Genomic DNA, 57,671 nt, shown 5'->3' on the forward strand with positions numbered 1-57,671 from the left:
AAACCGGAGGAAAATATGCACTTCTTTCACTTGAAAGAGCTACAGCAGATTTAGTAAATGGCGATATTGATGCCCTGGTTACTGCTCCTATTAATAAACACAATATCCAGTCAGAAACTTTTGCCTTTCCTGGCCATACCGAATATTTACAGGAAAAAAGTGGAAGCAATGATGTACTGATGTTCTTAATCAGTGAAGATTTACGTGTTGGCGTAGTAACCGGACACATTCCTGTTGCAGCGGTTCCGGCAGCCATTACCAAAGATAAAATTGTTAACAAGCTTAAGCTTATTAATGAAAGCCTGAAAAAGGATTTCTGGATTGAGAAACCAAAAATTGCCGTTTTAGGTTTAAATCCGCACGCCAGCGACAATGGTTTATTAGGTACTGAAGAAGCTGAAATTATTACACCAGCCATTCAGGAAGCTTATGATAAAGGCATGATGTGCTTTGGTCCATACCCTGCCGATGGCTTTTTTGGCAATGGCAGCTACAAACAGTTTGATGCCGTTTTGGCCATGTACCACGATCAGGGCTTAATTCCTTTTAAAACTCTTGCCTTTCATAATGGCGTAAATTATACCGCCGGATTAAATTTTGTACGCACCTCTCCTGATCATGGCACAGGTTATGATATTGCCGGAAAGGGTCTTGCAGATTCTACTTCTTTTACCGAGGCTTTATTTTCTGCAATTCACATTGTGAAAAATAGAAGAGAGCAGGAAGAAATGCTAAAAAACCAATTACGCGGTGGCGGAAAAGTAGTAGAAACGCAGTTTGATATTAAAGACGACGCTTCTTAGTAAATTAGCTGTTTCTCTTATTCATTCCTTATTTTTTCTATGGATTAATCTGACTAAAATGGATTTTTAATTTCATTTTTAGCACCTGGTGACAACAATTTCCTCTTTCAATTTATTTATATTTGGATTCAAGAAATTTAACCATGTCCCAAAAAATATCACCAATTATATCGCCTGAAGATCTTATTCTTTTAAACCCGGAGAATTATATCCTGATTGATGCAAGTGCAGGGTCAAAAGCCAGATACGATGAAAGCCATTTAAACGGAGCGCTCTTTGCAGATGTAAATAATGATTTAGCCAACGTCACTGATTTCGCTGTTGGCGGCAGGCATCCTTTACCCACTTTTGAGCAATTCGGAATAACCATTGGAAAATTTGGCATTACGAAAGATAGTCATGTGATCGTTTATGATGATAAAAATGGCGGAAATGCAGCGGCCAGACTTTGGTGGATGTTAAAATCAATTGGACACGAAAAAGTTCAGGTTATAAATGGAGGTTTTGATGCAGCAATTAAAGCTGGTTTTAAGCTCAGTGCAAAAGTGGAGACACCTAAATCTGTCGGGCCTTATCCAATCCGTGCATGGAATCTTCCTTTAGCCGATATAAATGAAGTTGAAGCCGTTTCAAAAACTAAAGATCATATCGTGATCGATGTTCGGGATGCCAATCGTTTCGCTGGCCTTACCGAGCCTATTGATTTAATTGCCGGACATATTCCAGGGGCAACCAATATTCCCTTTACAGAGAATCTGGATGCTTCAGGCGCTTTCCTTAAACCTGAGGTATTGAAGCAGAAATATACACTTGCTTTGGCCAATATTAAACCCGAAAATGTAATTGTTCATTGCGGTTCTGGCATAACAGCCTGCCATACACTTTTGGCTATGGATTATGCAGGACTTCAAATTCCGAAGCTTTATGTTGGATCGTGGAGCGAATGGTCTAGAAATAATAAGGAAATGGTATTGTCCGAGTAATTTTGTTAGTCGAGATTTGCAAATCTCGACTCGATGCCTTTGGATTTACAATCCACCAGAGGATTACAAATCCTTTATTCTAAAGATGGGATTACAAATGCCGACTAACAAAGAGTAATAGGGAAATGTTGAAAATTATTAATCCATTAGATGATTTACAATTAAAAATTTAATGCTTTACGAAAAAAATAACTGAAAACCTGCATTTCGTTTATTTATATATAAAAACTGATTATCAATTATATAAAAACATAATCAAAACTACCGATATTAAAATTAGTTTCGCATATTTAAGAGTTAGCACTCATTTTAAAACGACACTATATGACAATCAGTTTTATAGCAATTAAAGGTAACTTCTTCGACAAAGCGGACGAAATTTTTCAGGCATTTAAATACATTGACACCAAACAAGATAAACAGTTTGTCGACTGGCAAACATTTAATGACTATTTGTATGACAACTATTTTGAACTTGCTAATAAAGAAATAGCAATTAGGGGAATTTGGACAGACAATGGCTGGACGATAATTAACGACCCTGAAATGGTTGACACAATTGAAGAAGAAGCTTTAATTCAGCTTTCAAGGACTTTGAATACCGACATTATAACATTCATAATTCAGACGACATCAAATTCATTTGGCTTTACGGTTTACAACGACACCATAAAAAGACACTTTTTTGTTTCGGACGGAGAAGTAACTGATAATTTATACAACCCGTTGGAGCAAGAAAATGGTTTAACGATTAACGAAAATATTTTCTCCGATGACATTTTAAAATTGGCGGAGAAATTAGGAATTGATTTAGAAGGGAAAAATAAACTCACATATACGGTTAAACATCTTGCATATAGTGACGAAATGAAAAATGAACTTGAACAATTCAAAAAACAACAGACGAACGATAAAAATAAGCCTTGGTGGAAATTTTGGTGAACAGAAAAACGAGTGCTAACAGGAGCTTGGCAACCATTTGAACAGAAACGCACTAAACGAATAAAACAGCAACAACTTCCTTATTAGTCAGGTTTTAAAAACCTGTGAGGTTTAATATTTTTGAAAAACATTTTTTATCTAACAAAATAATCCCTACATTTGCAGGCTAAAATTTTACAGTACTTTGAACCCGCTAAAACAATTTTCAGTACCGTTTACCGGATTAAAATTGGGAACTCATCAGTTTGAATATGAGCTTGATGACTCTTTTTTTAATGCTTTCGAGTACTCTTTAATTAAAAGCGGAAAATTAAACGTTAATCTGGAACTTGAGAAACAAGAGACCATGTTACTGTTAAAGTTTAAAGTAATTGGAACCGTTAATTTAGATTGCGATAAATGTTTATCTGAATTTTCATTACCGGTTAATTTGTACGAAAGACAGATTGTAAAATTTGCAGAGGCTGAAATGGAAAGCGATGATGAAGAAATTATTTCATTAAGCCGGAAAGAAACCTCGATTGATATTTCGGGACCATTATACGAAATGATAAACGTAGCGGTTCCATACATTAAAAATTGTGAGCAGGCCGGAAAGGAGTGCGACCAGGAAATGATTGATCGGTTAGAGCAATTATCTATCGACAAACACAACGAAGAAAATGAACAATCAAGCGACCCGCGTTGGGAAGCACTTAATAAGTTAAAAAAATAATTAGATTATACACCAATGGCACATCCAAAACGGAAAATCTCGAAACAGAGAAAAAATAAAAGAAGAACTCACTATAAAGCTGTGACTCCTTCTTTAGCAACATGCTCGGCAACAGGTGCTATCCACGTACCTCATCGTGCTTACAACGTTGATGGTAACCTATACTATAACGGTAAATTGGTTATCGAAAATACTCAAATCGGGTAATTTTCTTAAAAAATTGTTTGTGTTTTCAGCGGCTTTAGTTATACCTTAGTCTTCTGAAAAATTTATAGGGCTAAACCTATTATTTAACACAAACATTTTTTTTCTATGAAAATAGGCCTCGACATAATGGGCGGAGACTATGCTCCCAAAGCAGTTGTTTTGGGAGCAATAGCAGCTCATCAATCGCTAAATGCCAATGAACATCTTGTTCTTATTGGCGATACCGAACAGATTAAACCAATTCTCGCAGAAGAAGGTTTTAATCCGGATCATTTTGAATACGTTCATACTGATGAGGTTATTGGTATGGGCGAACATCCCACAAAAGCAATTGTTCAGAAACCTAAATCGAGCATAGCAGTTGGTTTTAACCTTTTAAAAGAAGGTAAAATCGATTCTTTTGCAAGCGCAGGCAACTCTGGTGCAATGCTGGTTGGCGCAGTTTTTAGCGTTAAAACCGTTCCGGGCATTATCCGCCCATGTTTATGTACCATTCTTCCAAAAATTAAAGGCGGCACAGGTTTATTACTTGATGTTGGTGCCAATGCAGATTGCAAACCTGATATTTTATTACAATTTGGCGTTTTAGGTAGTTTATATGCTGAAAATTTACTGCAAATAAATAACCCTAAAGTTGCGTTAATGAATATTGGCGAAGAAGATGAAAAAGGAAACATGCTTAGCATGGCTACTTTTCCATTAATGAAGGATACAAATTTATTCAACTTTGTAGGTAATGTAGAAGGACGTGATTTATTTAACGATAAAGCCGACGTTATTGTTTGTGATGGTTTTACCGGAAATGTAATGCTTAAACTTGCAGAATCATTTTATGTGTTAACCATTAAAAAAGGAATGAAAGATGAGTTTTTCGATCGCTTTAATTACGAACAGTACGGGGGTAGCCCGGTTTTAGGGGTTAATGCTCCTGTGGTTATCGGACATGGCATTTCAAGCCCTACGGCGGTTAAAAACATGGTGCTTCAATCAAGAGAGATGATTACAACGGGTTTAGTAGATAAAATTAGAAACGCATTTAAATAATTATCAAATTTATTTTAAAATGAGTAAAATTCACGCTGCTATAACAGCAGTTAATGGTTATGTCCCCGACTATGTATTAACAAATGCAGAGTTAGAAACCATGGTTGAAACTTCAGATGAATGGATTACCAGCCGAACCGGGATCAAAGAACGCAGAATTTTAAAAGGCGAAGGTTTAGGTACATCTGATATGGCTGTTCATGCCGTAAATGGATTACTTAAAAAAAGAGGCATTACTGCTGAAGAAATTGAATTAATTATTTTTTGTACTACAACTCCCGATTTTACTTTTCCGGCAACGGCAAATGTTTTAGCGGATAAAATTGGTGCTAAAAATGCATGGGGTTACGATTTACAGGCAGCTTGTTCTGGTTTTATATTCGGGCTTTCTACCGGTGCATCATTCATTGAATCAGGAAGACACAAGAAGGTATTGGTTGTGGGTGGCGATAAAATGTCATCAATCATAAATTACGAAGACCGTACAACCTGTATTATTTTTGGTGATGGTTGCGGCTGTGCTTTGCTTGAACCAAATGAAGAAGGTTTCGGTCTGATAGATTCTATCCTCAGAACAGATGGATCCGGAAGAGATTTCTTAGGCATGAAAGCTGGCGGTTCAGTTAAACCTGCAACACATGAAACCATTGATGCACGTGAGCATTTTGCACATCAGGAAGGTCCAACTGTATTTAAATTTGCAGTAACCAATATGGCTGATGTTGCTGCCGAAATTATGGACAGAAACAGCTTAACGGCTGATGATATTGCATGGCTGGTGCCTCACCAGGCAAACAAACGCATTATTGATGCAACCGCAAACCGTATGGGTGTTGGTACCGAGAAAGTAATGATCAATATTGAGCGTTACGGAAATACCACCAACGGAACTATTCCACTATGTTTATGGGAATGGGAAAGCCAGTTGAAAAAAGGAGATAATATTGTTCTTGCAGCCTTCGGTGGAGGTTTTACATGGGGATCAATTTATCTTAAATGGGCTTACGACAGTAAATAAGCCAAAAGATTTGGGTAGAAAGTTTCGGGTTAATTAGAAACGATCCAAATTTTCCACAATGAAAAATTAAAACAAAAAAAGTATAACTTAGTTAATTCATTTATACACTATTTTTTACATAACAACGATTAAAAAATGGATATCAAACAAATACAGGAACTGATTAAATTTGTTTCACGTTCTGGTGTAAACGAAGTTGCAATTGAGCAGGAAAACTTCAAAATCACCATTAAAACAAACCAGGCACCAACAGTTGTGCATGCAACTGTACCGCAAGCACCACTTATTCAGGCAGCAGCACCGGTAGCTACAGCTCCTACTGCACCAGTAGCCGCAACCCCAGCAGTACCAGCTGCAGAAGATACTTCAAAATACATTACCATTAAATCGCCAATGATCGGTACTTTTTATCGTTCATCAAGCCCTGATAAACCAATGTTTGTAAACGTTGGAGATGAAGTAAGCACAGGCAAAGTGGTTTGTATTATCGAAGCGATGAAATTATTCAACGAAATTGAAAGTGAAGTTTCAGGCCGTATTGTTAAAATATTGGTAGAAAACGCATCACCAGTTGAATATGACCAACCATTATTTTTAGTAGAACCTATTTAATTATTAGCGAAAACTTTCTACTATTATTTGCGTCACCCTGAAACAAGTTCAGGGTCTCATTTTTTTAAAATCATTTAGGTGCTGAAATACATTCAGCATGACGATAGTACTTTTGAGAAAGACTGACGAAAAAGGAAAATTATGTTTAAAAAAATACTAATTGCCAACAGGGGCGAAATCGCTTTGCGTATTATCCGTACCTGTAAGGAAATGGGCATCAAAACCGTTGCTGTTTACTCTACTGCAGATCGCGAGAGTTTACACGTACGTTTCGCTGATGAAGCTGTTTGTATTGGTCCCCCTCCCAGTAAAGATTCTTACTTAAATATCCCAAATATTATTTCGGCTGCAGAATTAACAAATGCCGATGCCATACACCCCGGTTATGGTTTCTTATCAGAAAATGCTAAATTTTCTAACATTTGCCGTGAGTACAACATCAAATTTATTGGTGCTACACCTGAGCAGATTAATGGTATGGGTGATAAAGCCTCTGCTAAGGAAACCATGAAAAAAGCAGGTGTACCAACTATTCCTGGTTCAGAAGGTTTACTAACCAGTGTTAAAGAGGGTATTGCTATTGCTAACGAAATGGGCTACCCGGTTATACTTAAAGCTACTGCCGGTGGTGGTGGTCGTGGTATGCGTGTAGTATGGAAAGATGAAGAATTCGAAAATGCGTGGGACAGTGCCCGTCAGGAATCTGGTGCAGCATTTGGTAATGATGGTCTTTATTTAGAAAAGTATATCGAAGATCCACGCCACATTGAAATCCAGATTATCGGAGATCAGTATGGCAAAGCCTGTCACCTTTCTGAACGTGATTGCTCTATTCAACGCCGTCACCAAAAATTGGTAGAAGAATCTCCTTCTCCTTTTATGACCGATGAATTGCGTGTACGAATGGGCGAAGCCGCTATTAAAGGCGCCGTTGCTGTAAATTATGAAGGTGCCGGAACAATCGAATTTTTAGTTGATAAACACCGTAACTTCTACTTTATGGAAATGAATACCCGTATCCAGGTAGAGCATCCGGTTACAGAAGAGGTTATTAACTTCGACTTAATTAAGGAACAAATTAAAGTAGCAGCAGGTATTCCAATTTCAGGAAAAAATTATTTCCCTGATATGCATGCCATCGAATGCCGTATTAATGCTGAAGACCCCTTCAACAATTTCCGTCCTTCACCAGGCAAAATAACGAATTTCCACTCTCCGGGTGGTCATGGGGTAAGAGTTGATACACACGTTTATGCCGGTTATCAAATTCCATCTAATTATGATAGTATGATTGCAAAATTAATTTGTGTTGCTCAAACACGTGAGGAAGCAATTTGCACGATGGAAAGAGCCTTAGGCGAATTTGTAATTGAAGGTGTTAAAACAACGATTCCTTTTCATTTATTATTGATGAAAGACCCTAATTTCAGAGCAGGTAATTTCACTACAAAATTTATGGAAACGTTCGATTTATCAGAATAATCTAAACTATTTTTATATTTAACACGTAAATACCATTCTAATCATTTAGAATGGTATTTTTGTTTTCAACATGAGCGACACGAAAGAAAAAACATCCCTAACGAAGAGTATAGCAAATAAAGGTACAACGCTGGAAGCCGAAATGTCTTTTTTTGATCACCTGGACGTTTTACGGAAACACCTAATCAGAGCGGTTATTGCCGTTACCGTTTTTACCGGTATTGCTTTCTATTTTAACGAAGAATTATTGGATAAGGTAATATTTGGGCCTAAAAAACCTGATTTCTGGACCTACAGGATGATGTGTAAACTGGTTGAGCTTTTCCCAAGGCTTGGACAGGATATGTGTATCAAAAAAATTAATGGTGAAATTATTAATACCGAAATGGCCGGGCAGTTTAACCTTCAATTAAATGTTTGTGTTATGGCTGGTATTGTAGCAGGTTTCCCCTATTTACTTTGGGAAATCTGGCGTTTTATCAAACCGGCATTACACGAAAATGAGCGTAAATCAGCAAGTGGTTTCGTATTTTTCGCATCCGTTTTATTTATGATCGGTATTTTGTTTGGATACTTTGTAGTTTGTCCGCTTTCGGTTAACTTCCTAACCGGCTATACGGTGAGTACCGAAATTAAAAATACGTTTACGGTAGATTCTTATTTATCATCTGTTGCCACTTTAACTTTAGGTACAGGTATTATTTTCGAACTTCCGGTCATCATCTTTATCCTGTCTAAGTTAGGCTTAATGACCCCAAAATTAATGAGGTCAAGCAGAAGATATGCGGCGGTGATTATTTTGATTATCTCGGCTATTGTGACACCAACACCTGATATTATGACGATGTTAATTGTTGCAACGCCGCTGTTTTTATTATATGAATTAAGTATTTTTGTTTCTGCATTTATAGAGCGAAAAAAGAAGAAAGACGAAGCTGCCTTCTATGCTAACTAACAAAAACATTACGAATACATTTCATAATTCTATATAAATTTGAATAATGTCTGATATAAAGATAAAAATTGCCATTGGCGCCGATCATGCAGGTTTTGAATATAAGGAAGTACTAAAAAGTTTCCTTAAACAATATGAAGTTAAAGATTTTGGCACTTATGGTGCTGATTCTGTCGACTATCCTGATTTTGCCCACCCTGTTGCTTCGGCAGTAGAAAGTGGAGAAGTTAACTATGGTATTTTGATTTGTGGTTCTGCTAATGGGGTTGCCATTACAGCCAATAAACATCAAAAAATAAGAGCCGCACTTTGCTGGGAAAATGAAGTTGCATCTCTTGTCCGTCAACATAACGACGCCAATGTTTTATGCATTCCTGCCAGATTCGTATCAGAAGAACTTGCTAAAGAAATGACGACAACCTTTTTAACCACAGCATTTGAAGGTGGCCGTCATCAAAACAGGGTACAAAAAATATCCTGCTAAAGCCTAACCAACTAACTTATTAACCAAAATATGAATAAAAAATTTTTAACCCTCAGCTTAGCCTCTGTAATAAGCATGAGCTGCTTTGCCCAAATTAAAACCCTTGTTCCCAATAAGGACGCAATTAAATTTGGCCAGGCAATCAATGAAAAAAATGCTTACAGTCATCTTTCGGTATTAGCATCTGACGCATACGAAGGTCGTGAAACCGGAAAAAAAGGTGCCTGGATGGCAGCCGATTACATCAGAAACTATTTTAAATCATTAGGCTTAAAGGGGCCTGTAAATGGAGAATACTTCCAAAAAATAGACCTTTCCTCTTTTAATCTTACTCAAAATGTTCTGACCATTAATGGCCAGACTAAAGAGTTTTTAAAAGATTTTTACATTTTACCTACCTCTGTGTCAACAGCAGGTTATACCATAAGTAGCAATTCAATTGTTTTTGCGGGTTATGGAATGAACAGCGATGCTTATAATGATTTTGCAGGGCAGAATGTTGCCGGTAAAATTGTAATGATTATTGAATCAGGTGGTCCTGCAACTGGTAAAGACAATGCTTTACCTAACCGGTTAAAATATCTTGCTGAACAAAAAGCAGCAGGTGTTTTAGTGATCAATCAACGCGTTGATAATTTAAGCGCAGGTTTAAAAAACTTCATCTTAAACGGACAAACGCTGATGAAGTCGCAGGAGAATATTGACAGATTAAAGTCTTCGACGATTTTACCTATTGTTACCATCGGTTCTGTTATTGCCAACGAAATTTTGGCTGCAGGCGGTACGAGTTTAGATTCTGTTAGAAATAAAATAAAAAGTACAGGTAAACCAGCTTCATTAGAAATTAATATCCCGGTTTCTGCCAGTGCTCAGGTAACCGAAACCCCACTTCGTTGTGAAAATGTGTTGGGCTATTTAGAAGGAACAGATCCTAAACTTAAAAAAGAGGTATTGGTTTTAACGGGACACTATGACCACATTGGAATTACGCCGGATGCTAAAGGTGATGATAAAATTAATAACGGAGCGGACGATGATGGTTCAGGAACAACCGGTGTATTATTAATGGCTAAGGCATTTACTGATGCTAAAAAAGCAGGTAAAGGTTCTAAACGCAGCATTTTATTTATGACCGTTGTGGGTGAAGAAAAAGGTCTTTGGGGTTCTGATTGGTATTCTGAGCATCCAATATTTCCTTTGGAAAATACAATCGCTGATTTAAATACGGATATGATTGGCCGTACCGGAGAAGAGTATCTGGGTAAACCTGATTCTGCAAATTATATTTATTCTATTGGCTCAAATATGTTGAGCAGTGATTTAGGTAAGTTAAGTGAGCAAGTTAACGCAACCTATACCAAAATGAAACTGGATTATAAATATGACGATCCAAAAGATCCGGAGCGTATTTACTACCGTTCAGATCACTACAATTTTGCTAAGCATGGTATTCCGATTATTTTCTATTACGACGGAATGTTGCAACAGGATTACCACAAACCGGGTGATGAAATCAGCAAAATCAATTTCCCGCTTTTGGCCAAAAGAGCTAAGCTTACCTATTTTACAGCATGGGAATTGGCCAACAGACCAAACCGTCCGGTAGTTGATATGGATGGCAAAGGCAATCCAAAAAAATAATAATTCCAAAATATTAAAGCCCCGTCATTTCGCCGGGGCTTTTTTATGCACATTACTTTTGCTGGAACAAGAATTTCCTATCTTTGATATATGATGAAGACTGCCGATGAATTCTTAGAAAAATCTGATGAAAAAGCTTTCGACCTACCTCACCGTAAAACCATTAATTACAATATTGGTAAATATAATGCGGCTGTAGAACGGGGCTTATCAAAATTTGAAAATCTGGAAGCATCAAAGAAGAAAGCCAATGTGATTAAGTGGCGTGTGATGGAAAACTTAGATAAATTCCTTCCTGAATTTGAATCTAATTTTCAGCGTCGTGGCGGTAAAGTAATTTGGGCCAATGATGCAGAAGAAGCACAACGCGAAATTCTGAACATCATTAAAAGAAATAATGGCAAAACCGTCATTAAATCAAAATCGATGACTACTGAAGAAATTCATCTGAATGAATTTCTGGAAAGTAATCAAATAGAATCCTTAGAAAGTGATTTAGGCGAATACATTGTTCAATTGCTTGGACAACCCCCTTACCACATTGTAACGCCTGCCATGCACCTGAGTGCGGTAGAAATTGCTAAACTTTTTCATGATAAATTCGGTACTCCACTGGATGCAACGCCTGAACAGCTTACTCAAAAAGCAAGAGAATTGCTTCGAGATAAATATTTAAATGCCGACATAGGCATTAGCGGCGGAAATTTTTTAATAGCCGATACGGGAAGTATTGCCCTTACAGAAAATGAAGGTAATGCCCGTTTAAGCACAACTTTTCCTAAAATTCATATTGCCGTTGTTGGAATAGAAAAAATTATTCCTTCTATGGCCGATCTGGATTTATTCTGGCCCCTTTTAGCTTCACACGGAACGGGACAAAATCTAACAGTTTACAATACCATTTTAAGTGGCCCCCGCCAGCCTGATGAAACAGATGGTCCTGAAGAAATGTATGTTGTTTTGCTGGATAATGGCAGAACAAATCTGCTGGCACAAAAAGAACAACGACAGGCTTTATATTGTATTCGTTGTGGCGCCTGCTTAAATGCTTGTCCGGTATATAAAAATATTGGTGGCCATACTTATAATACAACTTACAGCGGCCCCATCGGCTCTATTATTACACCACATTTAAGGGGAATGGAAGAGTTTAAACATTTAAGCTATGCTTCCAGTTTATGCGGTAAATGTTCTGAAGTATGCCCTGTTAAGATTGATATCCACAAAATGTTATTGCTTAACCGTAGAGATGCCGCAGCTACGCATGAAAATGGTAAGACTGAAGAAATTGGCTGGAGCATGTTTAGCAAAATGATGCTAAAACGTAAATGGATGGATTTTTTTGGCGGAAAATTTAAGAATTTCATGCTTAAAACTTTTTTCAAAAAAAGCTGGGGTAAATACCGCGAAATGCCAAAAGTTGCAGATAAATCTTTTGCCAAACAGTGGGAAGAAATAAAAAAGAGCAAAGAATCATAAGTTTATTAACTTTAATTCAAAACTAAATATAACCAAATAGTATGCACTTTAACCGTAGAGATAAAGACGACCAGTTTCTATTAGAGATTTATAAAAAGTTACTTTATCCCAGAATGGTTGAAGATAAAATGCTCAAACTATTACGGCAGGGAAGAATCGGAAAATGGTTTTCGGGCATTGGCCAGGAAGCCATTGCGGTTGGCAGTACTCTGGCCATGCAAAAGCAAGAGTATATTTTACCCATGCATCGTAATCTGGGTGTTTTTACCTCCCGTAATATTCCTTTAAAAAAATTAATGGCGCAATGGCAGGGCAAATTAACAGGCTTTACCAAAGGCCGCGACCGCTCTTTCCATTTCGGTACCCAGGATTATAAAATTATCGGCATGATTTCTCACCTCGGCCCTCAAATGGCTTTAGCTGATGGAATTGCACTAGCTGATGTTTTAGCAAAAAAGCAACATGCAACCTTGGTTTTTACCGGAGAAGGCGCAACCAGTGAGGGCGATTTTCACGAAGCGGTAAATGTTGCTTCGGTTTGGAATTTGCCTGTTATTTTTCTGATTGAAAATAATGGATATGGTTTATCTACTCCGATAAATGAACAGTTTAAATGTAAAAATCTTGCCGATAAAGCCATTGGCTATGGCATTGAAGGCATACAAATTGACGGAAATAATATCCTGGAAGTTTATGATACTATAGATCGGATTGCGAAAGACATTCGTCAAAACCCAAGACCTGTATTATTAGAATGTTTGACATTCAGAATGCGTGGACATGAAGAAGCTTCAGGGACTAAATATGTGCCACAGGAATTATTTGATGAGTGGGAAAAGAAAGATCCCTTGTCAAATTATGAAGCCTTTTTAATTGAAGAAGGGATTTTAAACGCAGATGCCATACAAAAGCTAAAGGTTCAGTTCAAGTCGGAGATAGAATCAGAAGTTGAAGAGGCTTTCAATGAGCCAGAACCAACAGAAAACGCTTCAGATGAAGAAAACGATATGTATTTTCCACATCAGCAGGAAATTATCCTTGCAGAAACAACTTCTACGGAAAAAAGATATTTAGACGCCATAACCGATGCACTGGATTTATCTATGGAAAAATACCCTAACCTGGTAATTATGGGGCAGGATATTGCAGATTATGGCGGTGCATTTAAAATTACGGATGGTTTTACCGAAAAGTATGGTAAAGGCCGGGTAAGAAATACACCAATTTGTGAGTCGGCCATTGTTGGCGCCGGATTGGGGCTTTCTATTAATGGGTACAAGGCTGTTGTTGAAATGCAATTTGCAGATTTTGTAACCGTAGGTTTTAACCAGATTGTCAATAATTTAGCTAAAACACATTACCGCTGGGGCGAAAAAGCCGATGTGGTTGTTCGTATGCCTACGGGAGCGGGCACAGGCGCAGGTCCATTCCATTCACAAAGTAATGAAGCCTGGTTTACAAAAACTCCGGGTCTGAAAGTTGTTTATCCTGCATTTCCTGAAGATGCAAAAGGATTGCTTATTGCTGCAATTGAAGACCCTAACCCTGTTTTATATTTCGAGCATAAGTATTTATACAGAAGTTTATCAGGCCCCGTACCTGATGGTTATTTTACAACAGAAATCGGAAAAGCAGTTACACTGGCCAGTGGAAATAAATTTACAATTATTACTTATGGCCTTGGGGTGCACTGGGGGCTCGAATACATTAAAAACAATCCACAATGTGGCGCTACCTTAATAGATTTGCGTACACTACAGCCCTGGGATAAAGAGGCCGTTCGCAACGCAGTTAAACAAACGGGTCGGGTTTTAATCTTACATGAAGATACCCTAACCAATGGTTTTGGGGCAGAAATATCAGCCTGGATTGCAGAACATTGCTTCGAATATCTGGATGCTCCGGTAATCCGGTGTGCGAGTCTGGATACCGCTATTCCGATGAACAAAATACTGGAAGATGATTTCTTAGCAAAATCCAGATTGGCAACAAGCATTGAAAAGTTATTAAAATATTAACTAATACGCTTTAATAAACGCAAAGGCAGCAAGAAACGAGACAAAATGAGCAATTTTAAAGTTGAAGGGAATATCGTTGATGTATTAAACCGGAATATTTTTTTCGGCGAAATTGAAGTTGAAGCCGGTAAAATCAAATCCATTAACCAATTATCTGATTCAGCCAAAAACGATTCGAATTACATTCTTCCGGGCTTTATTGATAGCCATGTGCACATTGAGAGCAGCATGCTTATTCCAAGTGAATTTGCCAGATTAGCAGTTATCCATGGAACGGTTTCAACCATTAGTGATCCCCACGAAATTGCCAATGTTTGTGGAATGGAAGGTGTAGAATTTATGCTTTCAAATGGCAATACAGTTCCATTCAAATTTAATTTTGGTGCTCCGAGTTGCGTTCCGGCAACAATTTTTGAAACTGCGGGGGCTGAATTAAATCACGATGATGTCAGATCACTTCTGGAACGTCCTGAAATAAAATACCTGAGTGAAATGATGAACTTTCCGGGTGTTTTATACAAAGATGAAGAAGTACTTAAAAAAATTGCCGCTGCGCACAAATTGGGTAAGCCTGTTGACGGGCATGCACCGGGGCTACGTGGCGATGCTGTACAACAATATATTGATGCAGGAATTTCTACTGACCATGAATGTTTTACCTCAGACGAGGCTTTAGACAAACTGCAAAGAGGAATGAAAATTCTGATTCGGGAAGGAAGTGCAGCCAAAAATTTTGAGGCATTGATTGGCTTGCTTAACGACTGGCCCGAAATGATTATGTTTTGCAGCGACGATAAACACCCCGACAGCCTTGTTGAAGGCCACATTAACCAACTTTGTGCAAGAGCCGTAGAAAAAGGTGTCGATATTTTTAATGTATTGCAGGCGGCTTGTATTAACCCTGTTCTTCATTACAAACTGGATGTTGGTACTTTAAAAACCGGAGATTTTGCAGATTTTATTGTTGCAGAAGATTTAGTCAATTTTAAAATACAGAAAACTTACATCGATGGCATTTTACTATATGAAAACGGTCAGCTTGTTGGCGATTGGGTAAAGCACATTGAAGACCGGGAATCTGTAAATCAATTCTCCTGCAGCTTAAAAAAACAAGAAGATTTTATATATTCATTTTCCGGGCAACATGAAATTCCGGTGATTGAAGCTTTGGATGGCCAGCTCATCACTAAAAAACGATTTCACAAGCCTAAAGTTGAAAATCAAAATATAATCAGTGATGTAGAAAATGATATTTTAAAAATGGTTGTGGTAAATCGTTACCACGATGCACCTGTGGCTGTTTCGTTTGTCAAAAACTTTGATTTAAAGCAGGGTGCTATTGCATCGAGTGTTGCGCATGATAGTCATAATATTATCGCTGTTGGCGTTGATGATCAAAGTATTTGCGAGGCTGTTAACCTGATTATAAAAGAAAGCGGCGGAGTTGCTGCTTTAAATAATGAAAAACAGGAAGTGTTGCCGCTGCCGGTTGCGGGTTTAATGAGCAATCAAAATGGCTATAAAGTTGCAGCGTGTTATACTTCAATTGATAAATTCGCAAAAGAAATGGGTTCTACATTAATTGCCCCTTTTATGACCCTTTCGTTTATGGCTTTACTCGTTATTCCACATTTGAAATTGAGTGATAAAGGCCTGTTTGACGGAGATGAATTTAAGTTTGTAAATTAAATTATATGCTCAATAAATTTAGTAAAATTCAAAAAGTCCATTACTTGTGGACTTTAGCAACTGCGATTATTTTAATTGTTAACGCTTTTATTAACCTTAATCTTGTTGTTCAGACATGTTTAAACATTATTCCAATAGTTTTATCGGTTTTTTATTTAAAAGAGCTAAATCATGATCCGGCTTACGAAAAGGAACCACTTAAAATAGCCAACACCGGACTAACTATTATCTCTCTAATGTTGGCCGGCAAGCCAGCAGAAAAACTGTTAATTCTATTTAACATGAATTTCCCTTGGGCTAAAATTATATTAACAATTCTTTTTATGGCTTTCTATATTTATTTTGCAAAAGGTTCTTTCAAGAATCTGAAAATTAAGTGGTAATCACTTTAAGCAATCAAAAAAACTTCGGCCAGCGGATTAAAAAGATAAATTCTTTTATCATCCAGGCAAACACAACGATAGCGTTTTCTAATCCGTTCGCCTTTGGTAAAACGCCTTCCGTCTTTGATTTTAAAGTCAGCATGTAAAGGCAATTGTTCTAAATGTAAAACATCAGTATTGATTGCGTCGTATTTTTTTAAAGCCCTTGATAAATGCAAATCAGAGCAGCTCGAGGCTGCCGGATTAGACATGTAATTATTAATTGCTTTGTGTACATCTTCCGGAAAAATCTTCATATCAAAAAATGGAACCATCATTCGCTTAAAGTTATTTTTCCATTCGGAGCCATGAGGTTTTACCTTATTTTTAAAATCGTTCCACGTTAATAAATGAGCAAATTCATGAACGGTTGTTACCAGAAAAGAATAATGATTGAGGTTAAAGTTTACTGAAATCCGGTGGCCTTTATCCCGGTAAGGATGACGGTAATCGCCCAATTTTGTTGAACGGGTTTTGGCAATCTTAAATTCGCACTGAAAATAGTCTATCCACTTTGCAATTAGCAGTGCCGCTTCGGCGGGCATATATTGCGCTAAAACATTAACTTTCTCCACAAATGCTAAGATAGGAAATAATCAAATTATTTTATGGTCATACAATAACCACAAATACATTAAAGACTTCGTTTCAAACTTCCATTTTAAGATTGCTTCGTGCCTCGCAATGACGAGAGGCAAATAACTATTCTTCAGTTGGAAATAAGGACGCCATTGCCATTTTAATCTCTCCAAAAGTATAGTCGTTCCCCAGGAAATCCTTAACCACCTTTAATGATTTGGTTTCCAGATTTTCAACCGCTTCAATGATATTTTTAAGTTTATTTGATCGTACAAAAGACCTTACATCAAGTTGTTTTGTTGAAACATAATAAGCCAAATGCCCTTCTATAGTTGTTACAGATAAACCCCGTTCTTTCGCTATTTCCTGTAAAGTTTTGCCTTGATTGTACATTTCAAAACTGACTACTTTAGTGTCAATTTTAGGCTCTTTCTTTTTCTTCTCAACAGGCGTTTTTACTTTAAGCACTGTTCCTTTTAGTTGAACTGCTTTTTGCAGTTGCTGGTTTCTTTCAGCACTGTTGAGTAATGCATCTGTATCTGCTTTACTAAACTCTTTACCATCAATTATAGCCTTTAATAAAGCCTTGCTTTTATGCATTTTCTTCAGCTGCTCATAAACCAAAATTTCCAGTTCAAGTAGTTCAGTTAAATAAGTTTTAACCTGTTTTTCTTCTTTTACATTTTCAATATGGCTCAGAAATTGATCAGAAATGCCTTTTATTAATGGATTAAAATATTTCAGGGCAGCATCTACCCTTTTAGAAACATTAAATAAAGTATGTTCCTCTTGTTGAGCAAGCATTACTTTTAATTGGTTGATAAACGTATCCGCCGTTGCCGTAATCTTTTGAAAATCGACGTATAAAGCCGTTGTCCAGTCATCATGCTTTTGTTTGGCTGATTTTCTCTCTCTTTTATCAAAAGTTTGAACGTGTTCCTTAATGTAGTAACGAATAATATTTAAATCAAAAGCCGTTAACAGATAGCTTTTAATAAAAGTATAACTCTCCGCACTAATCTGATCGCTTAAAACCTCAGCAGGTTGCTTGCTTTTAGAAAAATAATGAATATTCTGATCCTGCTGCAAACCACTATCCCGCAAATGCGAAGTTAAAACCAAGCCTTTTAACGACCTTAATCGTGAAAGTGCAACGTAAGCCTGTCCGGGAGCAAAAGCATCGCCTACATCAATAATAGCCTTATCAAAAGTTAAACCCTGACTTTTATGCACAGTAATGGCCCAGGCTAGTTTTATAGGGTATTGAACAAAAGAACCCGCAACATTCTCCTCTATTTCGTTGGTTACTTCGTTGAGTTTATATTTTACATTTTCCCAGGTGTATGGAGAAATGGCAATAACCGCTTTATCTTCCGGAAGTTCTATTTCAATTAAATCCTTTTCAATGTGATGTACAACACCAATTTTACCATTATAATACCGTTTTTCAATGCCCATATCATTTTTGATAAACATAATTTGGGCACCTACCTTTAGCTCCAGACTTTTATCATTTGGGTAGGCATATTCGTTAAAATCACCTTGAATTTTGGCATCAAAAAAGTAAGATTTTGTTTTCAATTGCGTTAACCGTTCACGGTTTATGCCATCTGCTTTATTATTATGTGTGGTTAAAGTGATATAATTTTCATCAGCGGCAGGTTTAAAATCTTGCCTGAAATGTGTTCTAAGCAATGTGGTATCCTCAGCCGTGATTTTGTTGTTCCGCAAATTATTCAGTAAACTGATAAACACATCATCATTCTGACGATAAATTTTATCAAGTTCGATATAAACAGGCGGATCATTTTGTAAAGCAAGTGCATCAAAAAAGTAAATACTTTTATAAAAATGAGCCATTATACGCCATTCATCATTTTTTACCACGGGTGGCAGCTGGTGTAAATCGCCAATAAATAATAGCTGAACACCACCAAAAGGCACATTTCTATTTCTGCGAATATAACGTAAAGAAAAATCTATAGCATCAAGCATATCCGCCCTGAGCATACTCACTTCGTCAATAACCAACAATTCCAGTTCCTGCAACATACGGCGCTTATTGCCTTGCATGTTTAAATGCTTGACAAGCGTTTTGGGTGTATTAAAGTTGAAGCTGATATTTTCGTTTAAGATCGTTGTGGCGGCATCAGGGAAAAATGCACCAAAAGGCAGCTGGAAAAGCGAATGTATGGTTACTCCGGCAGCATTAATGGCAGCAATTCCCGTTGGTGCTGCAATTAATACCTTTTTGTGCGTAGATTGAATCAGCTTACGCAAAAAAGTTGTTTTTCCTGTTCCGGCTTTTCCGGTTAAAAAAACATGCTTGGATGTATAATTAACAAACTTAGCTGCAATTTCAGCAGGCAAGGTCGACTCTTCTAAATCAGGCATCGGATTTTAAAATTATATGGATTGGTAAATGCGGGAAGGCAAATAAAACTAACCAATTAATTGCAAAAATAGAAATTTTTAACCCGGCAGCCTATTATTTTAAAGCCCTCCTTTTGGTTTAAAATATCCGCTAGAATTATAACTATGCGGTACTTAAACAATTAGCCAGTTTTTACTATCTTTGCAACCTCATGAAGCACAAGTCGAAACTTCTTTTTTCTGCAAGATTTCTTTAACGCTTCCTCCTATCTTATAATTTCCTTTTTATTATGCTTAACCCTGAAATAGAAAAACGTAAAACCTTTGCCATTATTAGTCACCCCGATGCAGGTAAAACTACTTTAACAGAAAAATTTCTGCTTTTTGGTGGTGCCATCAACACGGCCGGAGCTGTAAAAAGAAATAAGGCTAATCAAAGTAATACTTCCGATTTCATGGAGATTGAGAAGCAGCGTGGGATTTCAGTTGCCACTTCTGTTATGGGTTTCGAATACAGTGGTAAACGCATTAATATTTTGGATACACCTGGTCACAAAGATTTCGCTGAAGATACTTACAGAACCTTATCTGCTGTAGATAGTGTTATTTTAGTGGTTGACTGTGTAAAGGGTGTGGAGGAACAAACCGAGAAATTAATGTCGGTTTGCCGTATGCGCAACACTCCGGTCATTATTTTTATCAATAAAATGGACCGTGAGGGTAAAGAAGCATTTGATTTACTGGATGAGATTGAAGAAAAACTAAACATTAGCCTTTGCCCGCTTTCGTGGCCAATTGGACAAGGCCATACATTTAAAGGGGTTTACAGCATTTATAACAAACACTTAAATCTTTTTAATTCGGATAAAACCAAGGTAACGGATTCAGTTGTTGCAGCCAGCGACTTAAACGATCCATCGCTTTTAAATTATTTAAAGGAAAATGAGGTTAATAATCTTAAAGATGATGTAGAGTTGGTTGAAGGTATTTATGGCACCGTTGATAAATCCCTTTATACTGAAGGTTTACTGGCTCCGGTATTTTTTGGCAGTGCCATTAATAACTTTGGGATTAAGGAACTGCTGGATACTTTTATTGAAATTGCACCAAGTCCGCGGCACCGCGAAGCAGAAGAACGTGATGTATTGGTTGAAGAGAAAAACTTTAGTGGTTTTGTTTTTAAAATCCATGCCAACTTAGATCCAAAACACCGCGATAGAATTGCCTTTTTAAGAATTTGCTCCGGTAAATTTGAACGCAATAAATTTTATTATCATACCCGTCAGAATAAGAAGTTAAAATTTTCTAACCCGATGGATTTTATGGCCAATGAGAAAAGTATTGTTGAAGAAGCATGGCCGGGAGATGTTGTTGGACTATACGACAGTGGTAACTTTAAAATTGGCGATACCCTTACTGAAGGTGAAAAATTACAATTTAAAGGAATTCCGAGCTTCTCACCATCTATTTTTAAGGAAGTAGAAAACATGGATCCATTGCGTACCAAACAGTTAGAAAAAGGTATAGAACAACTTACAGATGAAGGTGTTGCGCAACTATTTGTGATGCAGCCCGGTAACCGTAAAGTTATTGGCGCAGTTGGTGAATTACAATTTGAGGTAATTAATTTTAGGTTAGAGCATGAATACGGTGCAAAATGTCGTTTCCGTACTTTAAGTTACAGCAGATCGAGTTGGGTAAATTCTACAGATAAAAAGAAACTGGATGAATTTGTCAAACGCAAGCAGCAACATATTGGTGTGGATAAAGAAGGAAATCCGGTATACCTGGCAGATAACGATTACATGATTAATTTAACGAAACAAGACTACCCGGATATTGATTTTTATAAAACCAGTGAGTTTAAATAAAAAGACATCTATTATCTAATGCGAAAGCCTCTTCAAAATAAATTGAAGAGGCTTTTTTGATCTCTATTTTTAATTAAACAGGTAATGCAGAGGTAATTCTGAAATATTCTACAATATCTGTTTTATCAACTTTATCATTTCCTTTTTTATCCACGTTGTGCACTACATTTCTTACGGTAAGGTATTTCACACCATCTCCCGGAGATTCGAAAACCACCATTTGAGCATAAGATGAAGAAAGATCGGCATCTGCCGGGGCAGGTTTTAAGGCTTCAAAGTTTCCATTAGTCAACTTTTGAATGAAACCATCTTTATCTTCAATAAAGCTTAATTTGGTTTCCAGTTCTTTCTCCTCCATCCAGGCATTGTTCAATTCTGAAAAAGGTTTTGTTGCTTTTCCCGCTAAGGATGAAATAACTGGTATCCCTAAAATCATCAAAGCTTCTATAACCCAAACTACCCATAAAAAACCACCAGAAACCGTAGATTTTTTAATGGTAAAGGTTCCGACTTCGTTTAGGCTAACCATAGAATCGAATAATAATTTAGGGTGGGTAAAAATATACCAGAATCCATCTAAATTAAAAGATGATTTAACCCATGTACCTCCACCCATGCTTCCGCTGGCTTCGTACATTAAAGAAACGAATAAAGCCCATTGCGAATAAAAAGCAAGCAAAGCGCAAACAACTGATAAGATAAAAGCGTATCTGGTGTTTCTGATTTTACCAATTCCCAGGGCAAAATTCAGGGCCATAAAAATTCCGAAACCCAGCCCCAGGGTGATAAACACATTGAGGTAAATAATTGGGATGAACCATTGTAAAGCAATGTATGCAATACTTAAAATAACGGTTGAAACAAAGGCAATAACCAGGGAGAGTACGATGCCTTTTCCGGGCATAATTCCCGAAGGCTGATAATGTAGATTTTCCATTTTTTAAAATTGAATTTAGATTCCAAAAAATAAGAAAAAAAATTAAAATACGAAACCCCGAAAATGACTCCGGGGTTTTGCAATTATTTTAGTTTACTTAATGCTGCTTTTATTCTCGGCATCATGTCTTTTATATCCTGTAAGGTACAGGCACCAACTGATGCACGGAACCATGGCATACTATCTTCATTTCCAAAAGCAGAAAACGGAACTAAGGCAGCTTGTGCTTCTTTAATTAAATAGAAATTCACATCCGCACTATCCTTTAAAACCTGGCCTTCAGGTGTGGTTTTACCAATATAATCTATTTTAATGGTTAGGTAAATTGCACCCATTGGTTCAACCGCCTGCACATTAAAACCTTCTGCCTTTAGTTCGTTAAAGCCATTGTAAAGTGCATTTAAGCTATCTTGAATTTGCTTTTTAAAGCTTGTTAAAAAGGTATCCACCTGAGCTTTATCTGCAAAATATTTAGACATTGCTACCTGCTCGGCTTTTGGAGCCCATGCCCCCATGTGCCCAACTAAAGCTTTCATTTTATCTACAATATCAGCCGGACCAAAACCCCAGCCTACACGTACACCTGTTGCAGCTAAGCATTTGGAACTACCATCAATAAAAACAGTGTAATCTTTAATTGCCGGACGTAGAGTAACCGGATTTACGTGTGCTTTACCAAAAGTCAGCAATGAATAAATCTGATCGTACATTAAATACAATGGTTTCTCACCAGCACTTCTTGAAGCATTTTCTTCCAATACCGCATCGCAAATCTCTGCAAGCTGATCTGCATCAAACATGGTGCCCGTAGGATTTAGCGGAGAACATAAAGCCAATAAAGTTGCGCCTTTTAAATGTGGTTTTAACTGCGCTGCTGTTGGCATAAAATTATGTTCAGCGTCGGTTTCTACCGCAACAGCATTTGCAGATGTTAAATGACAGTAGTGGTTATTGTTCCAGGATGGTGCAGGAAAAACTACGGTATCTCCGGGATCAATTAAAGCTAAATAAGTAGCGTAAATTAAAGGGCGTGAACCACCAGAAATTAAGATACTGTTGGTTGGATAATCGAGTCCGAATCTGTCTTTTAACAATTCGGAAACCGTTTCTCTTAAAGGCAAAATACCATCAGCAGGTGGATAATTAGTCTGGTTTTGATGATATGCTTCTACAATCCCTGCCTTTAATTCTGTTGGAATGGGATAAATATTGGCATCAAAATCTCCAATAGTTAAGTTAGCGATAGATGTACCTTTTCGTTTCATCTCGTTAACCTCGTTGCCAATTTTTATAATTTCTGAACCGATTAAAGAACCGGCTAATGCTGAAACTTTCATATATTTTATATTTCTTGCCTTTCACATCATTGCGAGGCACGAAGCAATCTTACTAATTAGCTAGTAAAACCCTCCGCTTTAAAATTGCTTCGTGCCTTGCAATGACGATTTAATGAATTAAATTTTCTATTGCTTTATTAACCTTTTCGAAACCAAACTGAGACAAAACACCCTGCATTGCTGCAGAAATTTGCTCATTACAAAGGTTACCAATGCTCCCTTCGTGTGTATGATGTATTTGGTCCGATGGCGCAAAAGTACCATTTTCTATTTGTTCGCCAACTATTTTATAGGCTTCTCTGAATGGAACACCTTGCAAAGCAAGTTCGTTAACCACTTCAACACTAAATAAATAGTCGTACTTTTTATCTTTTAAAATATTGTCTTTTATCGTAATGTTCTGGAACATAAATGTTGCGATTTCCAGGCATTCATTTAATGAGGTAATGGCCGGGAAAAGGTTTTCTTTTAACAGCTGTAAATCCCTGTGGTATCCTGAAGGCAGATTGGTAATCATCATGGCAATTTCATTCGGCAAAGCCTGGATTTTATTGCAACGTGAGCGGATTAATTCAAAAACATCAGGATTTTTCTTATGCGGCATAATGCTGCTACCCGTTGTCAGCTCTGCAGGAAAACTGATAAAACTGAAATTCTGATTAATAAACAAGCAAACATCCATAGCCATTTTAGCCAACGTTGCAGCTACGGCTGACATGGCCTGAGCCAGAATTCTTTCCGTTTTCCCTCTGCCCATTTGTGCATAAACTACATTGTAATTTAGGCTTTCAAAGCCAAGCAACTGTGTCGTCATGGTTCTGTTTAATGGGAAGGAAGAGCCATATCCGGCAGCAGAGCCCAAAGGATTTTTATTGGTAATTTTCCATGCGGCGAGCATCATTTCCATATCATCCGCCAGACTTTCGGCATAAGCACCAAACCATAATCCAAATGATGATGGCATTGCAATCTGCAAATGCGTATAACCCGGCAATAGCTTATCCTTATGTGTATTACTTAGTTCAATAAGCTGGTTAAACAAAGTAGAAGTTTGGGTAACCATATCCTCAATACAAGCCCTGAAAAATAGTTTTAAGTCAACCAGCACCTGATCGTTACGTGAGCGTCCGCTGTGTATTTTCTTACCCGCTTCACCAATGCGTTGGGTTAGCAACCACTCTACCTGCGAGTGTACGTCTTCAACGCTATCTTCAATGGTAAATTTGCCGGCTTCAATCTCCGCATAAATATTTTTAAGTTCTTTTTGAACGGTTTTTAGTTCATCCGCAGTGAGCAAATTAATGGTTTCAAGCATTTCAGTATGCGCCAAAGAGCCTAAAACATCAAACTTTGCCATTTGTAAATCCAGTTCGCGATCCTTACCAACGGTAAAGCTTTCTACAAACTTATTTACATCAATATTTTTTTGCCAGATTTTCATAATTCCACTCCGTCATTGCGAGGTACGAAGCAATCCTCTTTAATATTAAAAAATTCAATTGCTTAACACTTTGCAAATAGAGTGCTTCGTGTCTCGCAATGACAATTGATTATAATAACCAGATTTTAGCCTAAAATAACGGGTTTCAACATATTCACATAACCTTCTACACCTTCAGCAACTTCTTTCACATATAAAAATTCATCTGCCATATGAGAACGGCCGGAGAAACCCGGGCCAACCTTTACAGATGGAATACTTAATAAAGCCTGATCTGAAGTTGTAGGCGAGCCATAAGTTGTTCTACCCAAAGCAATACCTGCCTGCACCAAAGGATGGTTTTTATCTATTGATGATGGCTTTAGGCGAATAGACCGTGGTGTTACCTCACAATCTACATTTGCACGGATAATTTCTAAAACTTCTTCATTTGTATAAGCGTCTGTTACCCTTACATCAACGGTGAACGTGCAATTAGCAGGTACGACATTGTGCTGAGAACCTGCATTAATAATAGTAACGGTCATTTTTAATGGGCCAAAAACTTCTGATATTTTTGGAAATTGATAATTCCTGAACCAATCGATGTCTTTTAAAGCTTTATAAATTGCATTTTCACCTTCTTCGCGTGCCGCATGACCAGCTTTACCGTGAGCAACACAATCCAGGACTAAAAGTCCGCGTTCTGCAATGGCCAGGTTCATTTCTGTTGGTTCGCCAACAATTCCGAATTCCAGTTCTCCTAAATCAGGTAAAACCAATTCAAGTCCGTTATTGCCTGAAATTTCTTCTTCTGCTGTTGCCGCAAGACAGATGTTATATTTTAAATTTTCTTTAGGGTAAAAATACAGGAATGTTCCGATTAGAGAAACCAAACAACCACCGGCATCGTTACTGCCCAACCCGAATAATTTATCGTCTTCAATCGCAGCATCGTAAGGATCGCGGGTATAGCCAGAGTTTGGTTTAACCGTATCATGATGCGAATTTAAAAGAAGTGTTGGTTTGGCTGAATCGAAATGCTGATTGTATGCCCAAACGTTATTCATTTTACGATGAATTTTAACACCCCGCTCTTCTAAAAACTGAGCAATTAAATTTGCAGTTCTGTCTTCTTCTTTACTAAAAGACTGGATGCGAATTAACTGGCGCAATAAATCCAGGCTTTCTTTTTGTATATTTTCAATCATATTCACGATTTTAGATTTACGGCTTACGATTTTGTTCGTTTCTGCGTATAGTCACTATAGAGGCAACGATGATAGAGAGTAACTCATTTCCTTCTTTCCAATTCTCTTGAATCAGATTCTTTCTATCAGGATTAAATTCTTCAGGCAATTCAAGAAAATACATCGTTTCATCTAATTCTTCTTCAACAATCTTTAATTTATTTATAAAATCAGCAGTAGATTTCGCCCTGCACGCAGCTCTGTAATTTGCACCTACAGAACTTGAGCATCTAACCAACTGGTTTGAATAATTTTTATTTAATATATTATACGATAACTCTGAAATCAAATGTCCGATTGAAATTGAATAGGCTTTCGTTCTTTTCTTTAAGGTTTCGCTATTCATAATCGTAAATCTAAAATCTTAACTCGTAAATCAAATTAGCTTTCTTTAGTATATAAATTACCTGCTTTTAAGGCCGATAATTTAATCCCTTTGATTAACGATGAACTAAAACCATTGTGTTCCATTTCATTTAAACCGGCAATGGTACAGCCCTTCGGCGAAGTTACTTTATCTATCTCTGATTCGGGATGTGTTCCATGTAATAAAAGTAAATCTGCCGCTCCCTTTGCAGTTTGAACCGCCATTTTAAGTGCTTCATCTGCGTGAAAACCAATTTCAACCCCACCTTGCGAGGCCGCTCTGATTGCCCTTAAAAAGAATGCAATTCCGCAAGCGCAAAGCGCTGTAGCAGAAGTCATTAAATCTTCATTAATTTTAACAACCGAACCTACTGTTTCAAACATTCGGGTTACATTTTCAATATTTTGTGTGGAAGCATTGTCGCTGGCAATACAAGTCATGGATTGACCAATGGCAATTGCTGTATTAGGCATAGCTCTGATCACTTCAACATCATTGCCTAGTTTTTCGCGAACAGCCAGACAGCTTACCCCAGAAATGACAGAAATAACCAAATGTTTCGCGGGAACAACTGAGGGTTGTATTTCATCCAAAACAGTATTTAACTGCTGAGGTAAAACGGCTAAAATAACAACATCTGCAGCAGCAACAGCCTGTTTATTATCGTTGCTCACCTGAAAACCAGCTTCGGCAAAAGATTTTAAGTGATCAATATTTCTTCTGGTAAGCGTAATGTCTGCAGCTTTAGCAAAATTGGCTTTTACTAATCCTTTTGCCAAGGATAAACCGATATTTCCGCTACCAATAATAGCTATTTTTTTCATGTGGTTCGTTTATTATTTCCTTTAGGTTTGATTATAGATTAACTGATTTATTTTTTATTTTGTAAAGCAATTTCAGTAATTCTATTCATGTTTGTTCCTGCTATCCGTTTTACTCCGTTGTACTTCGTGTTCGCTCCTATCAAGTTTAAATTTCAAAGGCAGTTAAAATCAGGCTCCATTTTCTTTCAATTTCCAAGATCACTTCTTCACAAAGGCATTCCTTTGCATTTTTCATGGCTTTATGCTTAAAAATTATTTCAGCATTTTCGTTCCGAAAGTACTGCTGGCTAGTTCTGCAAGCTCATCAGCTTTACCGATATAAACAGCAGAAACCCCTTGATTAATGGCTTCAAATGCATTATGCAGCTTAGGGATCATTCCGCCCGCTACTGTTCCATCGGCTTGTAAAGCTTCAAACTCGTTTGCTTTAATTTCTCTAACGACCGTTGCATCGTCGTTAACATCTTTAAGCACTCCTTTCTTTTCGAAGCAATATACCAATCGGGTTTCATATAAAGTGGACATCGCCACTGCAATTGCTGAAGCAATTGTATCGGCATTGGTATTAAATAACTGTCCTTCGCCATCATGTGTTATGGCACATAAAACCGGAACCAAATCTGCTTTTAGTAAGCTATCTAAAGTAATAGCAGAAACCGATTTTTCATCCAGATCTCCAACAAATCCATAATCAATTACTGTACCTGCCTGTGGGCCGCCTTCTTTACCATAAGTTTTAGTTACCACAGGCCGTTTTTTTGCTTTTATTACATTTCCATCGGCACCGCTAAGGCCTATCGCATTGCTGCCCTTTGCCTGTAACTGCGCAACCATATTTTTATTGATCAGTCCGGCATAAACCATCGTTACAACGCGAAGGGTTTCAATATCGGTAATTCTTCTGCCGTCAACCATTTTGGCTTCAATACCAAGGGTTTCTCCCAGTTCGGTTGCAATTTTACCGCCGCCATGCACTAAAATCTTTTTTCCTGGTAAGGCTGTAAAATCCAGTAGAAAATGATGCAACTTTTCAGAGTTGTCAATTACATTTCCACCGATTTTTATGATTGTAAGTTGATCCATATTTTTAACCAATTCTTCAATGAAGCGTTTTTATCTTATAATTCTTCCAGCATCGTTTTAATAACGGCTTGTGCTGCCCATAAACGATTTCCGGCCTCATGTATAACCAACGAATTTGGGCCATCTAATATTTCAGAAGATAATTCCAAATCGCGGCGAACTGGTAAACAATGCATTATTTTAGCGTCGTTTGTAAACTTCAGTTTATCGTTATTCATCATCCAGCCATCCGGATAAGTTAAAACCTTTCCATAATCTTTATAGCTGCTCCAGTTTTTAACATAAACATAATCAGCACCTTCTAAAGCGTGTTCAAGGTTATATTCAATTTTAGCTCCCGGTGTAAAATTTTCAGCAAGTTCATATCCTTCAGGCTGGGCAATAGTAAAATCGACCATTCCTTCTTCCTGGGCTTTACACATCCATTCAGCAAAAGAGTTTGGAACGGCTTGTGGCAAGGCTTTAACATGGGGTGCCCAGGCCAAAACTACTTTTGGTTTTGTACCATCTGCTTTTTTAGTCCAGGTTTCGTGTATGGTAATTAAATCTGCAAAGCTCTGTAAAGGATGACGTGTTGCACTCTCTAAACTAACCACTGGTACAGCACAATATTTTACAAACTTATTGAAGAAATCTTCGCTGTAATCTTCCTCACGGTTATTGAGTTTTGGAAAAGAACGTAAGCCTAAAATATCACAATACTGCCCCATTACGGCTGCTGCTTCACGAATATGCTCTACCGTTGTCCCGTTCATCACCACTCCATCCTGTGTTTCAAGTGCCCAGCCTTCTTTATCCATGTTCATCACCATCACATTCATACCTAAATTTAGTGCAGCCTTTTGGGTGCTTAACCGGGTGCGTAAGCTTGGGTTCATAAAAACTAAACCCAGGGTCTTGTTTTTGCCTAAACTTTGAAATGCATAAGGATTTGCTTTTAACTCAAGGGCATCCTTAACTAATTGTTTGATGTTTGATACATCGTTTACGGAAGAGAATAACTTCATCTTTTAAAACTTGGGAAGAAGACCAGGGTCTTCGGTTAAATTTTATTTCTCTGTCATTACAAAATAAACTGATCGTTAAGATTGCTTCGTACCTCGCAATGACGGCTTATTTAAAATAATATTTATTTTACTAATTTTCTAAATGCTGCTAAAAATTCATCAGCGTGTGCTTTTGTTAAATTCAAAGCAGGTAATAAACGGATTACATTTGGTTTAGCTTCACCCGTAAAAATGAAATGTTTGAACAAAAGGTCCTTTTTAACGTGTGCCAACTCTTCAGGTAATTCTATACCAATCATTAAACCGCGACCGCGAATTTCTTTTATCTGCTCAAATTTCTTTAATTCTGTAATCAGGTAGTTCCCCACTTCTTCGGCATTTTTCAATAAGTTATCCTGCTCCATAGTCTCCAAAACAGCTAATGCCGCAGCACAAGCCAAATGGTTTCCTCCAAATGTTGTCCCTAACTCGCCATGCCAGGGTTTAAATTTTGGTACAATGGAAATTCCGGCAACCGGAAAACCATTCCCCATTCCTTTAGCCATTGTGTATACATCAGCTTCTACACCTGCGTAATCATGCGAGTAAAATAAACCTGTACGACCATAACCGCATTGTACGCTGTCCGCAATATAAACGGCATTATATTCATCACAAAGTGAGCGGATTTTTTGTAAAAAGCTTTTCGAGGCTTCTTTAATTCCACCAACACCCTGGATACCTTCAATAATTACGGCGCAAATTTCGTTACCCTGTGCTTTAAAGGTTTCTTCTAAAGCCACTTCATTATTGTATGGTAAAAAGATTACATTTTCAGTTTGATTAACCGGCGCAACAATTTTAGTATTATCTGTTACGGCAACCGCTAAAGATGTACGGCCATGAAAGGCGCCTGAAAAAGCAATAACCTTTTTTCTGCCATTGTAAAATGAAGCCAGTTTCAATGCGTTTTCATTTGCCTCTGCTCCTGAATTGCATAAAAATAACTGAAAATCTTTTTTCCCTGATACTTGTCCTAATTTTTCAGCAAGCTGAACCTGCAAAGGAATTTTAACAGAATTGGAATAAAAACCAACTTTGTTTAACTGATCTGTCAGGCGTTTTACATAATGCGGATGTGTATGTCCAATAGATATTACTGCGTGACCGCCGTATAAATCTAAATATTGTTGATTGTTTGCATCCCATACATTGCTGCCTGATGCTTTGGTAATTTCTATATCGTTAAGTGGATAAACGTCGAATAAATTCATGTTTTAAGGTTTGAGGCTTGAGGTGTGGGGTTTAAGGTTTTATTCCCCCATTTCTCAAAAATTTTAAAAATGAAATTAGCATTGCTCTAACTTCGTTAATTGATTGGTTTACCTTTAAATAATCATCTTCACTTATATACTTTAACTCTGAAGCACATAAGCAACAATAATCAATTTCGTTAGCAGACCCTAAAGCTGTATCAAGAAAATGTGCGAAATCTTTATCTGTAAATCTTCCACACCCTTCTACAATATTTAATGGAATAGATAAAGAGGCTCGGGTTAATTGTGAGGTTAATTCATATCGCTCTTCTTTTGGAAATTGAGTTGCAATATCTTTTTTGATAAACATATTTAACTCATGTGCTTTTTTCCAAACGTCAAGTTTTTTATAATCTCTCATTCTATTTTACCTTAAACCTTTAGCCCTATACCATTCGCCTTTTAAAAGTTTGCGGCTTTCAATTTCAGGCCAGCTGTTTCTTCCAGGCCAAACATTAAGTTCATATTTTGAACCGCTTGTCCGCTTGCTCCTTTTAGCAGGTTATCAATAATACTGATGATGAATAGTTTATTTCCATGTTTTTCTACATGAATCAGTGCCTTATTGGTATTTACAACCTGCTTTAAATCAATATTTCGCCGGCTTACGTGGGTAAAAGGATGAGCACTGTAATAATCTTCATAAAGCTTTTGTGCTTCTTCCAAAGTCAGGTCACTTTCGGTATAAATGGCGGCTAGAATTCCTCTGGTAAAATCGCCGCGTTGCGGAATAAAGTTTAAGGTTTCAGCAAGAGATGGTTGTAATTGCACCAGACTCTCACTGATTTCGTTTAAATGCTGATGTTCAAATGCTTTATAAATGGAAAGATTATTATTTCTCCAGCTAAAATGCGAGGTTGGTGCTAAACTTTGCCCCGCCCCTGTAGAACCTGTTGTTGCGTTGATGTGAACTTCATTTTTAATTAAGCCTGCTGCAGCCAGTGGCAATAACGCCAGCTGAATACAAGTAGCGAAACAACCCGGGTTGGCAATATTTTTTGCACTTTTTACAGCCGCTCCATTTAATTCAGGCAAACCATAAACAAATGTTCTGTTTCCAAAAGCAGCATTGGCCGTTAACCTGAAATCCTGAGATAAATCAATAATTTTAATGTTATTGCTGATCGGGTTAGCGGCTAAAAATTTCTTAGCGTCACCATGTCCAACACATAAAAACAAAACATCAATATCCTGAGGTAAGTCGCTGGTAAACCTCAAATCAGTATCTCCAAATAAATCGGTATGTACATCTGAAATTAAATTTCCGGCATTACTGCTGCTGTTTACAAAAGCAATCTCTACGTTTGGATGGTTAACCAAAATGCGGAGCATTTCTCCTCCGGTATATCCGGCACCGCCAACAATCCCTGCTTTAATCTTTTTATTATTCACAATCTGTTCTGTCATTTTGTGTAGATGGATAAGAGAATAAAATAAATTCTAAATCATGATCCGTTTCGTTCATGATTTTATGTTTGTGACCATTCTTAATTTGCAGTCCGGCGTTTGCGCTTACTTTCACCGTTTCATCCTCAATTAAAAATGTAGCCTCTCCTTTTAGAATAAAGAAAAACTGTTCAGCATAAGTATGATAGTGCAACTTTTCGGCAGTTTTGGCAGGCATTAATTCTTGTTTAATGCCTGCTTCAGGCTTACTTACAAAATTCCATCCATCACAATTATCGCCCCATTTGTACTGGTTTAAACAATTTTCTTTTGAAAGGATTTCGTTCATTTTGTTTTTATAAGTTTTCGACTAGTGCTTAAAAGATTGTTTCGTGCCCTGCAATAACGATATATAAAAAATCAGTTTTATGCTTCTTCGCTGTTAACTTTATGCCAAATCATCACCTGGTTACCAAATATTTTAGAGAAACCTTTCACATCTTCTCCGCTCCAGGCGTTATTCATTTCTCCGTAACTACCAAATTTATTACTCATTAAATCATGGTTAGATTCAATACCAATAATCTGGAAACGGTATGGCAACAACTCAACAAATACTTTACCGCTAACCATTTTTTGGGTATCGGCTAAAAATGCCTCAATATTCCGCATAATCGGGTCGTGGAACTGACCTTCATGCAACCAGTTTCCATAAAAAGATGATAATTGTTCTTTCCAGCTCAACTGCCATTTGGTTAAGGTGTGTTTTTCTAAAGTATGGTGCGCTTTAATAATAATAATTGGACCAGCTGCTTCGAAACCTACGCGGCCTTTAATGCCAATAATGGTATCACCAACGTGAATATCTCTTCCAATGCCATAAGCTTGTGCAATGGCCTGCAATTTTTGAATAGCTGTAACCGGTGCTAATTTTTCACCATCTAAAGCCACCAATTCTCCTTTTTCAAAAGTCAGTTCAATTTTACGGCTTTCTGTCTCCGATACCTGGGTAGGCCATGCACTTTCCGGTAAGGTTTCGTTGGAGGTTAAGGTCTCTTTTCCACCTACTGATGTGCCCCACAAACCTTTGTTGATGGAATATTTAGCTTTTTCTGCATTATATTCAACACCATGCTCATGTAAATATTCTATTTCCGCTTCGCGGGATAATTTTAAATCTCTGATTGGGGTAATAATTTCAACTCCAGGAATTAAGATATTAAAAATCATATCAAAACGAACCTGATCATTACCAGCACCAGTACTACCATGCGCAACATAATCAGCGCCAATTTTTTTAACATAATTGGCAATTGCCGTTGCCTGGCTCACACGCTCTGCACTAACAGAAAGTGGATAAGTTGCATTTTTTAATACGTTACCAAAAATCAGGTATTTGATACAATCATTATAATAACCTTCGGTTTCATCAACTACAGCATGCGAAGCTACACCTAAAGCGTAAGCACGTTTTTCAATTTCCTGAAGCTCTTCTTCAGAAAAACCACCAGTATTTACAATTACAGAGTGAACCTCTAAGCCACGATCCTGTGCAAGATAAATACAACAAAACGAGGTATCCAGACCTCCGCTAAAAGCTAAAACAACTTTCTTCTTCATGCTATTTAAATAATAAGGTAAATAAAAACAAAAGGGATTTTAAACCCGTTTTTGGTTTCGGTTTAACAACTAAACGCTGTTTAATGCGCATAAAACGCTCGTATAATTTGGGTTTCTTTTCTAATTCTTCAGCAAAACGCTTGGCTGCATCATGCTTTTGAGTGGCCGGATCGTAAAGCATGGCTGTACACATACAGTTTTTACGTTCCTTCATTTTCAAAATTTCGAAGTTAACGCAGCTCTGGCAGCCTTTCCAAAATTCTTCATCCTGAGTTAATTCAGAATAAGTTACCGGCTCATATCCTAAATCAGAATTAATTTTCATCACGGCAAGACCGGTTGTTAAACCAAATATTTTTGCTTTAGGGTATAGCGTTCTTGATAACTCGAAAACTTTTTCCTTAATGGCGTGTGCAAGTCCGGCTTTTCTATACTTTGGACTTACAATTAAGCCAGAGTTGGCCACAAACTGGCCATGGCTCCAGGTTTCTATATAGCAAAACCCTGCCCAGGTACCGTCTTTATGGAAAGCGATAACAGCTTTGCCTTCTTGCATCTTTCCGGCAACATATTCAGGAGAACGCTTAGCGATACCTGTACCACGGGCTTTCGCAGATTCTGCCATTTCAGTAACAATCTCATCTGCAAACACACGGTGTTCAGAGATTGCAACCTGTACGATAAATTCATTAATATCCATTCGTTTTCTAACGAAAAATTAAGGTATTCTTGTTAATTGGGTTTTTAGAGAGGATCAATTCCTCATAGTATTAGTAAGATGTACTAAATACGCGGCGTAAAATTTTGCCGACTTAAGGGATAATAGAATGCGGGCCGGAAATGATTAATAAACAAGCTCTTCTCAGCAACAATTTGCGCTGTGAAAACAGAAAGTTTATGTAAAAATTGTTTAATCATTTCTTGCGTATTAAAACGGCTTTAACTCTATTGAGGTGCAAAGGTTTAAATAAAAATCGAGTTCCACAATATTATGCTCATTTTTTTATCATTTGTATTGATTTTTATTGGATTAATCTGACTAAAAGTCTTCCTATCATGCTGATCTGATTAAAAATGTTAAAAATGCAGAAAAATTTAACACCTGCTTAACATCATTTAACACCAGCCAATAGTGCTTAAACACAATATTTGCATAGCTGTAGCGAATATCATCCGACTATCGTTTTATCAGCATAAGTCATTTCCAATTAACCCTAAAAAGAATTATGAAAAATTTTACACTTTTTAAAAGATTAACCCTCCAATCGTTTCTTTTACTCCTCACGATTGTTTCGCTATTTTCATGCCAAAAAACAGAACCATCAGATACACCCACTACAAGTTTAAGAGTTATAAATGCTTCACCAGCTTCTGCAACCTATAATGTTTATTTAGGCGGCACTCCAATTAATACGGTTGCGCTTCCTTTTACAGGCGCTTCGACCTATAAATCGGGATTACCCGGCGCTTACAGTATCAAATTTACAACAGCAAATTCTACTGAAAGCTTGTTTAGTAAAGATATTAGCCTTGCACAAAGCATTTACTCTTCTTTTTACCTGCTTAATAAACCCGGGCAGCTGGATGGTTTATTAACAACAGATGATTTAAGTATTCCGGATGCCAGCAAAGCTTATATCCGTTTTATTAATTTAGCCCCGGATGCTGCCACAGCCCTGGATTTAGCAAAAACAGGCAGCACTTCCGCTTTAATCAGCAACAAAGCTTATAAAGCTATAAGTAATTTCATTGCAGTAGATGCTGGCTCTTACGCTTTTGATGCAAAAGAAACTGGAGGCTTAACAGTAAAAGCCACACTTGCAGGTGCTATTTTAACTGCAGGATACCATTACGATGTAATTTGTGCTGGTTTATCAAATCCGGCAAATGATACAGAAAGACCATTGACTTTGCAGGTAATTAAAATTCAATAAAGACTTAATATTACCATCTGTCAGTCCTGCTAATTTTAAAAAGCTGACAGATGGTAATTCTTCTATGATCTCTCCTGCCCCCTCTCCCCAAATTAAAATTCTCTTAAAGTATTTCAGCATTTCTGTTAAATCTTTTCCACAGTTTGATTTAACCTATTTTAGTTTGGTTTCTGATGCATTTCTCAAAATGAAATGTTAAATACACCTTCCTTATTTAGAATTAATCAAAATAATTTGGATTATAAATTTCTGTGCCGTTATTTTGCGGCTGTTTAGAATTAATCCAAATAAAAACAAACATGCGTAAAATTATACTTTTCAGTTTAACTCTTCTTCTTTCTACTTTAAGTACCATTGCATTTTCACAGCAATTTTCGACCATAAAGGGAAAAGTAACCACTTCTGATGGCAAACCTGCCTCTTTTATTTCTATTGGCTTAAAAGGCTACAATTCGGGTAATACCACAGACGATAATGGCTTTTATACCATTCATCGTATAAAACCCGGCACCTATACCATTAAAGCATCAGCGGTTGGTATTAATCCGGCAGAAAAAACGGTTACCATTGCCGCAGGAGAGAGTAAAATAATTGATTTTACTTTGGTTGAAAATAATCAGGCTTTACAGGAAGTAACCATCGCCGGTAAAAACAATAAGTACAAGATTAGTTTACCATCTGCATCATTAAGGCTAAATGAGCCTTTACTGGAAGCACCGCAAAATATACAGATTGTTAGTGATCAGGTAATTAAAGATCAACAAATCATTAGCATGAGTGATGGTTTGATCAGAAATGTGAGTGGCGCTGTGAGGTTAGAACACTGGGGAGACATGTATACCAATATAACCATGAGAGGTTCGCAAATTCAGGCTATGCGCAACGGCTTTAATGTTGTTTCATCTTATTGGGGCCCACTTACGGAAGACATGAGCTTTGTTGATCATGTTGAATTTGTGAAAGGACCTGCCGGGTTTATGCTAAGTAATGGCGATCCAAGCGGAATGTACAATGTGGTAACTAAAAAACCTACTGGTTTTAACAGAGGCGAAGTTTCGTTTACGGCAGGAAGTTACGATTTATACAGAACCACAGTAGATTTTGACCATAAACTAACCGAAGATGGAAAGTTATTATTCCGTTTAAATGCAGCCGTTCAAAATAAAGCCTCATTCAGACCTTACGAACAAAATGACCGCTATAGTTTTGCCCCGGTTTTAAGCTATCAGATCACCAACAAAACAAAGTTAACAGCAGAGTATACTTTACAAAATGCGAAGATGACTGAAGTTGGTTCTTACTATGTTTTTGCTCCCGGTGGTTACGCAATACTTCCACGTGAATTTACCATGACCCAACCCGGATTACCATCAACCCGTATAAAAGATCATAGCTTATTCTTAAACCTGCAGCACAACTTTAGTGATACCTGGAAATTAACTGCTCAGGCAGCGTATTTCAAATATCTTCAAACAGGATACAGTTCATGGCCATCAGCAGTTAATGCTAATAATACGGTAATCAGAAATGTGGGCATCTGGGATGCAGAAAGCAGCATGAAGCTGGCTCAGTTATTTATTAATGGCCAAGTTAAAACAGGGGGTATCAACCATAGAATTTTAACGGGATTTGACGGAGGAAAGAAAAATTACATGGCAGACTGGGGTCAATCTCATGATTTAGATCTGGCTTCTTCTCCTTTCAACCTAAACAATCCTGATTATGGCTTTCCATCTAATGGCTATCCACAATTTGACCGCGTTACACCATTATCTCAAAGAGCGCTCACTGCCGGAGGGTTAATGGATTCTAAATACCTGAGTGGATACCTGCAGGATGAATTGGGTTTCTTCAATAATATGGTTCGCTTAACATTAGCCGGCCGATACACTTATGTAAGTCAATCTGCATGGGGTGGCCCATCTGATAAAGCTAAACATTTTACACCACGTGCCGGGTTAAGTATATCTATAGATAAAAATACTTCGGCTTATGCAGTCTATGATGAAGCATTTATACCACAAAGTGGAAAAACTTATGATGGAAGTAAAGTTGAGCCTATTACAGGAACAAACTATGAAATTGGACTTAAAAAAGACTGGTTTGATGGAAAATGGAATACAACACTGTCGGCCTATAAAATTATTAAAAGAAATGAACTGGCAACTTATGGCAATCCAAACTCTGGTGTAAGCATCGCTCTGGGCGAAAAAACTGCTCAAGGTATAGAGTTTGACTTAAGAGGTAAAATTACGGATGGCTTAACCTTAATTGCAAACTATGCTTATACGGATGCTAAAGTAACAAAGGTAAATCCTGGAGCAATAGGTGTTGTAGAAGGAAGTGTGGTTCCTGGTTTTTCTAAACATGTATCAAATGCATGGTTAACCTATACCCTTCAGGATGGTGTGCTTAAAGGTTCAGGTATTTCAGCGGGTTTTACCTATTTGGCTGATCGTGCTACGGATACATGGAGTGTTGGACTGCAAAAGCTACCAAATTACTTTAAACTGGATGGGGGCTTATTTTACGAGCGTTCTAAGTTCAAAATTACAGGTAATGTTTTTAATATGCTGGATAAATACCTGTTCAGCGGATCTTATTACCAATGGTTAAATGCGTATTACACCCAGGCAGAAGCACCTAGAAATTACAGATTAAGTATAGCCTATAAATTTTAACAACAGATTAGTGGCAGTTTTCAGATAGCTGCCGCTGACGTTTAACCCTATAATCTTAGAATTATGAAAACTAAAATCTCTCTATTACTCTTACTGATTGCATTCAGTGTTTCCAGTACCTTCGCACATGCCTTGTGGATAGAAACTGCTTCGACAGGAAAAAAAGGCCAGGCTCAGGAAGTAAAAGTCTTTTTTGGAGAATATGAATCTAAAGAACCAGATTCTGCTAAAAAATGGTTCAGTAACCTAAAAGAATTTAACCTGGTTTTAACCGCTCCAAATGGTAGCACAAAAGTTTTAACAGCAACACCTGATGTACTTTTCTTTAAAACGAGCTTTACACCGGATCAGGATGGAACCTATAAACTATCAATCGTGCATGAAGTAAAAGACATTTATGAACATGCCAAAATCGAATATTATGCTTTTGCCGATGTAACCGTTGGAAATGAAAAAAATAATTCAATTTTCCCTGCAAATGCACTTTTAACCATCAGGCCTGAGAAAAATGCTTTAAAAGCTGGTGAAACAACCACACATGAATTGATTTACAATAAAGCGCCTTTTGCAAAGCAAAAAATAAGTATTGTCAATCCTGACTGGAAAAAAGAAGAGATTGAAACCGATGCAACAGGAAAGTATACTTTTAAACCAGCACAAAAAGGAAACTATTTCCTGGAGGCTTTTACCGAAGATAAAACACCTGGTACTTTACATGATAAAAGCTACGATAAGGTTTGGCACTTGGTAACTTATTTTACCAAGGTTAAATAAAATAATATACCCCTAATTTCAACCAGTTGGCTTTTTAAAGTCAATTGGTCTTTTTATTAAGCAGCATTTAATGGCAACTACAAAACAAAATCCAAAAGCAAAATCCAAAAAATCCAGATTCAGAAGGATTAGCGATTGGTTACATTTATGGCTCGGCATAACATCCAGTTTAATTGTCATAATTATTGCCATAACAGGCTGCATTTTCGTTTTTCAAAAAGAAATTACAGAGACTATCCATCGTAAAGAATTTTTTGTACAGGTTCCGGTAAATCCAAAAACATTGCCCCTAAGTGTGTTAACTGCAAATGCCGAAAAGGCACTTGGCAATGGAAAAAAAATAGGTTTTTTATCTACTTACAAAGAACCTGAAAGGGCCTGGGAATTTGGCACCTTTAAAGGTGGGGATCCGAAAGCCTTTTTCTATTTCGATGCTGTAGCTTATTACGATATGGTTTTGGTAAATCCATATACGGGTAAGGTAACGCTGGTATCAGATTATAAGTACAACTTCTTTAACATCATTAAAATGCTGCACTGGAGTTTGTTAATTAATCACCCAATCGGACAACAAATTATTGGCTGGTCTACCTTTATTTTTGTGATCCTGCTGATTACCGGGATGATTATGTGGTGGCCAAAAAATCTCAGGAAATCAAATTTTGATAAGAGTTTTAAAATAAAATGGAAAGCCAAATTTAAACGGGTTAATTACGATTTACACAATGTGCCCGGCTTTTATGCGATGTTAATTTGCCTGGTGCTAGCACTAACGGGTATGGTGTGGGCTTTTAAATGGTTTCAGACTACAGTTTATGTGGTGGCCTCCAGAAGCATTACCCCACCTCCATTGGTTACCGGAAAATCAGATTCTACACAAACCAGTATTATAAATCCTTTCGACATTGCATTTGAGCAAGCTAAGCAAAAGTTTAAAGATGCAGATCGCATTGGCATGTCTCCGGCCATTGGCGGCGGCAGCGCCGTAATTTATGCAAGTGGCTATCGTGGCGGAGAAACGTATTATGATTACGACGAATTACAATTTGACCAATATTCAGGAAAGTTACTGAACCGCAGAAATTATTCAGAAAAAAATGCCGGAGAGAAAATAATCGGCATGAACTACGATATCCATGTAGGTGCAATTTTAGGCTTACCCGGAAAAATCTTAGCCTTTATAGCCAGCCTGATTGCAGCAAGTTTACCCATCACCGGATTTATCATCTGGTGGGGCAAAAAGAAAAAGAAAAAAACACCCGCAGCAGCGGAAACTAAATAACACTAAAATAAAATAATAATGAAATTTTTAAACCTAATTTTAGTCTTAACAGGATTGGTTACTGTTAAAGCAAATGCTCAAAGTAAATTAGAGCAAGATAGAAAAGCAATAAAATCATTAGCTGGTTTCTATGAAGTAAATTTCAATTATGGTGAGGTTACAGCACCAGATACTGCCTATAAATTTAGTAAGCCTTATGAAAGTCATGGCAGTGAGTGGGCAGAAATTATCGTGGATGAACCTAAACGAATCGTAATTCAGCACATGCTGGCCATAAACGATACCACCGTGATTAAGCACTGGCGTCAGGACTGGACTTATGAAGATACAGACATTATGCTTTACACACAGGATAATGCATGGAAGAAAGGTAAATTAACGCCTGCTGATGTAAAAGGAACCTGGACACAAAAAGTTTATCAGGTTGATGATAGCCCACGCTACCAGGGTTACGGAACATGGAGCCATGTTGGTGGTCATGATTCGTGGCAAAGCCAAACCGATTCTCCACTCCCAAGAAGAGAATCTACAGTGCGCAAAGATTATAATGTTTTAAACCGTGGCAGCAGAATTACGATCACTCCAAAAGGCTGGATGTTTGAGCAGGATAATAAAAAAATTGTTCGTAGCCCAGCAGGTGATAAATTACTGGCTGTAGAAAAAGGTTATGAAGAATTTACTAAAATCGATCCAAAAGTTTTTGCTTACGCTCAAAAATGGTGGGCAAGTCAGCATACTTATTGGGCTGATGTTCGCAATGTTTGGGCCGATATCATTGGTTCTAACAATACCTTTAAAGTTAAAACAATGGCGAATGGCAAATTGCTTTATGAAACATTATTCAGCCTTGGAGATCAGTCTATAAAAGAAAAATGGACATCAACTCAAAATAAAGAAAAGGTAAAAACAGCTTTACAACCTTATCTGGTTAAGTAATTGAATTAATATCTTAAAAGCGCCATTCTATTTGTATAGAGTGGCGTTTTTGGTTTATAAGCTTAATGATTAAATTGAGCGATATTTAAATCCATGAGAAAGCTTTTAATTTTTTTCCTTTTACTATCCTCTACTTACAGTTTTGCACAGGATTCTACCTACACCCGGAAGATAGTGGATACCTTAACATCCAAAACATTTTGGGGCCGGGGTTATATCAAGGATGGGATGGCCAAAGCAGGCGATTTTATTGCCCTTAATTACAAAAGCATTGGCTTATTGCCAATGGGAAATGATTACAAACAAACTTTCAGTTATCCTGTAAATACTTTCCCGGGTAAAATGATCGTCGAGTTAAATGGCAAAAAACTTAAACCCGGTGTGGATTTTTTGGTTACCAATGAAAGTCCCGGTTTAAAGAAAAAAGATAAACTGGTCCAAATCGATAGTTTAAAATTTCAATCCTCGTCTGATTTAGTCTTGCTGTTAAAAAATAAGCTAACCTGGTCTGTCGCTACCGAAGTTTCTGAAATAACCACAATTGAACTCAACCGCAAAACATTTAAAGCCATACCAAATAAAATTAATGTTGATGTAGAAAATAAATTTATTGACGATTTTAAGGCGGCCAACATTTGTGGTTTTGTAAAAGGAACTCAATTTCCCGATTCTGTTTTAATGATTACGGCACATTATGATCATTTAGGTGGCATGGGTGCAAACACCTATTTCCCGGGTGCTAACGATAATGCTGCAGGCATTGCTACCTTATTAAGTCTGGCAAAATACTACGCCGCCAACCCGCAGCCTTATTCAATCGGGTTTATTTGCTTTGCTGGCGAAGAAGCCGGTTTATTAGGCTCCAGATATTTTGTCGAAAATCCGCTTATCCCTTTAAGCAACATTAAGTTTCTGATTAACCTTGATTTAGTGGGTACCGGAGAAGCTGGAATGACCGTTGTGAATGCCAGTGTTTATCCAAAGGCATTTACCATGTTAAACGAAATTAACAATGAATATAAGCTCATATCAAAAATAAATTCAAGAGGAAAAGCGGCCAACAGTGACCATTATTTCTTTACAGAGAAAGGCGTACCTGCATTTTTCTTTTATACGCAGGGCGGTATTTCAGCTTATCATGATGTGTATGACAAGCCTGAAACGTTACCGCTTACCCGATACCATAGTTTATTTAACCTGATTGTTAAATTCAATCAAAAATTACAAGCTCAACATTAATTCTTTCGAATATTGTAGTCCCCCTTTTCAATGGTTATAAAAATAAGTCGGCCAGTAACTGATATGATTTTATGCGATCTTCAAAATGTTCAGTAATGGTAACCGCCATCAGTTCATTTACATCATAATCTAAAGCCAGTTTTGTCAATTTTTCCTTAATTACATCCGGCGTTCCATAAATCATTCTCGGCTTATTTGCATTTATTCTTTCCTGCTCGGCAAAATTATAAGTCACATTTTTTATATCTTCCCAACCTACTGAAGTTAAACCCCCACCCTTTTCTAGTTGCAGAAAACGGTACGACATTAATGCTTCCTGTTGCTTTACTTTTTCTTCATCTTCTGAACAGAAAACAAAAAAAGCTACATTTTCTTCTGGTTTTGGTAAGTCGATCGAAGGTTTAAAATGTTCGCGATAATACTGAACCGCTTGCGGGCCGCCATGGGGATTAATAAAATGTGCAAAAGAAAAACCCATTCCAAAATGAGATGCAAATAAAGCACTTTGCCCACTGCTGCTTAACAACCATTGCTGTGGTACCGTTTCTGCAATGGGAATGGCTTTAATTTTGGTCTGAATGGTTCCTTCTTCCGGAGAATCGTGCAAATAATTATGCAAATCCTGAAGTTGCACCACAAAATCCTGCTCGCTGAAATTATTTGATGGATTTAACATGGAAGCCGTGATCCTGTCGGTTCCAGGTGCTCTTCCCATTCCTAAATCTATCCGGCCGGGATGCATAATTTCCAGTAAACGGAAGCTTTCTGCAACTTTTAAAGCACTATGGTTGGGTAACATAATCCCACCCGAACCAATTCTTAATGTTTTGGTGTGATTTGCCAAATGCGCAATTAGAATTTCTGGCGTTGAACCTGCCAAACTGGTGGTATTGTGATGCTCAGAAACCCAGAAACGATGATAACCCAATCTTTCTGTTTCCTGTGCCAACAGCGTTGTTTCCTCAATCGCCCGGCGGGCACTTACCCCTTTCCGTACCGGTGACTGATCTAATACGCTTAATTTAATTTTTGCTGTGCTCATATGTTTAAACAAATTTATGAGCCTGTTGAGTTAAAAGAGCGGGGGCTTAGCCTTTATGACTTTCAAATTATTGCGCCAGCGTTAATTTGACTAAATATTGATCTTCGCCGTCATCAAAGATCAGTTCACAATTCCAGCCGGTTTCTTTTGCTATGGTTTTAATGGTTTCCTGATCAATATAAAGCCAGTTAAACCAGTTGCCTTTTTCGCCTTTGTATTCATATTGGTAAGATACTTCACCATAATATTGATTTTGCGGTTTGGGCATATCTTCATATAAATAGGCAATATCTGAAGAATCGAAAATGAGCTGACCGCCGGGATTTAAGAGTCTTTTAACATCTGTTAGAAACGTTTTAAAACCAGGAAGCGTCCCGGTTAAACCAATGCCATTCATCAACATAATAATGCTGTCGAATTTTTCCTGGTAAGTATAAATATCCTGCAGGATTGCTTTTTTTACACCCCGGTCTTTCATGATGCTCACCGCAGCTTCTGATACATCGATAGCGGTTACATCCATATTAAAAGCTTGTAAAAGTAAAGCATGGCTTCCAACTCCGGCTCCAATATCCAAAACTTTTCCTTCGCACAGGTGTAAAGCCTGAAGTTCCAGCACGGGCATATCTTCATCATCTCTAAAGAAAAATTCCAGCGGCATTTCTTCCGGTTCGCCGTAAGAATTATGTAACCAAAGTATATCGGCTTCGCCTGTTCTGTAAATATCGGTTAAAGCTTTACCAAAAACATCCATGAGGCAAAGATAGGCAGGAAAGCTGAAAGATAAGGCGGAAGGCCAAAATCAAATTTTTAGCAGTATCGTTGTTGAAAGACACGAAGCAATCTACTTAACCAGGGTTACAAAAACCTGCTGTTTTGAGATTGCTTCGTGCCTGTACAGGAAAGTTTTGAATTATCCTAAATCGAATTCCTGATGATAATCGGGAATGACAACATTTTTAAATCCATGATCTTTTAATCTGGCTGCAAAATGTTGCTGCACTTCATATTCTCCATGCACCAAAAATAATTGCTTAACCAGGTCAGGGTTTTGCCCGGATAAAAAGTTCAGTAAATCTTCGTAATCTCCGTGCGCACTCATTGATTTGATGGACCTTACTTCGGCCTTAACCTCGTAATCATCATGAAAAATATCCACTACCTTTTGACCGGCCATTAATCTGCCCCCTAAAGAAGAAGGTTCACAATAACCAACCATTAAAATGGTATTTTTTTGATCACCAATGTTGTTTTTGATGTGGTGTTTTACCCTTCCGGCTTCGGCCATGCCCGAGGCTGAAATAATTACACAAGGTCTTGAATCTTCATTCAAAGCCTTCGATTCTTCAACACTTTCAATAAATCTTAATCCTTTAAAAGCAAATACATCATGATCAACTTTTAAAGTTTCTTTAACCCCGTTGTTATAAACTTCGGGATGGTTTTTTAAGATTTCTGTTGCCTGGGTAGATAGCGGACTATCCACATAATAAGGCACATCGGGCAGTTTATTTTTTAATTCCAGTCCGTTTAAAGCATATAAAAGTTCTTGTGTACGACCAACGCTAAATGCCGGAATAATCACTTTCCCTTTTTTAATATTGCAGGTATTATTAATGATTTCAAACAGCATATCTTCAATAGGGTCGAGATCTTTATGCAAAGAATCGCCATAAGTAGATTCCATTAAAATGTAGTCTGCCTGATCAAATTGTTGTGGGCTTTTTAACAGTAAATCTCCATAACGGCCAACATCGCCACTAAAAGTGATTTTGGTTTGTTTGCCATCTTCGGTAATTGTTAAATGCACTGCAGCGCTTCCTAAAATATGGCCCGCATCTGTAAACCTTAAACGAATGCCGGGTTCAATTTCGAAATCATTTTCATATTCTACAATCGTCATCTGGCTTACCGCCTGAATGACATCCTCATCAGTATAAAGTGGTTCTTCCTTTTTCTCACCGGGGCGTAAGTGACGGTTCGAGTATTCAGCATCCTGCATTTGTATTTTAGCCGAATCCATCATTAAAATTCTGGCTAAATCCATGGTTGCGGAAGTACAGAATATTTTACCGCGAAAACCTTCTCCCACAAGGCGGGGCAATAAACCGCAATGGTCTATGTGCGCATGCGATAAAATCATGTAAGTTACTTTTCCGGCATCGAAGCCAAAATAGCCATTCAGTTTATCGGTAATACGACCCATGCCTTGAAAAAGGCCACAATCCAGTAAAATTTGAGTTTCGTTTTTGAGCGTTATAAGGTGCTTGCTACCTGTAACTGTACGGGCAGCGCCGTGAAAAGCAATTTTCATTTATTGAGGTTAGAAATTATAATTGAATAAAAATGCCGGAAAAATCCGGCATTTTCAATTATTTAAGCTTTTATTTCAGCTATTTTATCTTTAACCTTATCCGCAACTCCGGAAGCTTTATCTGCCAAACCAGCCAATTTATCTTTTGATGAATCTAAAAGGTCACAAAACCAATCAGATACTTTACCTTTTATATCGTCTGTAGAATCAGAAGATAAAGCCAAAGCGATTGTTGCACCTAGTGCAGCACCAGCTAATACACCTACTATAATTTTTGTTTCCTTTGTCATAACTTAAATATTTTTATTGATAAACATTAAATTGGCACTTGTTGTTTTGTTTAATATTCATAACATAAATCATTCCATTAATGAAAAGTATATTTTTTATAGATTTAGATAATACCATCTATTTTACCAGGCCCAATGAAAAACAATTAATGAGTGGCTTGTATAACCTGCTCGAAAATGAAGATTTAGGCATTTCTAAAAAAGAATTTCTGCTGGCCAAGGCTGATATGCTGAGAACACCTTTTCAAAAAGTGGCTGCAAAATTTAACTTTAAACAGGAAGCTACCAACCGGGCTATAACGTTTTTAATTAATGGCGAAGTTACTGAACCTTTAATGCCATCTGCTGATTACCATTATATTAAAGCTTTAAAAGGGAGAAAATTTATTGTAACTGCAGGTTTTTTAAAAAAACAAACAACCAAAGTTAAAATGCTCGGGATAGCCGACGATTTTGAGGAAGTTTATGTTGTAGATGCCACAACCTCCGATCAAAACAAGAAGGATGCTTTTAAAACTTTGATTGAAAAGCATAATCTTAATCCAAAGGATATTTTAGTTATTGGCGACGATGCCGAATCAGAAATTAAATTTGCATTAGAATTGGGCATCGAAACTTTTTTACTGGATCCCGATGAACTCCATCCGAATGCCAGAACAACTTTCAGAGGCCGGGATTTAAAAAATCTACACGAGGCGGCCGGTCAGTAAAGCACAAACAAAAAAGTCCCGGTTTTCACCGGGACTTTAATTTTATCCTCTTCCAGGTCTGGATGGTCTTCCACCTTCTGAGCTGCTTCTTTCGCCACCACCACGATTTTGTTGTTGCGGTGCAGATTCAGTTCTGGTTCTTTCCATTCGTTGTTGCTGTTGCTGCTGGCGTTGTTGCTGAGCCTGAGCATCGCGTTGTTGCCTTTGCTGATCCATCTGTGCACGTTGCTGTTCTGCCTGTTGATTACGTTGTTGTTGCGCCTGGGCATCACGTTGTGCACGTTGTTGCTCTTCCATTTGCGAACGTTGTTGCTGGGCCTGTTGCACTTGCTGGTTACGTTGTGCTCTCTGTTGCTCCATTTGTGCACTACGTTCCTGCTGTTGTTGCTGGCTGCGCTGTACTCTTTGTTGCTGATCCTGAGCATCACGTTGTTGCCTTTGCTGATCCATCTGCTGACTGCGTTGCTGTCTTTGCTGTTCCATTTGTGCAGAACGTTCCTGCTGGTTGCGCTGGCCATTCTGATCCGCTTGTGTACGCTGATCATGACCACGCTCCATCGCTTGTCTGCTTCTTTGGTTGGCATCGCCATTATTTTGACCTACACGATCTGTTCTGCCATTTGCACCCCTGTTAAATACATCACCTCTGTTGTTTGCAGGGTTATCACCACCACGGTTTACATTACCATCTGCTCTGCTTCCTGTTTGAGGATTGCGACCATCGGTTCGTTGTCCAAATCTACCGTTGTTATCTACGTTTCTTTGACCGCGATTGTTGTTATTATCTGTACCCGCATTTCTTCCATTTCTGTTGAAGCCAGCATTACCCTGTTCAAATTTTCTAGGCGCAGCATTACGGTTATCTACATTTCTTTCCACTCTTGGTCTGTATATAGAAACATCTCTGCCACTTATCCTGCTTGCTCCCGGTCTGTTGCTTTGATCAAAACGGTAAACCCTTACATCACGGTTGGTTGCCCTTCTGATGTCTTCCATTCTTGGCCCTCCATAATAACTTCTTTTGTTGTATACATAAGTGTTGTTTATGATGGTTGTATTACGGATGTAAACATTGTTACGGCCATAATCATATCTTGGAAATGAATTGATGTAGATATTTGACTGCGGAATAAAGTTCCAGCAAAATTCTGGAACTGAATAACGACGGCCAAAGCTTAAATTAATGCTGATGCTTGGCGCCATTGGTGCCCAACCATAATAACCATCTCCACTTCTCCAGTCTACCCACGCTGGTCCCCAGTTGGTATCAGGTAACCAAATCCATTGTCTGTAGCTGTTAATTACCCAACGGCCATAGTGAAATGGTGCCCAGCCCCAATCGTAATTAGAAACCCAGGTATTGCCATATTCTGTCATTGCCCATCTTCCGTTTGTATAATACGGACGGAAATCATTTTGATCTACATCCGGACGCCAAACATAACCATATTGGGGGTCCTGAATCCAGGTACCATAAGGCGAAAGCTCATCATAAAAAGTTTGTAAAGACACATTCCCGGTGTTGTATCCATCATCCTGGTAGTTATCTTGATAGTCTTGCGCCCTGACTAAGGTTGTGGTTCCGGCAAGGAGCGCAAAGAGCCCCAGCACAAGTGCCGTAGATTTAAGTGTTTTCATTTGTGTGTTTTATATTAACCTAACGTTATGTGTGTATCAATTAGAGAACCAAAATCATTTAAGGTTTAATATGCTTGCATAGTTTCGCTACTTTCCTTTAAATATTGTATTCCTAGGGGCTTTTTAACTTATTTTTAACGTTTTACATTAAATTTAATTGTGCAGAAAATAAGTCATTTAGAAATAAAATTTGCTACACATCTGTTTACAAAATAGAAAATACTGTACAATGATTAAACTTTAAAACATAAGTTACCTAATTTGTAAGTATTTTTGCAGCATGCAGAACGGCACCTTATATCTTATTCCTGTACCTCTTGCAGAGGAGGCAGCACATAAAACCTTTACCCCCTATTTGGTTGATACGATTAATCAGATTGACACCTATATTGTAGAAAACAGTAAAACCGCCCGAAGATTTTTGAAAGAAGCGGGATTAAAAACTCCTCAAAAAGATTTAATTGTGCACGATTATGATAAGCACAGTCGTAATTCGAGCCTGGTTCCGTTTTTTAAGGAGCTTTTAGAAGGTAAAGATGTTGGTTTAATGAGCGAAGCCGGATGCCCTGGGATTGCAGATCCGGGAGCAGATATTGTTGCCGAAGCACATAAACGCGGCATTAAGGTTGTGCCTTTGGTTGGACCAAGTTCAATTCTGCTTGCTTTAATGGCTTCGGGTTTTAACGGACAAAGCTTTACTTTTTGGGGTTACCTGCCAATTGATAAAGAACAACGCAGTAAACGCATTAAAGACCTTGAATTATCAGGCACGCGTTATAAACAAACGCAGCTGTTTATCGAAACGCCTTTCCGCAATAACCAGATGATGGAAGAGATTTTAAAAAGCTGTAAACCCAGTACACAACTTTGCGTGGCCTGCAATTTAACGGGCGAAGATGAGTTTATTAAAACGCAAAGCATTTACAACTGGCGGAAAGAAGAAATTGATTTGCATAAAAAACCGACCATATTTTTATTGTCGTAGTATTATAAATTTCAAATATAAAATCCTCTGAAAAATCAGAGGATTTTTTGTTAGATGCTGATTTTACAGATACGATACCTTTGCCAGGCGGGCTTCTTTTTTTGATGTCAAAAAGAAAAAATACCAGTCAATTACAAAACATAAACGCAATTGGATTATAACCCTTAATAGTTTTACAAGCGTTTAGATTTAAACTGGATTGAAGCGGTATCTTCCGGTTTTTCATCGGAAATTTAGCGAAAAGCTAGGCGAACGTTAATTTCATCATAGCTTTTGCTTTCCAAAAAAAATAACCATTTAAAGATTGTACAATTATATTACACTAATCAACGTAAGTCCATCTTATAAATACATTCCTTTTCCTTCAATAAAAGCGATAACCTTATCAGGCAGGAAAAACTGAACATTCTTTTTTTCTTTAATTGCTTTCCGGATAAAAGTTGAAGATATTTCCATCAACGGAGTGTTGGTAAAAGTAATTGACGGATGATTTTCCCATTCGCTTACATTTGCTCCGGGACGCGGGTAAACAAAAATCTGATAGTTTTTAAGCAGTACTTCATAATTTTTCCACTTCTTAAACGAAACTAAATTATCGGCGCCCATAATAAGCACAAACTCTTTTTCAGGATACTTTTCATGAAGATAGGTAAGAGTATCGATGGTGTAAGAAGGTTGCGGCAAAGCAAATTCGATATCGCTAACCCGGAGATTTTCGGCATGCTCTGTTGCCAGCTTTGCCATCTCCAGCCGATCGTACATATTGGTTAATCCGCTCTTATCTTTTAAAGGATTGTGCGGAGAAACGATTAGCCAAACTTCATTAAGCTCTGTATGATTGGCCATGTAATTGGCAATAATTAAATGTCCGGTATGAATTGGATTATAGGATCCGAAAAATAAGCCAGTTTTAAATTTGCCCCTTGCAGTTGCCATTACTTTAATTTTCAATATAGGTCATTCCGGAAGCAATGAAGAATCTTTCAATAAGTCCTGCTTTAACAAAATGTTTATTTCAATCTTCTGTTCCAACTTACAAATTCTTCGTCAGGCTCAGAATGACAATTTATATTTTTATTTCTTTATAAAATCGCCGACTAACTTTTCAGCTTCGGCACAAGCGACTGCTAAGTCGTAGTTTTTTAAAATCACATCAAATTTATCCGCGTAAAGAAGCTCTTTTTCTGCCTTGATAAAACGTTCCTGTAATTTTTCGGCGCTATCTGTGCCACGACCACTTAAACGTTCTTTTAGCACTTCTAAAGATGGTGGCTGTACAAAAATTGCTAAAGCATCTTCTTCATATTTTCTTTTCAAACGAATTCCGCCTTCTACATCTATATCAAAAATCACATGTTTGCCTTCATTCCAGATGCGTTCAATTTCCGAACGTAATGTTCCGTAAAAAGTTCCGTTATAAACTTCTTCAAACTCTACAAATTCCTGACGGGCAACTTTATGCAAAAACTCTTCCTTACTTATAAAATAGTAATCGTTTTCGTGTGTTTCTGCACCTCTTAACTCACGCGTAGTTGCGGAAATAGAAAAGCTCAGTTCAGGAAACTTTTTTAATAAATGGTGTACAATTGTGGTTTTACCTGCTCCTGATGGTGCTGAAAATATAATTAATTTGCCTTGTTTCATTTGGAAAGCTAAAAGCTAAAAGCTAAAAAACCAAAGCAGATTTTTGCTTTAGTTCTTAGCATTTCTGCTTATAATACGTTTAATAGTTGTTCTTTTATTTTTTCTAATTCTTCTTTCATACCCACCACAAATTGCTGTATTTGTGCATCGTTAGCCTTAGCACCCATGGTATTTATTTCACGGCCAATTTCCTGCGAAATAAAACCTAGTTTTTTCCCGTTTGCTTCTTTACTGGTTAGCGTTTGCAAAAAGTAATCACAATGACTTTTTAAACGGGTTTTTTCTTCGGTAATGTCTATTTTATCGATGTAATAAATCAGTTCCTGCTCAAAACGGTTTTGATCGATGTTAACTTTACCAACTGCATCATCCAAAAACTGACTGAATTTTTCGCGGATAGCCGTTAATCGTCTTGGTTCAAGCGCTTCAACCGATTTAAAATAAGACAGAATGTTTTTAATCCTTAACTCCAGATCAGCTTTTAAAACGGTGCCTTCATCTTCTCTAAACTTATTGAAATTGTTAAGGGCTTCGGTAAAGATCTGATATAAGTGATTCCACTCATCTTCACTAACACTTTCCTCTTTATAATTAATTACGTCCGGAAAAGTTAAAGCCGTTTGCAATAAATTATTGCTGTTTGCATTTAATTCTTCATTAACGGCAGTTAACTGGTTGTAATAGTGCGTTAGCAAAGCGGTATTAATAGTAGCACCCGTAACTTCAGCTGCAGAACGTTCTACATTGATGCTCAACGAAACTTTTCCTCGTTCAATATCTTTACTGCAAACATTGCGGATTATGATTTCTTTATCAGAAAAGGCTTTAGGATATTTTAAATTTAGCTCAAGAAATTTGCTGTTGAGCGATTTTATTTCGACACTATATTTAGCATTAGCATAGTCGGCTGTTACCAGGCCGTATCCTGTCATGGATTTAATCATGTGCAAAGATAGAAAATTTACTTTACAGTTTTTATAATTCCCTTATTGTGACACTGGATTGAGCAAAGCCAGAATGGAGTTGTATGTTTTTTCTTTTAGCATTTCAAGGTCTTCTGCGACCAAACCTTTCACTTCAATAGCCGTTCCAAATCGGGTATTTATAATCCCCGGATTAAGCATTAAAGGGTCTGTTCTGGGCAAATGTTTTTTGCTGTTCATAATTGCAAATGGCAATACCGGCGTTTGGGTTTCAATAGCCAAACGAAATGCCCCATCAAAAAAAGGCGTTAAAGGCTTACTCGTTTTGTTCATCGTACCTTCAGGAAAAATTAATATGGATTGTCCATCAGCAAGATCTTTTCTAAGTTCGGCCACAGAGTGATCCCGGCTTTCGCGGCTGCTCCGGTCTATTACAACAACCAATCTTTTGTAAATCCAGCCAAATACAGGCACTTTAAGCATTTCAATTTTACCCAGTGGACTAAAAGCCTGTGGAATGGAAATTACGATGGCAACTGCATCTAAAAAAGAGCTGTGATTGCCTACATAAATATAAGATTTAGAGGTATCAACTTCTGATTTCCCATTGCTGGTAAACCATAAGAATGTAAATAAACTAAAACCCCAGGCCCAAAATTTCAGAAAAATAAAAGAAACTTTTTTACCTGATTTTTCTTTTAAAAATGTGGTTGCTAAAATTATAAAGGGACAAACGACTACCATAAGCACAAAAAATACGAGTGCCGAATACAATAAATAAATGGCCCCAACAAGCTTTCGCATCTGTATTAACGTTTTTTTAACAGTTTACTTGGTTAACAATTGTTAATTTTACAAAAAATATTCCACACAAGATGAAAGCAAATCGTTTGGCTTTCCTGATTTTAAAATGCCTGTAAAAATTTAAAATATGAAACGAATTACCTTAGCCGCCATACTCGTATTTATTTGTGCCTCTGCTTTAAACTTAAAAGCGCAGGATCTTCTTGTTAAAGGGGTAATTTTTGAAAAGGGAACCAACATCCGGGTAGCGCTATCTGAAATTACCAATAAACGTACAAAGTTAGGCGTAGGCAGTAATGATCTTGGTTTTTTTCAAATTAAAGCCAACATTGGCGATACACTTTTAATTACCAAAAGAAATTTAAATGATCAGCAAATTATTGTTCACGGACCGCAGGACATTATTGTTTATCTGGTAAGAGGAAGTACCATGCTGGATGAGGTAACCGTTAAAGGGAACACAAAAAAGCAGGACCTTGATGAGATAAAACGTGAATTTAGAAACAAAGGCGTGTACAATGGTGGTAAATCATCCTTTTTATCTGCCATTTTTCAGCCTTTAAACGGTTTATATAACTTATTTGGCAGAGATCCTAAAAATGCCCGCCGGTTTGGGCGGTATGCAGACAATGAAATCAAGCAAAGTCAGATCGATCAGTATTTTAACACCACCATTATACAAAACAATACGAATCTTAAAGGGCAGGACCTTGAAAACTACATGCTTAATTACCGCCCAACGTTTGAAAAAGCTCAATATTGGAACAGCTACGATTATATTAAATACATTAAGGAATCTTCGAAGAAGTTTACGGATACTTTAGGAAAAGACAAGTAGGTTGGCGGTTTTTAGCAAGCAGTTTAAGCAATTTTGACAATTAAACAGTTTATCCTATTGCTTAGATAGACAAAACTTCACAGGCTTTTTCGGCAGCTAGTTTTTCAGCATTTTTCTTATTGTAATCACGCCCCATACCAACTATTTCGCTATCTACCAAAGCATTAATGGTAAATAGTTTTGTACTTTCACCTTCGCCATTTTCGGTTAATTCAAACATTACATCTTTACCATGGCGCTGGCACCATTCAATTAATTTACTTTTGAAATTGGTTTCGGTAAGTTCAAGGGTATGAATATCGATATGTGGTTTTACAATTCTGCGCAATAAAAATTCTTTGGTGAAATTGTAACCCTTATCCAGGTAAATGGCTCCAATAATTGCTTCAAATGCATCGCCAAGCATTGAGTTATGCTTAGTTTGAATACTAACAGAACGTTGATCGAACTGAATTAATTTATCAAAGCCAATTTTTTTTGCCAGCTGATTCAGATTAGCCCGGTTAACGATTTTTGACCGCATCTCTGTTAAAAAGCCTTCTTCCTTGTACGGATAATGTTTAAAAAGCAATTCTGCAATTACAGAACCCAAAACAGCATCACCTAAAAATTCTAAACGCTCATTGCTGCTCCGGCTTCCATTCTTCAAAATTTTAGCCATAGATCGATGCCTGAACGCCATTTTATATAGCGTAACATTACCCGGAACAAAACCTAAAATATTTTTCAGTTTTTTAACAAACTCCTTTTCGGGAGAAAGGTAAAGCTTATATAATCTTAATATCGGCATTAAATAAATAACACAATTAACGGCTAATCAGCATATTTAACTAAGTTATCCATTTTTAACCAGCATCCAAAATTATATAACAAGGCTGTTTGAACTTTTTTAGTCTTCGTACTTTTTGAAAATCACTGAAGCATTGTGACCTCCAAAACCGAAAGTATTACTTAAAGCCGCTCTTACTGTACGTTTTTGAGCTTTATTAAAAGTAAAATTCAATTTAGGGTCAAAAGCAGGATCATCTGTAAAGTGATTAATTGTTGGAGGAACAATATCATTTTGAACAGAAAGAATTGCTGCAATGGCCTCAATAGCACCGGCTGCCCCTAAAAGGTGACCAGTCATTGATTTTGTTGAGCTGATGTTCAGTTTATAAGCATCTTCACCGAATAAATCTGCAATGGCCTTGGTTTCACTAATATCACCAAGTGGTGTAGAAGTTCCGTGAACATTGATATAATCGATATCAGAGGTACTTAAACCTGCATCTTTCAGTGCATTGGTCATAACCATTCTGGCACCTAAACCTTCAGGATGAGGTGCCGTGATGTGATTAGCATCCGCACTCATTCCACCACCCACAAGCTCTGCATAAATTTTTGCACCCCTTGCTTTGGCATGTTCAAGTTCTTCCAGAATAATTGTCCCTGCGCCTTCACCAGCAACAAACCCATCACGGTCTTTATCAAAAGGACGTGACGCAGTAGTAGGATCTTCATTTCGCGTAGATAATGCATGCATGGCATTAAAACCACCCATTCCTGCTTCGTTAATGATCGCTTCAGAACCACCGCTGATAATTACATCGGCCATACCCAAACGGATATAGTTAAATGCATCAATCATAGCATTTGTTGAAGACGCACATGCCGAAACAGTTGCAAAATTTGGCCCGCGTAAGCCATACTTGATTGAGATATGCCCTGGAGCAATATCAATAATCATTTTAGGAATAAAAAACGGATTGTACCGTGGGGTACCATCTCCTTTGGCAAAATTACTCACCTCATCTAAAAAGGTTTTCAATCCGCCTATGCCAGCGCCCCAAATTACACCGATGCGGTTAGTGTCTAATTTCGAAAAATCAAAACCACCATCCTTTACGGCTTCGTCTGTTGCGACTAAAGCATATTGTACAAAAGGATCTAGCTTGCGGGCTTCCTTTTTTTCCAAAAAATCTTCCGGATTGAAGTTTTTTACCTCGCAAGCGAATTTGGTTTTGAACTTTTCAGTGTCAAAACCTTTAATAGGAGCAGCGCCACTCACCCCGTTAGTCAATCCTTCCCAAAAATCAGGAACATTATTGCCTATAGGAGTGAGCGCACCCAACCCTGTTACTACTACTCTTTTTAATCCCATTTATACTGAAAGCGTGTTTCTTACTTAACGTTTTTTTCCAAATAAGCAATTGCCTGGCCAACAGTACCGATGGTTTCAGCCTGATCATCAGGAATAGCTACATTAAATTCTTTTTCAAATTCCATAATAAGTTCTACGGTATCTAAAGAATCTGCACCCAAATCGTTAGTGAATGAAGCCTCTGGCGTAACTTCACTTTCGTCAACACCTAGTTTTTCTACGATAATAGCCTTAACTCTTGAAGCAATATCAGACATAATTTTATAATTTAATGGTTAAATAATTCTGTGCAAAGAAAAATAAATTCTTACAATTTTCAAATGTTTTTATTTCGACACTCAATTTTGGCATCCAAATAACAAGGCGAATATAGAATTAGTTTTTTAATTTTGTCGTGTTAATAATTTATTTTGCTTTGAATAAAACTTATCTCAAGTTAACCTTAGACCTTGATTTTATACTAATTGCGATCACAGCACCCCTAAAAGACTATGTGCTGTGCCACAAAATTAATACGAGGTTGGGCACGCAATTTGAAAAAGTTGAAGACCACGAAATATTTTTTAATATTGACGAACCAGCCTGGTATTTTTCGAAATATTACTTTTTTGTAGAGCAGGGAGAGGTAGAATATTACCTGCTGAGCAACAAAAGCAGCGACGGTTTGCTGGTTCCTGAAATGAGTAATGTAGACTTTTTTATCATTATCAGAGAGTTTATTGATAAAGAAGATCTTAATTATTTAATAAACGGATTAAACAAACTACCTGATATACAAGTAGCTGCAAGAATAGAACCCACCAAACTTAAAAGCAAAGAGAATTTGGTAATATAAAAATTATATACTTGGTGTATTAAATACACTATATTTGAGGGTTATAAAAGAAAGAACAAAACAATAAATACATAAAATTTGATGCAGTTTAATTAATTTAGACAATTAATTAGCGTTTTCGAAACTGCATTGTTAAAATCAATTAATAAATGAAACCTTTTCATTCAAGAACTAAAATTGTTGCCACTCTTGGGCCTGCCTCCGCTAAACCAGAAGTTTTATATAGTATGTTTAATGCCGGATTAGATGTTTGCCGTTTAAATTTCTCACACGGTTCACAGGCAGATCATCAGGCCGTTTTAGATACCATCCGCGATCTGAACAAAAAATATGATTATAATGTGGGTATCCTTGCCGATTTACAAGGCCCTAAAATCCGTATTGGTTTAGTAAAAGAAGGCGGTATTAACCTGATTAATGGTAAAACGACTATTATTACCACCAACGAATGTATTGGTAATGAAGAGCGTATCTATATTACTTACCAAAACTTCCCTCAGGATGTTCAGGCAGGCGAAATTATCCTTTTGGATGATGGAAAACTGCAAATGAAAGTTTTAGAAACCAATTTAAAAGATGAAGTGCTTTGTGAAATTGTTCACGGTGGTATTTTAACTTCAAGAAAAGGTGTAAATCTTCCAAATACTAAAGTTTCTATTCCTTCCCTAACACCTGAAGATCGTGAAAACTTAGAATTTGTTCTTCAAAATGATGTAGAATGGATTGGTTTATCTTTTGTACGTAAAGCTGAAGACATTATAGAGCTTAAAAAAATAATTGCTGAGCGTGGTAAAACAGCCCGTGTAATCGCTAAAA

The 57,671-nt window shown here is 37.4% G+C and carries 55 protein-coding genes (2 of these 55 cut by a window edge); 27 read left to right on the forward strand and 28 right to left on the reverse strand.

Features of this window, described 5'->3' with window-relative positions; all coding sequences use genetic code 11:
* The 15 genes from pdxA to ade form a co-directional block, all read left to right on the forward strand.
* A protein-coding gene (pdxA, locus tag O0955_RS02070; RefSeq protein WP_269425867.1) for a 4-hydroxythreonine-4-phosphate dehydrogenase PdxA crosses the window boundary here: on the forward strand, nucleotides 1–803 show its 3' portion. It extends 277 nt beyond the left edge of the window; the window shows 803 of its 1,080 coding nt (coding positions 278–1,080); its start codon lies beyond the left edge, outside the window; its stop codon occupies nucleotides 801–803.
* Nucleotides 804–946: 143 nt separating this feature from the next.
* Nucleotides 947–1,786, forward strand: a complete 840-nt coding sequence (locus O0955_RS02075) for a sulfurtransferase (protein WP_269425868.1) — start codon at nucleotides 947–949, stop codon at nucleotides 1,784–1,786.
* Nucleotides 1,787–2,110: 324 nt separating this feature from the next.
* Nucleotides 2,111–2,728 carry a hypothetical protein gene (locus O0955_RS02080; protein ID WP_269425869.1) on the forward strand — a complete coding sequence of 206 codons (618 nt, stop codon included), beginning with the start codon at nucleotides 2,111–2,113 and terminating at the stop codon, nucleotides 2,726–2,728.
* A 229-nt stretch (nucleotides 2,729–2,957) separates the two neighbouring features.
* A complete protein-coding gene (locus O0955_RS02085; RefSeq protein ID WP_269425870.1) occupies nucleotides 2,958–3,443 on the forward strand; it encodes a YceD family protein in 486 nt (161 codons plus the stop codon).
* 15 nt (nucleotides 3,444–3,458) lie between these two features.
* Nucleotides 3,459–3,650 (forward strand): 50S ribosomal protein L32, encoded by a 192-nt coding sequence (rpmF, locus tag O0955_RS02090; protein ID WP_025143959.1) that lies wholly within the window; start codon nucleotides 3,459–3,461, stop codon nucleotides 3,648–3,650.
* A 105-nt stretch (nucleotides 3,651–3,755) separates the two neighbouring features.
* Complete coding sequence (gene plsX / locus O0955_RS02095) at nucleotides 3,756–4,694, forward strand: phosphate acyltransferase PlsX (protein ID WP_269425871.1); 939 nt, start codon at nucleotides 3,756–3,758, stop codon at nucleotides 4,692–4,694.
* Between the two features lie 19 nt (nucleotides 4,695–4,713).
* Nucleotides 4,714–5,712: a beta-ketoacyl-ACP synthase III gene (locus tag O0955_RS02100; RefSeq protein WP_269425872.1), complete on the forward strand. Its 999-nt coding sequence runs from the start codon at nucleotides 4,714–4,716 to the stop codon at nucleotides 5,710–5,712.
* Nucleotides 5,713–5,847: 135 nt separating this feature from the next.
* Complete coding sequence (accB, locus tag O0955_RS02105; protein WP_269425873.1) at nucleotides 5,848–6,324, forward strand: acetyl-CoA carboxylase biotin carboxyl carrier protein; 477 nt, start codon at nucleotides 5,848–5,850, stop codon at nucleotides 6,322–6,324.
* 141 nt (nucleotides 6,325–6,465) lie between these two features.
* Nucleotides 6,466–7,806 carry an acetyl-CoA carboxylase biotin carboxylase subunit gene (gene accC, locus O0955_RS02110; RefSeq protein ID WP_269425874.1) on the forward strand — a complete coding sequence of 447 codons (1,341 nt, stop codon included), beginning with the start codon at nucleotides 6,466–6,468 and terminating at the stop codon, nucleotides 7,804–7,806.
* A 70-nt stretch (nucleotides 7,807–7,876) separates the two neighbouring features.
* A complete protein-coding gene (gene tatC / locus O0955_RS02115) occupies nucleotides 7,877–8,761 on the forward strand; it encodes a twin-arginine translocase subunit TatC (protein ID WP_269425875.1) in 885 nt (294 codons plus the stop codon).
* A gap of 46 nt (nucleotides 8,762–8,807) precedes the next feature.
* Complete coding sequence (gene rpiB / locus O0955_RS02120) at nucleotides 8,808–9,245, forward strand: ribose 5-phosphate isomerase B (protein ID WP_269425876.1); 438 nt, start codon at nucleotides 8,808–8,810, stop codon at nucleotides 9,243–9,245.
* A gap of 30 nt (nucleotides 9,246–9,275) precedes the next feature.
* Nucleotides 9,276–10,886, forward strand: a complete 1,611-nt coding sequence (locus O0955_RS02125) for a M28 family peptidase (RefSeq protein WP_269425877.1) — start codon at nucleotides 9,276–9,278, stop codon at nucleotides 10,884–10,886.
* 90 nt (nucleotides 10,887–10,976) lie between these two features.
* Nucleotides 10,977–12,365 carry a LutB/LldF family L-lactate oxidation iron-sulfur protein gene (locus tag O0955_RS02130; RefSeq protein ID WP_269425878.1) on the forward strand — a complete coding sequence of 463 codons (1,389 nt, stop codon included), beginning with the start codon at nucleotides 10,977–10,979 and terminating at the stop codon, nucleotides 12,363–12,365.
* 41 nt (nucleotides 12,366–12,406) lie between these two features.
* Complete coding sequence (locus O0955_RS02135) at nucleotides 12,407–14,383, forward strand: alpha-ketoacid dehydrogenase subunit alpha/beta (protein ID WP_269425879.1); 1,977 nt, start codon at nucleotides 12,407–12,409, stop codon at nucleotides 14,381–14,383.
* A gap of 45 nt (nucleotides 14,384–14,428) precedes the next feature.
* Entirely contained in the window at nucleotides 14,429–16,072 is a 1,644-nt protein-coding gene (ade, locus tag O0955_RS02140; RefSeq protein WP_269425880.1) for an adenine deaminase, read from the forward strand.
* Nucleotides 16,073–16,460: 388 nt separating this feature from the next.
* On the opposite strand, the gene O0955_RS02145 is transcribed toward ade, so the two are convergent.
* Together O0955_RS02145 and O0955_RS02150 are read right to left on the reverse strand one after the other, a co-directional pair.
* Entirely contained in the window at nucleotides 16,461–17,069 is a 609-nt protein-coding gene (locus tag O0955_RS02145) for a SprT-like domain-containing protein (RefSeq protein ID WP_269425881.1), read from the reverse strand.
* A gap of 127 nt (nucleotides 17,070–17,196) precedes the next feature.
* Nucleotides 17,197–19,467 carry a helix-turn-helix domain-containing protein gene (locus tag O0955_RS02150; protein ID WP_269425882.1) on the reverse strand — a complete coding sequence of 757 codons (2,271 nt, stop codon included), beginning with the start codon at nucleotides 19,465–19,467 and terminating at the stop codon, nucleotides 17,197–17,199.
* Between the two features lie 269 nt (nucleotides 19,468–19,736).
* Here O0955_RS02150 and O0955_RS02155 point away from each other — a divergent pair, with 269 nt between their 5' ends.
* Nucleotides 19,737–21,317, forward strand: a complete 1,581-nt coding sequence (locus O0955_RS02155; RefSeq protein ID WP_269425884.1) for a peptide chain release factor 3 — start codon at nucleotides 19,737–19,739, stop codon at nucleotides 21,315–21,317.
* 73 nt (nucleotides 21,318–21,390) lie between these two features.
* On the opposite strand, the gene O0955_RS02160 is transcribed toward O0955_RS02155, so the two are convergent.
* From O0955_RS02160 to O0955_RS02225, 14 genes are all read right to left on the reverse strand, one after another.
* Entirely contained in the window at nucleotides 21,391–22,254 is an 864-nt protein-coding gene (locus O0955_RS02160) for a hypothetical protein (RefSeq protein ID WP_269425885.1), read from the reverse strand.
* An 83-nt stretch (nucleotides 22,255–22,337) separates the two neighbouring features.
* Nucleotides 22,338–23,591, reverse strand: a complete 1,254-nt coding sequence (locus O0955_RS02165; RefSeq protein ID WP_269425886.1) for a pyridoxal phosphate-dependent aminotransferase — start codon at nucleotides 23,589–23,591, stop codon at nucleotides 22,338–22,340.
* A 109-nt stretch (nucleotides 23,592–23,700) separates the two neighbouring features.
* A complete protein-coding gene (gene argH / locus O0955_RS02170) occupies nucleotides 23,701–25,032 on the reverse strand; it encodes an argininosuccinate lyase (RefSeq protein WP_269425887.1) in 1,332 nt (443 codons plus the stop codon).
* A gap of 125 nt (nucleotides 25,033–25,157) precedes the next feature.
* Nucleotides 25,158–26,222, reverse strand: a complete 1,065-nt coding sequence (locus tag O0955_RS02175) for a M20 family metallo-hydrolase (RefSeq protein ID WP_269425888.1) — start codon at nucleotides 26,220–26,222, stop codon at nucleotides 25,158–25,160.
* A 16-nt stretch (nucleotides 26,223–26,238) separates the two neighbouring features.
* Nucleotides 26,239–26,607, reverse strand: coding sequence for a four helix bundle protein (locus tag O0955_RS02180; RefSeq protein ID WP_269425889.1), 369 nt, complete (start codon nucleotides 26,605–26,607; stop codon nucleotides 26,239–26,241).
* A gap of 35 nt (nucleotides 26,608–26,642) precedes the next feature.
* The gene (proC, locus tag O0955_RS02185) at nucleotides 26,643–27,452 is read right to left on the reverse strand and encodes a pyrroline-5-carboxylate reductase (protein WP_269425890.1); all 810 of its coding nucleotides are present in this window, start codon (nucleotides 27,450–27,452) and stop codon (nucleotides 26,643–26,645) included.
* A 252-nt stretch (nucleotides 27,453–27,704) separates the two neighbouring features.
* Entirely contained in the window at nucleotides 27,705–28,535 is an 831-nt protein-coding gene (argB, locus tag O0955_RS02190; RefSeq protein WP_269425891.1) for an acetylglutamate kinase, read from the reverse strand.
* A 35-nt stretch (nucleotides 28,536–28,570) separates the two neighbouring features.
* Entirely contained in the window at nucleotides 28,571–29,542 is a 972-nt protein-coding gene (locus tag O0955_RS02195) for a Rossmann-fold NAD(P)-binding domain-containing protein (protein ID WP_269425892.1), read from the reverse strand.
* A gap of 122 nt (nucleotides 29,543–29,664) precedes the next feature.
* A complete protein-coding gene (locus tag O0955_RS02200) occupies nucleotides 29,665–30,795 on the reverse strand; it encodes an aspartate aminotransferase family protein (RefSeq protein WP_269425893.1) in 1,131 nt (376 codons plus the stop codon).
* A 31-nt stretch (nucleotides 30,796–30,826) separates the two neighbouring features.
* Nucleotides 30,827–31,198, reverse strand: coding sequence for a four helix bundle protein (locus O0955_RS02205; RefSeq protein ID WP_269425894.1), 372 nt, complete (start codon nucleotides 31,196–31,198; stop codon nucleotides 30,827–30,829).
* A 41-nt stretch (nucleotides 31,199–31,239) separates the two neighbouring features.
* A complete protein-coding gene (argC, locus tag O0955_RS02210; protein ID WP_269425895.1) occupies nucleotides 31,240–32,244 on the reverse strand; it encodes an N-acetyl-gamma-glutamyl-phosphate reductase in 1,005 nt (334 codons plus the stop codon).
* On the reverse strand, nucleotides 32,222–32,572 hold the full coding sequence (locus O0955_RS02215) for a cupin domain-containing protein (protein ID WP_269425896.1): 351 nt from the start codon (nucleotides 32,570–32,572) through the stop codon (nucleotides 32,222–32,224). The genes argC and O0955_RS02215 overlap by 23 nt, the downstream gene beginning before the upstream one ends.
* A gap of 77 nt (nucleotides 32,573–32,649) precedes the next feature.
* A complete protein-coding gene (gene argG, locus O0955_RS02220) occupies nucleotides 32,650–33,843 on the reverse strand; it encodes an argininosuccinate synthase (protein ID WP_269425897.1) in 1,194 nt (397 codons plus the stop codon).
* Between the two features lies 1 nt (nucleotide 33,844).
* Entirely contained in the window at nucleotides 33,845–34,543 is a 699-nt protein-coding gene (locus tag O0955_RS02225) for a GNAT family N-acetyltransferase (RefSeq protein ID WP_269425898.1), read from the reverse strand.
* A 526-nt stretch (nucleotides 34,544–35,069) separates the two neighbouring features.
* Between O0955_RS02225 and O0955_RS02230 the strand changes: the two genes are divergently transcribed.
* The 6 genes from O0955_RS02230 to O0955_RS02255 all read left to right on the forward strand — a co-directional run bounded on the left by O0955_RS02230 (nucleotide 35,070) and on the right by O0955_RS02255 (nucleotide 42,689).
* Nucleotides 35,070–35,777, forward strand: a complete 708-nt coding sequence (locus O0955_RS02230; RefSeq protein WP_269425899.1) for a DUF4397 domain-containing protein — start codon at nucleotides 35,070–35,072, stop codon at nucleotides 35,775–35,777.
* 299 nt (nucleotides 35,778–36,076) lie between these two features.
* Nucleotides 36,077–38,458: a TonB-dependent receptor gene (locus O0955_RS02235; protein WP_269425900.1), complete on the forward strand. Its 2,382-nt coding sequence runs from the start codon at nucleotides 36,077–36,079 to the stop codon at nucleotides 38,456–38,458.
* Between the two features lie 63 nt (nucleotides 38,459–38,521).
* Nucleotides 38,522–39,232 (forward strand): DUF4198 domain-containing protein, encoded by a 711-nt coding sequence (locus O0955_RS02240; RefSeq protein ID WP_269425901.1) that lies wholly within the window; start codon nucleotides 38,522–38,524, stop codon nucleotides 39,230–39,232.
* Between the two features lie 70 nt (nucleotides 39,233–39,302).
* Nucleotides 39,303–40,514, forward strand: coding sequence for a PepSY-associated TM helix domain-containing protein (locus tag O0955_RS02245; protein WP_269425902.1), 1,212 nt, complete (start codon nucleotides 39,303–39,305; stop codon nucleotides 40,512–40,514).
* Nucleotides 40,515–40,532: 18 nt separating this feature from the next.
* The gene (locus O0955_RS02250; protein ID WP_269425903.1) at nucleotides 40,533–41,450 is read left to right on the forward strand and encodes a DUF6607 family protein; all 918 of its coding nucleotides are present in this window, start codon (nucleotides 40,533–40,535) and stop codon (nucleotides 41,448–41,450) included.
* A 93-nt stretch (nucleotides 41,451–41,543) separates the two neighbouring features.
* A complete protein-coding gene (locus O0955_RS02255; protein WP_269425904.1) occupies nucleotides 41,544–42,689 on the forward strand; it encodes a M28 family metallopeptidase in 1,146 nt (381 codons plus the stop codon).
* Between the two features lie 34 nt (nucleotides 42,690–42,723).
* Here the strand turns inward: O0955_RS02255 and O0955_RS02260 are convergent, their stop codons facing one another.
* From O0955_RS02260 to O0955_RS02275, 4 genes are all read right to left on the reverse strand, one after another.
* Nucleotides 42,724–43,731: an LLM class flavin-dependent oxidoreductase gene (locus O0955_RS02260; protein ID WP_269425905.1), complete on the reverse strand. Its 1,008-nt coding sequence runs from the start codon at nucleotides 43,729–43,731 to the stop codon at nucleotides 42,724–42,726.
* Between the two features lie 67 nt (nucleotides 43,732–43,798).
* On the reverse strand, nucleotides 43,799–44,485 hold the full coding sequence (locus O0955_RS02265) for a class I SAM-dependent methyltransferase (RefSeq protein WP_269425906.1): 687 nt from the start codon (nucleotides 44,483–44,485) through the stop codon (nucleotides 43,799–43,801).
* A gap of 159 nt (nucleotides 44,486–44,644) precedes the next feature.
* Nucleotides 44,645–46,045 carry an MBL fold metallo-hydrolase RNA specificity domain-containing protein gene (locus O0955_RS02270; RefSeq protein ID WP_269425907.1) on the reverse strand — a complete coding sequence of 467 codons (1,401 nt, stop codon included), beginning with the start codon at nucleotides 46,043–46,045 and terminating at the stop codon, nucleotides 44,645–44,647.
* Between the two features lie 62 nt (nucleotides 46,046–46,107).
* Nucleotides 46,108–46,335 carry a YtxH domain-containing protein gene (locus O0955_RS02275; RefSeq protein ID WP_131536425.1) on the reverse strand — a complete coding sequence of 76 codons (228 nt, stop codon included), beginning with the start codon at nucleotides 46,333–46,335 and terminating at the stop codon, nucleotides 46,108–46,110.
* Between the two features lie 80 nt (nucleotides 46,336–46,415).
* On the opposite strand from O0955_RS02275, the gene O0955_RS02280 reads away from it, so the two are divergent.
* Nucleotides 46,416–47,045, forward strand: a complete 630-nt coding sequence (locus O0955_RS02280) for an HAD family hydrolase (RefSeq protein WP_269425908.1) — start codon at nucleotides 46,416–46,418, stop codon at nucleotides 47,043–47,045.
* 42 nt (nucleotides 47,046–47,087) lie between these two features.
* On the opposite strand, the gene O0955_RS02285 is transcribed toward O0955_RS02280, so the two are convergent.
* A complete protein-coding gene (locus O0955_RS02285) occupies nucleotides 47,088–48,683 on the reverse strand; it encodes a DUF6600 domain-containing protein (RefSeq protein WP_269425909.1) in 1,596 nt (531 codons plus the stop codon).
* 280 nt (nucleotides 48,684–48,963) lie between these two features.
* Between O0955_RS02285 and O0955_RS02290 the strand changes: the two genes are divergently transcribed.
* Nucleotides 48,964–49,668, forward strand: a complete 705-nt coding sequence (locus tag O0955_RS02290) for an SAM-dependent methyltransferase (protein WP_269425910.1) — start codon at nucleotides 48,964–48,966, stop codon at nucleotides 49,666–49,668.
* A gap of 342 nt (nucleotides 49,669–50,010) precedes the next feature.
* Here the strand turns inward: O0955_RS02290 and nadD are convergent, their stop codons facing one another.
* The 4 genes from nadD to O0955_RS02310 form a co-directional block, all read right to left on the reverse strand.
* On the reverse strand, nucleotides 50,011–50,604 hold the full coding sequence (gene nadD / locus O0955_RS02295) for a nicotinate (nicotinamide) nucleotide adenylyltransferase (RefSeq protein ID WP_269425911.1): 594 nt from the start codon (nucleotides 50,602–50,604) through the stop codon (nucleotides 50,011–50,013).
* Nucleotides 50,605–50,742: 138 nt separating this feature from the next.
* Entirely contained in the window at nucleotides 50,743–51,312 is a 570-nt protein-coding gene (gene gmk / locus O0955_RS02300) for a guanylate kinase (protein WP_269425912.1), read from the reverse strand.
* Nucleotides 51,313–51,380: 68 nt separating this feature from the next.
* Nucleotides 51,381–52,244, reverse strand: a complete 864-nt coding sequence (locus O0955_RS02305; protein ID WP_269425913.1) for a YicC/YloC family endoribonuclease — start codon at nucleotides 52,242–52,244, stop codon at nucleotides 51,381–51,383.
* Nucleotides 52,245–52,298: 54 nt separating this feature from the next.
* Entirely contained in the window at nucleotides 52,299–53,039 is a 741-nt protein-coding gene (locus tag O0955_RS02310; protein ID WP_269425914.1) for a lysophospholipid acyltransferase family protein, read from the reverse strand.
* A 127-nt stretch (nucleotides 53,040–53,166) separates the two neighbouring features.
* Here O0955_RS02310 and O0955_RS02315 point away from each other — a divergent pair, with 127 nt between their 5' ends.
* Nucleotides 53,167–53,877 carry a hypothetical protein gene (locus O0955_RS02315; RefSeq protein ID WP_269425915.1) on the forward strand — a complete coding sequence of 237 codons (711 nt, stop codon included), beginning with the start codon at nucleotides 53,167–53,169 and terminating at the stop codon, nucleotides 53,875–53,877.
* 61 nt (nucleotides 53,878–53,938) lie between these two features.
* Here O0955_RS02315 and rnc read toward each other — a convergent pair whose 3' ends face one another.
* From rnc to O0955_RS02330, 3 genes are all read right to left on the reverse strand, one after another.
* Nucleotides 53,939–54,667 (reverse strand): ribonuclease III, encoded by a 729-nt coding sequence (gene rnc, locus O0955_RS02320; RefSeq protein WP_269425916.1) that lies wholly within the window; start codon nucleotides 54,665–54,667, stop codon nucleotides 53,939–53,941.
* 99 nt (nucleotides 54,668–54,766) lie between these two features.
* Nucleotides 54,767–56,020: a beta-ketoacyl-ACP synthase II gene (fabF, locus tag O0955_RS02325; RefSeq protein ID WP_269425917.1), complete on the reverse strand. Its 1,254-nt coding sequence runs from the start codon at nucleotides 56,018–56,020 to the stop codon at nucleotides 54,767–54,769.
* Between the two features lie 20 nt (nucleotides 56,021–56,040).
* Nucleotides 56,041–56,277, reverse strand: a complete 237-nt coding sequence (locus O0955_RS02330) for an acyl carrier protein (protein ID WP_008508386.1) — start codon at nucleotides 56,275–56,277, stop codon at nucleotides 56,041–56,043.
* 158 nt (nucleotides 56,278–56,435) lie between these two features.
* Between O0955_RS02330 and O0955_RS02335 the strand changes: the two genes are divergently transcribed.
* Together O0955_RS02335 and pyk are read left to right on the forward strand one after the other, a co-directional pair.
* A complete protein-coding gene (locus O0955_RS02335; protein WP_269425918.1) occupies nucleotides 56,436–56,855 on the forward strand; it encodes an IPExxxVDY family protein in 420 nt (139 codons plus the stop codon).
* Between the two features lie 149 nt (nucleotides 56,856–57,004).
* A protein-coding gene (pyk, locus tag O0955_RS02340; RefSeq protein ID WP_269425919.1) for a pyruvate kinase crosses the window boundary here: on the forward strand, nucleotides 57,005–57,671 show its start. The gene runs 764 nt beyond the window's last position; 667 of the gene's 1,431 nt are visible here — the first part of the coding sequence; it begins with the start codon at nucleotides 57,005–57,007; its stop codon lies beyond the right edge, outside the window.

Source organism: Pedobacter punctiformis, from assembly GCF_027213715.1.
GTDB classification, from domain to species: domain Bacteria; phylum Bacteroidota; class Bacteroidia; order Sphingobacteriales; family Sphingobacteriaceae; genus Pedobacter; species Pedobacter punctiformis.

Coding starts and splice junctions, on each gene's coding strand:
- O0955_RS02075 (WP_269425868.1), top strand. CDS start 947: ATGTCCCAAAAAATATCACCAATTATATCGCCTGAAGATCTTATTCTT.
- O0955_RS02080 (WP_269425869.1), top strand. CDS start 2,111: ATGACAATCAGTTTTATAGCAATTAAAGGTAACTTCTTCGACAAAGCG.
- rpmF (WP_025143959.1), top strand. CDS start 3,459: ATGGCACATCCAAAACGGAAAATCTCGAAACAGAGAAAAAATAAAAGA.
- plsX (WP_269425871.1), top strand. CDS start 3,756: ATGAAAATAGGCCTCGACATAATGGGCGGAGACTATGCTCCCAAAGCA.
- O0955_RS02100 (WP_269425872.1), top strand. CDS start 4,714: ATGAGTAAAATTCACGCTGCTATAACAGCAGTTAATGGTTATGTCCCC.
- accB (WP_269425873.1), top strand. CDS start 5,848: ATGGATATCAAACAAATACAGGAACTGATTAAATTTGTTTCACGTTCT.
- accC (WP_269425874.1), top strand. CDS start 6,466: ATGTTTAAAAAAATACTAATTGCCAACAGGGGCGAAATCGCTTTGCGT.
- tatC (WP_269425875.1), top strand. CDS start 7,877: ATGAGCGACACGAAAGAAAAAACATCCCTAACGAAGAGTATAGCAAAT.
- rpiB (WP_269425876.1), top strand. CDS start 8,808: ATGTCTGATATAAAGATAAAAATTGCCATTGGCGCCGATCATGCAGGT.
- O0955_RS02125 (WP_269425877.1), top strand. CDS start 9,276: ATGAATAAAAAATTTTTAACCCTCAGCTTAGCCTCTGTAATAAGCATG.
- O0955_RS02130 (WP_269425878.1), top strand. CDS start 10,977: ATGATGAAGACTGCCGATGAATTCTTAGAAAAATCTGATGAAAAAGCT.
- O0955_RS02135 (WP_269425879.1), top strand. CDS start 12,407: ATGCACTTTAACCGTAGAGATAAAGACGACCAGTTTCTATTAGAGATT.
- ade (WP_269425880.1), top strand. CDS start 14,429: ATGAGCAATTTTAAAGTTGAAGGGAATATCGTTGATGTATTAAACCGG.
- O0955_RS02150 (WP_269425882.1), bottom strand. CDS start 19,467: ATGCCTGATTTAGAAGAGTCGACCTTGCCTGCTGAAATTGCAGCTAAG.
- O0955_RS02155 (WP_269425884.1), top strand. CDS start 19,737: ATGCTTAACCCTGAAATAGAAAAACGTAAAACCTTTGCCATTATTAGT.
- O0955_RS02160 (WP_269425885.1), bottom strand. CDS start 22,254: ATGGAAAATCTACATTATCAGCCTTCGGGAATTATGCCCGGAAAAGGC.
- O0955_RS02165 (WP_269425886.1), bottom strand. CDS start 23,591: ATGAAAGTTTCAGCATTAGCCGGTTCTTTAATCGGTTCAGAAATTATA.
- argH (WP_269425887.1), bottom strand. CDS start 25,032: ATGAAAATCTGGCAAAAAAATATTGATGTAAATAAGTTTGTAGAAAGC.
- O0955_RS02175 (WP_269425888.1), bottom strand. CDS start 26,222: ATGATTGAAAATATACAAAAAGAAAGCCTGGATTTATTGCGCCAGTTA.
- O0955_RS02180 (WP_269425889.1), bottom strand. CDS start 26,607: ATGAATAGCGAAACCTTAAAGAAAAGAACGAAAGCCTATTCAATTTCA.
- proC (WP_269425890.1), bottom strand. CDS start 27,452: ATGAAAAAAATAGCTATTATTGGTAGCGGAAATATCGGTTTATCCTTG.
- argB (WP_269425891.1), bottom strand. CDS start 28,535: ATGGATCAACTTACAATCATAAAAATCGGTGGAAATGTAATTGACAAC.
- O0955_RS02195 (WP_269425892.1), bottom strand. CDS start 29,542: ATGAAGTTATTCTCTTCCGTAAACGATGTATCAAACATCAAACAATTA.
- O0955_RS02200 (WP_269425893.1), bottom strand. CDS start 30,795: ATGAATTTATTCGACGTTTATCCACTTAACGATATAGAAATTACCAAA.
- O0955_RS02205 (WP_269425894.1), bottom strand. CDS start 31,198: ATGAGAGATTATAAAAAACTTGACGTTTGGAAAAAAGCACATGAGTTA.
- argC (WP_269425895.1), bottom strand. CDS start 32,244: ATGACAGAACAGATTGTGAATAATAAAAAGATTAAAGCAGGGATTGTT.
- O0955_RS02215 (WP_269425896.1), bottom strand. CDS start 32,572: ATGAACGAAATCCTTTCAAAAGAAAATTGTTTAAACCAGTACAAATGG.
- argG (WP_269425897.1), bottom strand. CDS start 33,843: ATGAAGAAGAAAGTTGTTTTAGCTTTTAGCGGAGGTCTGGATACCTCG.
- O0955_RS02225 (WP_269425898.1), bottom strand. CDS start 34,543: ATGGATATTAATGAATTTATCGTACAGGTTGCAATCTCTGAACACCGT.
- O0955_RS02230 (WP_269425899.1), top strand. CDS start 35,070: ATGAAAAATTTTACACTTTTTAAAAGATTAACCCTCCAATCGTTTCTT.
- O0955_RS02235 (WP_269425900.1), top strand. CDS start 36,077: ATGCGTAAAATTATACTTTTCAGTTTAACTCTTCTTCTTTCTACTTTA.
- O0955_RS02240 (WP_269425901.1), top strand. CDS start 38,522: ATGAAAACTAAAATCTCTCTATTACTCTTACTGATTGCATTCAGTGTT.
- O0955_RS02245 (WP_269425902.1), top strand. CDS start 39,303: ATGGCAACTACAAAACAAAATCCAAAAGCAAAATCCAAAAAATCCAGA.
- O0955_RS02250 (WP_269425903.1), top strand. CDS start 40,533: ATGAAATTTTTAAACCTAATTTTAGTCTTAACAGGATTGGTTACTGTT.
- O0955_RS02255 (WP_269425904.1), top strand. CDS start 41,544: ATGAGAAAGCTTTTAATTTTTTTCCTTTTACTATCCTCTACTTACAGT.
- O0955_RS02260 (WP_269425905.1), bottom strand. CDS start 43,731: ATGAGCACAGCAAAAATTAAATTAAGCGTATTAGATCAGTCACCGGTA.
- O0955_RS02265 (WP_269425906.1), bottom strand. CDS start 44,485: ATGGATGTTTTTGGTAAAGCTTTAACCGATATTTACAGAACAGGCGAA.
- O0955_RS02270 (WP_269425907.1), bottom strand. CDS start 46,045: ATGAAAATTGCTTTTCACGGCGCTGCCCGTACAGTTACAGGTAGCAAG.
- O0955_RS02275 (WP_131536425.1), bottom strand. CDS start 46,335: ATGACAAAGGAAACAAAAATTATAGTAGGTGTATTAGCTGGTGCTGCA.
- O0955_RS02280 (WP_269425908.1), top strand. CDS start 46,416: ATGAAAAGTATATTTTTTATAGATTTAGATAATACCATCTATTTTACC.
- O0955_RS02285 (WP_269425909.1), bottom strand. CDS start 48,683: ATGAAAACACTTAAATCTACGGCACTTGTGCTGGGGCTCTTTGCGCTC.
- O0955_RS02290 (WP_269425910.1), top strand. CDS start 48,964: ATGCAGAACGGCACCTTATATCTTATTCCTGTACCTCTTGCAGAGGAG.
- nadD (WP_269425911.1), bottom strand. CDS start 50,604: ATGGCAACTGCAAGGGGCAAATTTAAAACTGGCTTATTTTTCGGATCC.
- gmk (WP_269425912.1), bottom strand. CDS start 51,312: ATGAAACAAGGCAAATTAATTATATTTTCAGCACCATCAGGAGCAGGT.
- O0955_RS02305 (WP_269425913.1), bottom strand. CDS start 52,244: ATGACAGGATACGGCCTGGTAACAGCCGACTATGCTAATGCTAAATAT.
- O0955_RS02310 (WP_269425914.1), bottom strand. CDS start 53,039: ATGCGAAAGCTTGTTGGGGCCATTTATTTATTGTATTCGGCACTCGTA.
- O0955_RS02315 (WP_269425915.1), top strand. CDS start 53,167: ATGAAACGAATTACCTTAGCCGCCATACTCGTATTTATTTGTGCCTCT.
- rnc (WP_269425916.1), bottom strand. CDS start 54,667: ATGCCGATATTAAGATTATATAAGCTTTACCTTTCTCCCGAAAAGGAG.
- fabF (WP_269425917.1), bottom strand. CDS start 56,020: ATGGGATTAAAAAGAGTAGTAGTAACAGGGTTGGGTGCGCTCACTCCT.
- O0955_RS02330 (WP_008508386.1), bottom strand. CDS start 56,277: ATGTCTGATATTGCTTCAAGAGTTAAGGCTATTATCGTAGAAAAACTA.